The sequence below is a fragment of the uncultured Algibacter sp. genome, assembly GCF_947487575.1.
Taxonomy (GTDB): Bacteria; Bacteroidota; Bacteroidia; order Flavobacteriales; family Flavobacteriaceae; genus Algibacter_B.
The window spans coordinates 57,672-115,342 of record NZ_CANKXG010000001.1 but is presented as its reverse complement, the minus strand read 5'-3'; the positions used below and the strand labels follow the sequence as shown (position 1 = coordinate 115,342).

Annotated in this window: 38 protein-coding genes, 1 tRNA gene and 1 pseudogene (2 of these 40 cut by a window edge); 31 read left to right on the top strand and 9 right to left on the bottom strand. The window is 33.0% G+C overall.

The annotated features are described in order from the left end of the window. The 3 genes from Q0870_RS00445 to Q0870_RS00435 form a co-directional block, all read right to left on the bottom strand. A protein-coding gene (locus tag Q0870_RS00445) for an aminotransferase class III-fold pyridoxal phosphate-dependent enzyme (protein ID WP_298550092.1) crosses the window boundary here: on the bottom strand, window positions 1-1,050 show its 5' end (the start). The gene continues 1,218 nt to the left of window position 1, outside the view; 1,050 of the gene's 2,268 nt are visible here — the first part of the coding sequence; its start codon is at window positions 1,048-1,050; its stop codon lies off the left edge, out of view. A gap of 3 nt (window positions 1,051-1,053) precedes the next feature. After that, the gene (gene polA / locus Q0870_RS00440) at window positions 1,054-3,921 is read right to left on the bottom strand and encodes a DNA polymerase I (protein ID WP_298550090.1); all 2,868 of its coding nucleotides are present in this window, start codon (window positions 3,919-3,921) and stop codon (window positions 1,054-1,056) included. A 65-nt stretch (window positions 3,922-3,986) separates the two neighbouring features. Next, a complete protein-coding gene (locus tag Q0870_RS00435) occupies window positions 3,987-5,657 on the bottom strand; it encodes an MFS transporter (RefSeq protein WP_298550088.1) in 1,671 nt (556 codons plus the stop codon). Window positions 5,658-5,897: 240 nt separating this feature from the next. Between Q0870_RS00435 and Q0870_RS00430 the strand changes: the two genes are divergently transcribed. The 3 genes from Q0870_RS00430 (at window position 5,898) to Q0870_RS00420 (ending at window position 9,873) form a co-directional block, all read left to right on the top strand. Beyond that, a complete protein-coding gene (locus Q0870_RS00430; RefSeq protein ID WP_298550086.1) occupies window positions 5,898-8,195 on the top strand; it encodes a family 20 glycosylhydrolase in 2,298 nt (765 codons plus the stop codon). A gap of 97 nt (window positions 8,196-8,292) precedes the next feature. Beyond that, the gene (locus Q0870_RS00425) at window positions 8,293-9,522 is read left to right on the top strand and encodes a metallophosphoesterase (protein ID WP_298550084.1); all 1,230 of its coding nucleotides are present in this window, start codon (window positions 8,293-8,295) and stop codon (window positions 9,520-9,522) included. A gap of 54 nt (window positions 9,523-9,576) precedes the next feature. Next, complete coding sequence (locus Q0870_RS00420; protein ID WP_298550082.1) at window positions 9,577-9,873, top strand: thioredoxin family protein; 297 nt, start codon at window positions 9,577-9,579, stop codon at window positions 9,871-9,873. Between the two features lie 191 nt (window positions 9,874-10,064). Here Q0870_RS00420 and Q0870_RS00415 read toward each other — a convergent pair whose 3' ends face one another. Both Q0870_RS00415 and Q0870_RS00410 read right to left on the bottom strand, forming a co-directional pair. Continuing rightward, complete coding sequence (locus Q0870_RS00415; RefSeq protein ID WP_298550080.1) at window positions 10,065-10,721, bottom strand: polysaccharide deacetylase family protein; 657 nt, start codon at window positions 10,719-10,721, stop codon at window positions 10,065-10,067. A gap of 13 nt (window positions 10,722-10,734) precedes the next feature. After that, window positions 10,735-14,040: a DUF2723 domain-containing protein gene (locus Q0870_RS00410; RefSeq protein ID WP_298550078.1), complete on the bottom strand. Its 3,306-nt coding sequence runs from the start codon at window positions 14,038-14,040 to the stop codon at window positions 10,735-10,737. A 191-nt stretch (window positions 14,041-14,231) separates the two neighbouring features. Between Q0870_RS00410 and Q0870_RS00405 the strand changes: the two genes are divergently transcribed. Continuing rightward, window positions 14,232-14,304: transfer RNA gene (locus Q0870_RS00405), tRNA-Gln, on the top strand. A gap of 51 nt (window positions 14,305-14,355) precedes the next feature. On the opposite strand, the gene Q0870_RS00400 is transcribed toward Q0870_RS00405, so the two are convergent. Both Q0870_RS00400 and Q0870_RS00395 read right to left on the bottom strand, forming a co-directional pair. Next, window positions 14,356-15,453: an endonuclease/exonuclease/phosphatase family protein gene (locus Q0870_RS00400; protein WP_298550076.1), complete on the bottom strand. Its 1,098-nt coding sequence runs from the start codon at window positions 15,451-15,453 to the stop codon at window positions 14,356-14,358. Window positions 15,454-15,801: 348 nt separating this feature from the next. Next, window positions 15,802-15,942, bottom strand: a pseudogene (locus Q0870_RS00395) (universal stress protein); the annotation flags it as partial. 159 nt (window positions 15,943-16,101) lie between these two features. Here Q0870_RS00395 and rimP point away from each other — a divergent pair. The 9 genes from rimP (at window position 16,102) to Q0870_RS00350 (ending at window position 28,149) form a co-directional block, all read left to right on the top strand. Next, window positions 16,102-16,563 carry a ribosome assembly cofactor RimP gene (rimP, locus tag Q0870_RS00390; protein ID WP_298550074.1) on the top strand — a complete coding sequence of 154 codons (462 nt, stop codon included), beginning with the start codon at window positions 16,102-16,104 and terminating at the stop codon, window positions 16,561-16,563. Window positions 16,564-16,574: 11 nt separating this feature from the next. Further along, window positions 16,575-17,807 (top strand): transcription termination factor NusA, encoded by a 1,233-nt coding sequence (nusA, locus tag Q0870_RS00385; protein ID WP_298550072.1) that lies wholly within the window; start codon window positions 16,575-16,577, stop codon window positions 17,805-17,807. Window positions 17,808-17,887: 80 nt separating this feature from the next. Further along, window positions 17,888-20,620, top strand: a complete 2,733-nt coding sequence (gene infB, locus Q0870_RS00380) for a translation initiation factor IF-2 (RefSeq protein ID WP_298550070.1) — start codon at window positions 17,888-17,890, stop codon at window positions 20,618-20,620. A gap of 323 nt (window positions 20,621-20,943) precedes the next feature. Next, a complete protein-coding gene (locus Q0870_RS00375; RefSeq protein ID WP_298550068.1) occupies window positions 20,944-21,342 on the top strand; it encodes a DUF2147 domain-containing protein in 399 nt (132 codons plus the stop codon). After that, window positions 21,326-23,833, top strand: coding sequence for a DUF5686 and carboxypeptidase-like regulatory domain-containing protein (locus tag Q0870_RS00370; RefSeq protein WP_298550066.1), 2,508 nt, complete (start codon window positions 21,326-21,328; stop codon window positions 23,831-23,833). Before Q0870_RS00375 ends, Q0870_RS00370 begins: the two co-directional genes overlap by 17 nt. A gap of 109 nt (window positions 23,834-23,942) precedes the next feature. After that, complete coding sequence (locus Q0870_RS00365; protein ID WP_298550065.1) at window positions 23,943-25,145, top strand: pyridoxal phosphate-dependent aminotransferase family protein; 1,203 nt, start codon at window positions 23,943-23,945, stop codon at window positions 25,143-25,145. Next, complete coding sequence (locus Q0870_RS00360) at window positions 25,146-26,267, top strand: GTP cyclohydrolase (RefSeq protein WP_298550064.1); 1,122 nt, start codon at window positions 25,146-25,148, stop codon at window positions 26,265-26,267. A 4-nt stretch (window positions 26,268-26,271) separates the two neighbouring features. After that, window positions 26,272-27,246, top strand: a complete 975-nt coding sequence (locus tag Q0870_RS00355; RefSeq protein ID WP_298550063.1) for an NAD(P)-dependent oxidoreductase — start codon at window positions 26,272-26,274, stop codon at window positions 27,244-27,246. Between the two features lie 39 nt (window positions 27,247-27,285). Next, window positions 27,286-28,149, top strand: a complete 864-nt coding sequence (locus tag Q0870_RS00350) for a phosphatase PAP2 family protein (protein ID WP_298550062.1) — start codon at window positions 27,286-27,288, stop codon at window positions 28,147-28,149. A gap of 18 nt (window positions 28,150-28,167) precedes the next feature. On the opposite strand, the gene Q0870_RS00345 is transcribed toward Q0870_RS00350, so the two are convergent. Next, entirely contained in the window at window positions 28,168-28,560 is a 393-nt protein-coding gene (locus Q0870_RS00345) for an SPOR domain-containing protein (RefSeq protein WP_298550061.1), read from the bottom strand. Window positions 28,561-28,773: 213 nt separating this feature from the next. Here Q0870_RS00345 and Q0870_RS00340 point away from each other — a divergent pair, with 213 nt between their 5' ends. The 13 genes from Q0870_RS00340 to queG all read left to right on the top strand — a co-directional run bounded on the left by Q0870_RS00340 (window position 28,774) and on the right by queG (window position 50,393). Continuing rightward, on the top strand, window positions 28,774-30,066 hold the full coding sequence (locus tag Q0870_RS00340; RefSeq protein ID WP_298550060.1) for a c-type cytochrome: 1,293 nt from the start codon (window positions 28,774-28,776) through the stop codon (window positions 30,064-30,066). Window positions 30,067-30,099: 33 nt separating this feature from the next. Beyond that, window positions 30,100-33,195, top strand: a complete 3,096-nt coding sequence (locus tag Q0870_RS00335; RefSeq protein ID WP_298550059.1) for a TAT-variant-translocated molybdopterin oxidoreductase — start codon at window positions 30,100-30,102, stop codon at window positions 33,193-33,195. Window positions 33,196-33,223: 28 nt separating this feature from the next. Continuing rightward, complete coding sequence (gene nrfD, locus Q0870_RS00330; RefSeq protein WP_298550058.1) at window positions 33,224-34,966, top strand: NrfD/PsrC family molybdoenzyme membrane anchor subunit; 1,743 nt, start codon at window positions 33,224-33,226, stop codon at window positions 34,964-34,966. 9 nt (window positions 34,967-34,975) lie between these two features. Then, window positions 34,976-35,506, top strand: coding sequence for a DUF3341 domain-containing protein (locus Q0870_RS00325; RefSeq protein ID WP_298550056.1), 531 nt, complete (start codon window positions 34,976-34,978; stop codon window positions 35,504-35,506). 8 nt (window positions 35,507-35,514) lie between these two features. Then, complete coding sequence (locus Q0870_RS00320; RefSeq protein ID WP_298550055.1) at window positions 35,515-36,066, top strand: cytochrome c; 552 nt, start codon at window positions 35,515-35,517, stop codon at window positions 36,064-36,066. A 22-nt stretch (window positions 36,067-36,088) separates the two neighbouring features. Then, window positions 36,089-37,453: a quinol:cytochrome C oxidoreductase gene (locus tag Q0870_RS00315; protein ID WP_298550054.1), complete on the top strand. Its 1,365-nt coding sequence runs from the start codon at window positions 36,089-36,091 to the stop codon at window positions 37,451-37,453. 29 nt (window positions 37,454-37,482) lie between these two features. Further along, a complete protein-coding gene (locus Q0870_RS00310) occupies window positions 37,483-38,556 on the top strand; it encodes a cytochrome c oxidase subunit II (protein ID WP_298550053.1) in 1,074 nt (357 codons plus the stop codon). Between the two features lie 29 nt (window positions 38,557-38,585). Beyond that, window positions 38,586-40,376: a cbb3-type cytochrome c oxidase subunit I gene (locus Q0870_RS00305; RefSeq protein ID WP_298550052.1), complete on the top strand. Its 1,791-nt coding sequence runs from the start codon at window positions 38,586-38,588 to the stop codon at window positions 40,374-40,376. Between the two features lie 233 nt (window positions 40,377-40,609). Continuing rightward, on the top strand, window positions 40,610-45,328 hold the full coding sequence (locus Q0870_RS00300) for a gliding motility-associated C-terminal domain-containing protein (RefSeq protein WP_298550050.1): 4,719 nt from the start codon (window positions 40,610-40,612) through the stop codon (window positions 45,326-45,328). Window positions 45,329-45,353: 25 nt separating this feature from the next. Beyond that, window positions 45,354-46,316: a type IX secretion system membrane protein PorP/SprF gene (locus Q0870_RS00295; protein ID WP_298550049.1), complete on the top strand. Its 963-nt coding sequence runs from the start codon at window positions 45,354-45,356 to the stop codon at window positions 46,314-46,316. A gap of 20 nt (window positions 46,317-46,336) precedes the next feature. Next, the gene (locus Q0870_RS00290) at window positions 46,337-48,232 is read left to right on the top strand and encodes an OmpA family protein (protein WP_298550048.1); all 1,896 of its coding nucleotides are present in this window, start codon (window positions 46,337-46,339) and stop codon (window positions 48,230-48,232) included. A 167-nt stretch (window positions 48,233-48,399) separates the two neighbouring features. After that, window positions 48,400-49,422, top strand: a complete 1,023-nt coding sequence (gene ruvB / locus Q0870_RS00285) for a Holliday junction branch migration DNA helicase RuvB (protein WP_298550047.1) — start codon at window positions 48,400-48,402, stop codon at window positions 49,420-49,422. Window positions 49,423-49,469: 47 nt separating this feature from the next. Further along, the gene (queG, locus tag Q0870_RS00280) at window positions 49,470-50,393 is read left to right on the top strand and encodes a tRNA epoxyqueuosine(34) reductase QueG (RefSeq protein ID WP_298550046.1); all 924 of its coding nucleotides are present in this window, start codon (window positions 49,470-49,472) and stop codon (window positions 50,391-50,393) included. 5 nt (window positions 50,394-50,398) lie between these two features. On the opposite strand, the gene Q0870_RS00275 is transcribed toward queG, so the two are convergent. Beyond that, window positions 50,399-51,427 carry a LacI family DNA-binding transcriptional regulator gene (locus Q0870_RS00275; protein WP_298550044.1) on the bottom strand — a complete coding sequence of 343 codons (1,029 nt, stop codon included), beginning with the start codon at window positions 51,425-51,427 and terminating at the stop codon, window positions 50,399-50,401. A gap of 166 nt (window positions 51,428-51,593) precedes the next feature. Here Q0870_RS00275 and Q0870_RS00270 point away from each other — a divergent pair, with 166 nt between their 5' ends. From Q0870_RS00270 to gtfA, 5 genes are all read left to right on the top strand, one after another. Continuing rightward, window positions 51,594-54,284, top strand: a complete 2,691-nt coding sequence (locus Q0870_RS00270; RefSeq protein ID WP_298550043.1) for a TonB-dependent receptor — start codon at window positions 51,594-51,596, stop codon at window positions 54,282-54,284. A gap of 90 nt (window positions 54,285-54,374) precedes the next feature. After that, window positions 54,375-54,728, top strand: a complete 354-nt coding sequence (locus Q0870_RS00265; RefSeq protein ID WP_298550042.1) for a glutaredoxin family protein — start codon at window positions 54,375-54,377, stop codon at window positions 54,726-54,728. Between the two features lies 1 nt (window position 54,729). Next, entirely contained in the window at window positions 54,730-56,079 is a 1,350-nt protein-coding gene (locus Q0870_RS00260; RefSeq protein ID WP_298550040.1) for an MFS transporter, read from the top strand. 26 nt (window positions 56,080-56,105) lie between these two features. Next, window positions 56,106-57,044: a carbohydrate kinase gene (locus Q0870_RS00255; RefSeq protein ID WP_298550039.1), complete on the top strand. Its 939-nt coding sequence runs from the start codon at window positions 56,106-56,108 to the stop codon at window positions 57,042-57,044. 10 nt (window positions 57,045-57,054) lie between these two features. After that, window positions 57,055-57,671 carry the beginning of a sucrose phosphorylase gene (gene gtfA / locus Q0870_RS00250; protein ID WP_298550038.1) on the top strand. Its footprint extends 946 nt past the window's final position, so the window shows 617 of its 1,563 coding nt (coding positions 1-617); it begins with the start codon at window positions 57,055-57,057; the stop codon falls past the right edge of the window.

Here is a 57,671-nt window from a genome sequence, read left to right as displayed (position 1 = left end):
GTAACTAACTGATAAATTACTGCAAAAATGATGATTGCGTTCTTGTAACACATCATTTGCCGTCTTTACAGGTTCTATATTAAAAGCCGCTGCTTTATAAAATGCGTTTTTAGCTTTTATAGGATTTATAGAAATCCATTTGTGCAACATATTCCAAGCATTTTTTTCACTTACTGTAGCATATGTATTATTTGGGTCTTCTTTTTTAGCATTAGCAGAATTACAAACGCTAGTACATAATCGGCCAGCGATGAGATAATAAAGAATATCTAACTCTTCCGTTTTTAGAGGTAATACTTTATGATAAGCCTTAATAATAGGTAACATCCATTGTAAAGGGTTTTCCTTATCATAAGCTACATACGTTAAAGCAATAGCTAACTCATTTATTAAAAAAGAATGCGCTAAATCTCCAAAATCAATAAATCCAGATACTGAATTATTATTAACTAATACATTCCATTCATTAGCATCATTATGAATAACAGAACGCCTTAAAGTAGGCGCAATGGGTTGCACATGTTGTTGATACTGTTGAAAGAAATACAAAACTAAATTCCGATTATGATGATTTTCAATACAGTCAATATATTTTCGGTTATGCTCTAAGTATTGTAAATCCCATTCCCACTGTCTGCCTTTAAAAACGTGATTATTCAATTTTAAAAGCTGGACATCTAAATGGCCTAAAAAAGAACCAAAAGATTGCATGAGCTTTTCAGTATGTTCTGTTTCAGCTAAAAAATCGCCATCTAAAAACGTTAAAAGTCTGCAAATGGTTTTCTTGCCATCAATAATTTCAACTTTAATAAAATTACCATCAGTAAAAGCGATGGGTTTTGGAAATTGGTTATTGTGGTTAAGTTGATTTAAAATGTAGTTTTCAGCAGTCACTAAAGCTAATATATCTTTGGTAAAAGAATAGGTTTTAAAAATATATTTGGCAGAATCACTCTTTACAAGGTAATTGACATTATCATAACCATTGAGTTTTTTTAACTCAACAATATTAAAATGTAACCAACTATTTAAAGTCTTCTTAAGTATCATATTTTAGTGTGCTTCAAGCCAATTAAAACCAGTATCCAACTCAACATCCAAAGGCACTTCTAGTTTAAATGCACTTTCCATTTCAGTTTTTACCAGTTCTTTAATAGTTTCTAATTCAGGTTTAAAAACATCAAATACCAATTCATCATGCACTTGTAATAGCATTTTGGTTTTAAAATCGCCTTCTTTAAGTTTATTATAAATATTAATCATAGCAATTTTAATAATATCGGCAGCACTACCTTGTATTGGTGCGTTTACAGCATTACGTTCTGCAGCACCACGAACCACAGCATTCCTAGAATTGATATCTTTTAAATAACGGCGGCGACCTAAAACAGTTTGTACATAGCCATTATCACGAGCAAAATCTACCTGTTCACTCATGTAAGCACGAAGTTTTGGATAGGTTTCATAATAGGTATCAATCAATTCTTTGGCTTCACTTCTAGATAAATCAGTTTGATTACTTAACCCGAAAGCAGAAACGCCATAAATAATCCCAAAATTTACTGTTTTAGCATTACTACGTTGTTCCCGAGTTACTTCATTAATAGTCACATTAAATACTTTTGAAGCGGTAGACGCATGAATATCTTCTCCATTTTTAAAAGCTTCAATCATGGTTTCTTCTTTACTTAAAGCGGCAATTATACGAAGTTCAATCTGGCTGTAATCGGCAGCCAATAAAATATAATCTTCATTTCTAGGTACAAATGCTTTACGCACTTGTCTCCCGCGTTGTGTTCTAATAGGAATGTTCTGTAAGTTGGGATTGTTGCTACTTAATCGTCCTGTAGCAGCAACGGTTTGCATGTAATCAGTATGCACTCTGCCTGTAGCGTCTTCAACCTGCAACGGTAATGCATCCACATACGTGCTTTTCAATTTGGCAAGCCCTCTGTAGTCTAATATATTTTGAATAATCTCGTGGTCTTTTGCTAAATAACTCAACACGTCTTCTGCTGTAGAATATTGACCTGTTTTGGTTTTTTTAGGCTTATCAACCAACTTTAGTTTTTCAAATAAAATAATACCCAACTGTTTAGGAGATGCAATATTAAATTCTTCACCAGCAGCCTCATAGATACTTTTTTCTAGGTTTGAAATATCAGTATTCAATTCTTCAGATAATCCATTTAAAAAGTCTTTATCTAAATTAATGCCTTCTAATTCCATAGCAGCTAAAACACGTAGCAATGGAATTTCTATATCATCAAACAGTTTTTGTGTATTGGCTTCGCCTAATTCAGTTTTAAAATGTTCTTTTAATTGTAAGGTGATATCTGCATCTTCAACTGCATATTCAGTTTGTTTTTCTAAAGGAACCTCTCGCATTGATAATTGATTCTTTCCTTTTTTACCTATTAATTCTGTTATAGAAATTGGAGTATAATTCAAATACGTTTCAGCCAACACATCCATATTATGACGCATATCTGGATTTATTAAGTAATGCGCTAACATAGTGTCAAACAACTTGCCTTTAACTTCAACATTATATTTTGCTAAAACTTTAATATCGTACTTTAAATTCTGACCTACTTTTTCAATGGTTTCACTTTCAAAAAACGGACGTAATTGCTCAATCAGTTCTTGAGCTTTGTTTTTATCATCTGGAAAAGGTATATAAAACCCTTTACCAACTTCCCAAGAAAGGGCAATACCAACCAATTCTGCAGTTAACGGATTTAAACCTGTAGTTTCTGTATCAAAACATACAGACGTTTGGCTCATCAAGTTTTTAATAAATAATTTGGTTGCCATCCCAGACCCTACACTTTGGTAGAAATGTGATACTGTTTCTGCTATTTTTCTCGAAGATGCTGAACTTGTTTCAGTATCTGTTCCACTTGAAGGGTCTGCTCCAAATAAAGAAAATTGACCCGCACCTGCCGAAGCTTGTTCTTTAGGAGTGGCTTTTGGTTTTTCATCTGTAGCTTTAGCGTTGGATGATTGTACAGTTTCACTAGCTGTTGCTTGGGCTTCAACACTAAATGTTTTTGTAAAATTATCAATCAATCTTCTAAACTCTAACTCTTGAAAAATCTCAACTACTTTAGGGATATCTGGTTGGTCTAATTCAAAATCTTTCGCATCAAAAGTGACAGGAACATCTAACATAATTGTTGCTAGTTTTTTTGAAAGTAATCCTAATTCGATATTCGCTTCAACCTTTTCTTTCATTTTACCTTTCAGCTGGTCTGTATTAGCCAATAAACCTTCCATACTTCCGTAAGCCGCTAAAAACTTTTTTGCAGTTTTTTCGCCAACACCAGGTAATCCAGGAATGTTATCGCTAGAATCGCCCATCATGCCTAAAAAGTCAATGACTTGTAATGGGTCTGTTACTTCAAATTTCTTTTGAACCTCGGGAATCCCCCAAGTTTCATAACCACCGCCAAACATAGGTCGATACATAAAAATATTTTCAGAAACCAATTGTGCAAAATCCTTATCTGGTGTTACCATAAAGGTTTGATAGCCCTCTTTTTCGGCTTGCTTTGCAAGAGTTCCAATAACATCATCGGCTTCATAACCCGCTTTAACCATAATGGGGATATGCATGGCCTTCAAAATGTCTTGAATAATAGGTACTGCAATTTTTATGGCCTCTGGGGTTTCGTCTCTATTGGCTTTGTATTCGGTGTACATTTCCACACGGTCTGCACTTCCGCCTTTATCAAAACAAACAGCCAAATGGTCTGGACGTTCCCGTTTTATAACATCTAAAAGGGAATTCATAAACCCCATTATTGCTGAGGTATCTAGACCTTTAGAGTTGATTCTAGGGTTTTTAATAAAGGCATAGTAGCCGCGGAAAATTAATGCAAAGGCATCAACTAAAAAGACACGTTTATTATCAGACATTTTGTTTGTTTTGATAGAAACCAAAGCTACAAAAAGTTAGTCGTAAATTTAGTTGATGTAATTATTTAATACGTTACGTTTTGTTTGTCCAAAACAGTTTTAGTTCTAAAAGCATAAAACACCAAATAGGCAAAACAAGCTACAGCAATCCAGTATGATGATTGGATGCTAAAAACATCTGCTATTTTACCTTGAACAGGAGGAATAATTGCACCACCTAGAATCATCATTACTAAAAAAGCAGAACCTTGAGAAGTGTATTTTCCTAATCCAGCAATACTTAAGGTGAATATACAAGGCCACATAATAGAACAGAATAAGCCACCAGATAAAAATGCAAACAAGGCTATATTTCCTGATGAGAACAAGCCGATTAACATAGCTACAGCACCAAGTAAGCTAAATGTTTTTAGTGTGGTTACTGGATTGTCTTTAGCATAGAAAAATCCTAAAATTTGAACTGCAATACATACCGAGAAGAATAAAATTTCATCTTTAGAGAAACTATATTTTATAGAATTTACTAAAATTATTATTCCAAGGGCAACATAAGGTACTGCAATAAGAAGTATTTTTTTTAGTCCTTTACTTGGGTTGAAGACAGCAATTGCGCCTACCCAACGACCAATCATTAAACCGCCCCAATACAATGATATATATTTACCTAATTCTGAGTCATTCAAAATAGGTAACCCAATACCATTTAAACCAGAATCACCAACACTCTTTTTTAATAATTCACCTAAATTACTCCCGATAGTTACTTCTGCGCCAACATAAGTGAATATAGCTAGCATGCCTAAAACCAGTTGTGGATACTTCATAGCACCCCAACCTTCAGGTTTTTTAGATGCACTTGTGTTTGCAATAAAAATAGCAGCTACTACTGCAAAAAGAGCAACAAAAAGAACTAGCAAACGTTGTTGTTCTAAATTTTCAGTAGCTACAGCATTACCAGAATATGTGCTAAATATATATCCAAAGCAACCAATGATAACTAGCGTTAAAACAATCAATAAATTTCTTGCTTTGTTTGCTGGTTCAAAAGCAGTGTCAGATTTAAGATCTGGTAGTTTTTTAGAAAAGTAAAATAAAGCAGCAGCAAGTAAAAATAACAATCCCACACCTACATAAAGCCATTGTACCGTTATTAATGTAATTTCATTGTTTTTTATCATAGTTGCCAATTCGCTGGTAGACCATGATGCCGATCCAAAAATAACAAGGCTTACTACTACAGGTCCAATGGTAGTTCCAAAAGAGTTGATGCCACCAGCTAAATTAAGCCTATGAGATCCTGTTTTTGGGTCACCAAGAGCAATTGCAAACGGGTTTGCGGCAGTTTGTTGTAAAGAGAAGCCTAAGCCAACTATAAACAAAACTATAAGGACAAAATAAAACACTGCGGTTTGCCCCTGTTCTGCTCCAGAAGTAGCGGGAAACATAATAAATGCACCAATTGCAGATAATAATAAACCATATACAATACCATTTTTGTAACCCCAATTATTTAAAATATCGCGTTTTACTGCACTAGACATGATAAATAGTAACAATGCACCAATATAATAGGCTCCATAAAATGCAAAGTCTACAAGTTGAGACTGAAACTGGTCAATATTAAAATACGTTTTACAAAACGGAATAAAAACACCGTTTGATGCAGCGATAAAGCCCCAAAAGAAAAATACAGTTACTAAAGTTGCTAATGCAGATTTGTTGTTTTTACTTGTCATATCTATGTTTGTTAGTGTCGATTTATATAATTAGAATCTTTAAAAAAAAAAATTCTAATTAAACTGAATTTTAAAAATACGTTTTCCAATATCGTTATTTTTTTTTAAGAAATGTTTCTTTTTAGACGGAAGTATGATTTAGAGAGGTGGACGTATCATATTTTATATTTTTTAGAAGTATCACATAATACAAGTGATTCATGACTAAAAGATTAGTATTTTTAGACAAAAGATTATCATATGGTTTCCAGGACTCTAAAAGTTTTTTTTGGTATAATACTTTTATTTTTTAGCTGTAAAAGCAAAGAAATACCTACTGAAATTCCGAATATAATTCCCAAACCATCGTCTATTAAAACAAATAATGCCGTTTTTACTTTAGATGAAAATACGGGTATGTCCTTTGATACTCAATTTACAATAAGTGCCAATTTTTTAAAACAATTTTTAAAAGTAGGCGGTGGTATTGATTTAAAATCTGGAACTACAATTGCGTTTTTAGAAGACACATCATTACCTTCAGAAGGTTATAGGCTTCATATTTCTAAAGAGCAAATTCAAATAAAAGCATCTACAGATCAAGGTGCTTTTTATGCAGTTCAATCATTACGTCAATTACTACCTGTATCGTTTGAAAATAAAACATCAAGTAGTAAAACTATCAAAATACCATGTGTAACTATTACAGATAGTCCAAATTTTAAATACCGAGGAATGCATCTTGATGTTTCTAGGCACATGTATTCTGTCGATTTTATAAAGAAGTACATAGATGCTATAGCAATGCTTAAAATGAATACCTTTCATTGGCATTTAACAGACGATCAAGGATGGCGTATTGAAATTGAAGCATACCCAAAGCTTAATACAATTTCATCCTTTAGAGATGAAACTTTAATTGGGCATTACAATGATCAGCCACATCAATTTGATGGGAAAAAATACGGTGGCTACTATACTAAAAACGATATAAAAGCTATTGTATCATATGCGCAACAACGGTTTGTAACCATAATTCCAGAGATAGAAATGCCAGGGCACAGTCAAGCCGTAATTGCATCGTATCCAGAATTAGGTTGCAACGGAAGCAATGTAAAAGTGCCAACAAAGTGGGGTATATTTGATGAAATATATTGTACAAAAGAGGAAACTTTTAATTTTCTAGAAGTTATTCTAGATGAAGTATTAGTGTTATTTCCAAGCGAATACATTCATATTGGTGGAGACGAAACTCCAAAAGTAAGATGGGAAAATTGTGAACATTGTCAGAAACGAATTGCTGATGAAGGGCTGAAAAACGTACATGAATTACAAAACTATTTTATTTCCAGAATGGAAAAGTATTTAAATACTAAGGGGCGACAAATTATTGGCTGGGACGAGATTTTAGAAGGCGGTTTAGCTCCTAATGCCACAGTAATGTCGTGGAGAGGAAGAAGTGGCGCTGTAGAAGCGGCTAAATCTGGACACAACGTGGTTTTAACACCAACATCCAATTGTTATTTTGATTATTATCAATCTGATAACGAAGATGAACCATTAGCTATTGGCGGCTACTTACCTTTAGAAAAAGTGTATCACTACAATCCAATCCCCGAAGAATTAACTAGTGAAGAAGCCAAATATGTTATGGGAGCGCAAGGTAATCTATGGACAGAGTATATACCTACAGAAGCAAAAGTAGAATACATGGTGTTTCCTAGAATGGTAGCTATGAGCGAGGTGGTTTGGAGCGAGCCAACACAAAAAGATTATAACGATTTTACTAAACGCTTAGAGCAATTTAATAAGCGTTTAACTGCCTTAAATATTAATTATGCAAATCATTTATATGACATTGAAGGTAATATGATTGTTGAAAATGGCAACGCCTATTATAACCTAGAAACCTTAATGAAAGATAAGATTATAAGATTTACTTTAGATGAAAGTATACCAAATATAAACTCTGAAGTTTACACTACTAAAATTCCAATTGAAAAAAGTAAAACCATAAAGGCAGTAGTTTTTGATGCTAAAACACAATTAGGTAAACCATTCGAGCAGTATATTAATTTTCATAAAGCTCTAGGTGCTAAAATAACACTAGACAAAACACCGCATAAAGCTTATGCGGGAAGTGGTGCTGAAGGATTAATTAATGGAATTAGTGGCAGTAACTCAAGATATGGCGATAAGGAATGGCTTGGATTTGAAGGTGAAGATTTAGAAATTATTATCAAATTAAATAAGGAAACCGAAATAAATACTATTAGTACACGATTTTACGAAGGTAAAGGCCAGTGGATATATAAGCCAAAACGTATACAATTTCAACTTTTTGATACCAATGGAAATGCTTTAACAGAAGCAGCTCCAATTTATTTTCAAAATAACAATTCAACTTCAAAAAACACGTTTAAAGCAGCAATAGCCTTTAAAGCCTTAAAAGCAAAAACAATTAAGATTAATGTTGAAAGCTTTGGTTTAATTCCTAAAGGGAAACAAGGTGCAGGACACAAAGCATGGACATTTATAGATGAAATATTTGTTAATTGATATATCTACAGAAAGTAAATTTATAGCAAACCATTAACACTATTATAAGATTTTAACGTAGCTTATATCCTTATCTTTGTACAAAAAAAAGAAAACTGTGCGTTGGATTATTATAATACTCATCTTTATAGTTATTGAAGTTTATGCATTTCAAGCGTTTAGAACCATTTCAAAAAATATTTGGTTATCTACCGCATATTGGTTGGTAACTGTGTTGGTTTTAGGGAATTTTATTTATCAATTCTATGGGTTAGCAAGAAGTGATTTTGGTAACTCCCAAGCTTTCGCATTTGGGTTTTTAATAGTTTTTTTAGTTCCAAAAATGATTGTATTGGCGGTGTTATTTTCAGAAGATATTTTTAGAGTGCCACAAGCCATATTTCGTTATTTTACTGAAGGTTCAAATGCGAATATAAAATATTTACCATCTCGCCGTTCTTTTATTTCAAAAATAGCCCTAGGTATTGCAGCCATTCCTTTTGGAGCTATACTTTATGGAATGTTTAAAGGGAAATACAATTTCAAGGTTTTAAAATATACATTAAGTTTTGAAGACTTACCTGTAGCTTTTGATGGATATAAACTTACTCAAATTAGTGATATTCATTCGGGGAGTTTTGATAATAAGGAAAAGGTGAAATATGCAGTCGATTTAATAAATGAACAAGAAAGCGATGTAATTTTATTTACGGGTGATATAGTAAATAATAAAGCTGAGGAATTAGCACCGTATAAAACCATTTTTAATAAACTCAAAGCTAAAGATGGTTTGTTTTCAGTATTAGGAAATCATGATTATGGCGATTATGTTAAGTGGGATTCTGAGGCTGCAAAAAGTAAAAATTTAGAAGATTTAAAAACACTACAAAATGAAATTGGCTTTGACGTCCTTTTAAACGAAAGTAGGCTTCTTGAAAAAAATGGCGAACGCATTGCATTAGTTGGAGTCGAAAATTGGGGAGCTGGTGGTTTTAAAACAGCTGGCGATTTAAAACAAGCTGCTTCAAACATTAAAAAAGACGATTTTAAAATATTAATGAGTCACGACCCATCGCATTGGGAGAAAAAAGTAATTCAAGACGATTATCATTATCATTTAACATTAAGCGGACATACTCATGGCATGCAATTTGGCATAGAAATACCGGGCTGGTTTAAATGGAGCCCAGTAAAATGGCGCTATAAATATTGGGCAGGTATATATGAAGAAATGGGACAATATATTAATGTAAACCGAGGATTTGGCTATTTAGCATTTCCTGGGCGTGTTGGAATATGGCCAGAAATTACCGTTATAGAACTTAAAAAAGGCTCAAATAGCGCATAATTGCTAAGAAATGCTATATTTGTAATTGTACGTCCCACTAATAAATAAAAAAATATGTCAAAATTTGGGGAACTAATAGATGTAGAAATTCCAGTTTTGTTAGATTTTTACACAGAATGGAGTGATCAAACAGAGCCTATGCATCTTACTTTAAGAGATGTTGCAGCTGCTCTTGGTGATAAGGCAAAAGTTATAAAAATTGATGTCGAAAAAAATCAAGAACTAGCCGAAGCACTGCGAGTAAAGACTTTACCAACACTTATTATTTATAAAGATGGCGAGATGAAATGGCGCCAAAGTGGCGAGCAAGACGCCAATACCCTTATAGGCATTATTCAAGATTATATTTAAAACTCTTAAACGTTTTTAAGTATTTTTTGGGTGTTACCACAAGGGTCGGGCTTTCCACTATATCTTTTTAAAAACGTTATTGCGAGGAGTAAGCGACGTGGCAATCTGTTAAATTTTAGTAACACTCCTATTTTTAGTCTGCTTAGTTTTTAAAAAGGATGCCGTTTCAATCCCTAACGCAAACCAGAACTTCAATTAAAATTCAAAGCTTCAAAAGAAAATCCTTTACCAGCAAAATGCTCTAAAACTTTAGGTAAAGTATATTGCATGTTTTTAGAAGCCTTAACACTATCATGAAAAACAATAATACTCCCTTTTGTAGTTTTGGTGAGTACATTCTCTAAACAGTTTTCTTGACTAACATTGTTATCCCAATCAAAAGATAACACATCCCACATAATTATTTTGTACCCCAAACCCATAAGTCTCTTACCTTGTTTTGGAGTTATTTGTCCGTAAGGCGGCCTAAAAAGATTAGTGGTTTTTGAAATTTGACTATGTGTATTCTGCGAAAGTATAACCTCTTGTGCTTCGGCAATATTTTCTAAATAATCTTTAGTTTTAGTTTTCCAGCCTTTTATATGGTGCTGCGTGTGGTTGCCAATGGCATGGCCATTCTTTAAAATAGTATAAAAAATATCTGGATGTTTCTCAATGTTATCTCCAATACAAAAAAAGGTAGCTTTTGCATTGTATTGCTTTAAAACGTCCATGGTCCAATTTGTTATTTTAGGTGTAGGGCCATCATCAAACGTTAAATAAATAACTTTATCAGTAGTCGAAATATCCCAAATATAGTTTTGGAACAGTTTTTTGGCAACTAAAGGTGTTTTTATTGGAGTTAACACACGTTGAAATTTGTTAATTCGCGCTATCGATTTCTATTGGCAATTCGCTATCAACAGGAATATCTTTATCTGTCTTAACTTCATCTTCGGTGTCATCTTCACCATAAAAATGTTTAAAAGATCTTAGGTAATTATTAAAAATATCACCCTCCGATTCAGCAAATTCAACATCGTATTTTATTAAAACATCAACTAAACCTTTGTAACGCTGAATATCTGTATAAATATCTTCAAACAAACGTTCTTGGTTATCAATTTTTAAACCACTGTAGTACGATAAGTTTTCTTGATATTTTTTAGAAACATCTTTAAACAAGCGTTGTGCTTTTTCCTTGTTGCCAACTTCATAATAAGCACCAATATAAGGTTCTAAAAGCGTGTAATAACCATAATATTCAACAGGCATGTTTTCCATGGCTATATCTGCTATTTCTTCAGCTTTATCAAGTTTTTCTTCATTAATTAGCTGTTCTGCTAAACGCGCTAAATTGCCTCTGTAAGTAATTGAGTTTTTACGGGTTTCCACATCATGATAAATATCAGAACTTCCACTATTACCCCAATCCCAGTTTTTAACTTTTTCATACATCAAGTCACTATCAACGCGACCCATATCAAAAGGATTAGCCCGATCCACAGGTGTTCTAATAGGCACTAATTTGTAGCACATACCATCTAACTGTAAGTAGTCTTTCATCCAAATATAATCATCATCACCAAAACTACCACCAGTAAAATATATAGGGCGTTTCCAATCGTTATTCGCAACAATATCCAGCATTAATAATCTGTTTTTATAAAGTACACCTCCAGAAACTGTGAGGTCTATATGTGGCACAATTTTATCTGCATCTTCAGGCTTTACAATACCAGAATTTATGGCATTTTCTTTATTTACAGGAAGTCTTAAATGTTCTGTTGGCATATAAGTAGCCTTTAACTCTTTAGGGCGTACTCTTGATAAATCTACGTTTTGCTTTTGTAAAACATATTTGTATTTAGTCCTAGGGTTATCACTAGCAACAAAATCTAAAAATTTTTTAATCTCTAGAGTATCTTTGATTACAGGTTGAATGACGATATAATCATTTGTCCCAAATCTATATAAATCATGAGTTAATTGAGAAGGAATTGGATCGCTCTCATAAGCCTTACGTTTCATTTGGTCTATATACCAGTCGGTTTGAAATAAACTGGTATTAACAACACGTACATCGGTTCTATAGCCCTCAATTTCTTGCGCATACCAAAGGGCAAAGGTGTCATTATCACCAATGGTAAATAGAATACCATTTTCGGCACAAGAATCTAAATACATTTTTGCCATAGCTTTTGCAGTGTATTTATCAGATCTATCATGGTCGTCCCAATTGTTCGCAACTAAAATTCCAGGAACTAGAAGTAAACATGCAATAGTTACAATTGGAGCAGCTAATTTTTTAGGAACATACTTTTTAAGAACATCATAAATTGCATAAACTCCAAAACCAATCCAAAGGGCAAATACATAAAATGATCCAACCACAGAATAGTCACGTTCACGAGGTTCAAACGGACGTACATTAGTATATACTTGAATAGCTATTCCTGTAAATAAGAAAAATACCAGCATTACCCAAAACAGTTTTTTATCTTTGTTAAACAAAAAGAAAAACCCGATAAGCCCTAAAATTAAAGGAAGTAAATAATATGTATTTCTTGCTTTATTGTTTTTTACATCACTGGGTAAATTGTCTTGAGACATACCTAAATGCCATTCATCTATAGGTTTTATTCCAGAAATCCAATTTCCATGATTATCATAGCGCCCTTGAATATCATCTTGTCTTCCAGAAAAATTCCACATAAAATAGCGCCAATACATATAACCCAATTGGTATTCAAAAAGGTAAACAATATTACTGGCTAGTGATGGTTTTTCAATATCAATATACCTCTGAAACTGTTTTAGAAAATTATTATAATCTTCATAATCAATATTACCTTGAGCGACATCATTTTTAAAATTTGAAACAGCTGCGCGCAATTCATTTTCCATTTGATAATCTGGTTTTAGCTTAAAATCTAAAAATCCAGAAAACATCATATAGTTTTCAGCATGTTCAGTACTCCACATTCGAGGGAGAAAAGAAGCATGTTTCGAATTGTAATTCTGTTTCGCGTTTTTCCAATCATTTATAACTACATATTCGCCATTTTCCTTTTCATATTTAGGTTTATCATCAACATACGGCTCGTTTTCATCTAAATATGCATATTGATCTGTAAACTGAGGACCATGTAATAAATGTGTTTCAGGATATTGTTCTAGATTGTAATAAGCTAATAATTCTCTGGCAGTTGAAGGATTATTTTCGTTAACAACCACATTAGCATTTGCACGAATAGGTAACATTAACCAAGTAGAAAAACCAATGATAACAAAGGTTAAACAAAGAATACCTGTGTTTACATGTGTGTATTGTTTTTTCTTAGTGTATTTTAAACTAAAGTAAATAATAGCAATCAATAGTAAACCAGCAATAATAGATCCTGAATTAAAAGGAAGTCCAAATGTATTAACAAAAAAGATTTCTAAGGTGCTAAAAAATTTAAGAATGTTTGGTGCTAAAAACTTAAAAATAAAAAGTAAAATTCCTATCGAAACCACATTGGCAATAATGAAGTTTTGAATGGTAATGTCTTTGTAATGTTTGAAATAATAGATAAGCCCAATTGCTGGGATGGTTAAAAGCCCCATAAAATGAACCCCAAAAGAAAGTCCAATAACAAAAGCAATCAAAATCAACCATCGATTTCCACGAGGTTTGTCCATATCTTGCTCCCAACGCAATCCTAACCAAAATAAAACAGACATAATTAAAGTAGCCATGGCATAAACTTCAGTTTCAACAGCACTAAACCAAAATGAATCTGTAAACGTGAATGCTAAACTGCCCACTAATCCGCTCCCTAAAATAGCCATGGATTTCCCTTGAGACATATCCTTTTTACCGCCAACTAATTTTTTTAGCAATAAAGTAATGGTCCAAAACATGAATAGAATAGTGAATGCACTAGCAACGGCACTCATCATATTCATCATAAAACCTACTTGATCAGGCTCTAGGGCGAACATAGTAAAAAACGCTCCCATCATTTGAAACAATGGTGCTCCTGGTGGATGCCCAATTTGTAATTTTGCAGAAGTTAAAATAATTTCTCCTGCATCCCAATAACTAGTGGTAGGTTCTACGGTTAAACCGTATGTTATAAGCGCTATTAAAAAAGAAAACCAGCCTAAAAGGGTATTCCATTTTTTATAGTTTACATATGCCATTTGTATCTGTGTTTATTTGCTTTGGCGAATTTAACAATAAATCTGAAATGAGACCTAACTATTTAGTTTGTCTTAACATATACTGTTAACATTAAAACCTTTTTAAAAACAAAAAGTATTCAAGATTATTTTTTAAAAAAAAACTTGTGCAAAGAATTTTTTATATTAAATTTGCACCCTCATTACACGAATGGCCTATGGTGTAACTGGCAACACGTTGGTTTTTGGTACCAAAGAGTCTAGGTTCGAGCCCTAGTAGGCCAACAAAAATCCTAATTTCGAAAGAAGTTAGGATTTTTTATTTTAATTCTAGCCTTAAAGAAAGCGACGTAGATAATCATCCGAATAATCGATTTCAAGTTCCATCCAAATTGGTAGGTGATCTGACATTTCATAGGTTGTCCAATTCTTATAAGATTTCGACCAATCAGCATAAGGTGCTTTTCCGTGTTCTTCTCTAATTTTAATTACAATATTTTCATAATGCTTAAGGAGTTCTTCCTTGGTTAATCGAGATTTACCATTTGCTATGTCTTCAGCAGTCAATTCGGGAGTTTCTTCTTTAGGATGTGGTCCAAAAACCGAGTGTCTCCAATCAAAAGTCCCGTGGCGCAAGAGTCGCGTTTTATTCCCAGCTTTCCCTTTTGCGGTAAAAGCCATTTGGTCAAACCACCTATTACCACCCATATTTGTAGGTCCAAAATCAGGGGTTGTTAATTTGGAGTCTTTAAGCGCTTGCATAACCTCGTCGTCCTTTTTCTCAATATTCATATCTCCAAGAAAAATATGAACCTGATCTTCAGTCTTAGCACGTTTTACTAAAATGCTTGCTACAGATTTAATTTCAGCAGCTCGAATTTTTAAATCGTTACCATAAATAATATGGGCAGAACAAAGCGAGAATTTAAACCACCCCGCCTGAAAAGAAGCAAAAAATGGCGAACGCGCCACTTGTTCTCCAGCAATTAAAGTCTCTTTTGGTAGCACAATCTCACCAATTAAATTACGAAAACGCACTTTGTTTTTGTTAAATACAAAAGCCATACGCTCGTTATTACCGCCTTTGTGTATAGAAACATCCGAAACAAAAAAGTCCCAACTAGGGCCAAGTAATTTAACCAACCTTCGTAACGGGTCTAAATCACCCTTAACTTCTTGGATGGCGCAAATATCAAAATGATCTATAATCTCAGCAATATAATGGTAACTTTCGTCCATTCTTAAAACACCATTATCAAAAGCACGAATATTCCACGACCCAATAATCAGCGAGTTGGGCTGTCTGTCTCTTTTAATGTTATTATATAAATCATGCCGAAGGGTTAATAATCGAGACGAAATCCACGATGCTTTTTTCGGATAATCTGGATTAGGATTTTTTTTGTATTTTTTTAAATCATGATAAAACGCCATAGTAATATTTTAATTAAAAAAGTTTAGATTAAAAATTTAAAGTTAGGCTTTTTTTTATTTTTATCAATAATTTTTATCTGGGTGTTACCCGAAAAGGGTCGGGCTTTTATTTATGTATTTCTATTTTAAATTTTTGAATTCATGAACATAAATGTTTCGTTCCAAGTCCTCTCACTTCTCCCAATAGCTATCGGGATCGGGTTGTGAGCTATCCACTGCAATCCCTAATTTTAGTACAAAGTCGATAAGACAGTGTTGCATTGAATAAGTTAATAATTAGAAAAAGTAAAGTCCTAAATCAATCCAAAGATTAAAACTTTGCGCCTCTGCGTCTTCGCGAGAAAAAAATTAAATCTTAAAAGTAACCACAGGTCGCTTCGCATGATTCACTAAATCCTCACTAATACTACCATTAAAAAAATGAGATATCCCTTGTCTGCCATGGGTGCTCATACCAATTAAATCAGCATGTATAGATTCAGAAAAATCGGTGGGAACTAGTATTTTTTTTATAGTAAGTTAAGTTGTGGTGTACCTAAATTTATGAATTTTTCCTTTAAAAATCAATAAAAAAGTATATATTTGCACCGTTGAAAGGCGAAATTAAAGATATGAGGGGACGGAAAGTCCCCTCTTTTTATACTTAAAATGTTTAAAACTAAAGTCACAGAATTACTTGATACAGCGTTAATTGAACGTCCAGATTTATTTTTGATAGACTTTTCTATTAACACAGAAAACCATATTAAAGTAATAGTAGATGGGGATAATGGACTTTTAGTTGAAGATTGTATGTTTATTAGCAGAGCTATAGAACACAACTTAGATAGAGAAGAAGAAGATTTTTCTTTAGAAGTTATGTCGGCAGGAGCAGCATCTCCATTAACACATACGCGACAGTATAAAAAGAACCTTAAAAGAACGCTTAGTGTAAGAACAAATTCTGAAGAAATAGAAGGAATGCTTACTAAAGCAACTGATGATAATATCACATTAGAGTGGAAAGTTAGAGAACCAAAACCAATAGGTAAAGGTAAAGTAACAGTAAAAAAGGAAGCTAATATTCCTTATGAAAATATTGTAGAAGCAAAAGTTATGATTAAATTTTAATTTAAAGAGTTATGGAAAATGTCGCGTTAATTGAATCTTTTTCAGAATTCAAAGATGATAAGCTAATTGACAGAGTAACGTTAATGGCAATTTTAGAAGATGTATTTAGAAGTGCCTTAAAAAAGAAATTTGGGGATGATGATAATTTTGACATCATTGTTAATCCAGATAAAGGGGATTTAGAAATATGGAGAAATAGAGTTGTTGTTGCTGATGGAGAGGTTGAAGAGCCTAACCAAGAAATCTCATTAACTGCAGCTCGTAAAATTGAGCCAGATTTTGAAGTTGGTGAAGATGTGTCTGAAGAAGTGAAGCTTATCGATTTAGGAAGACGTGCTATTTTAGCCTTACGTCAAAACCTTATTTCTAAAATTCATGAACACGATAATACTATAATCTTTAAACAATTTAAAGACTTAGTTGGGGAAATATATACAGCAGAAGTACACCATATTCGTCACAGAGCAGTTATTTTATTGGATGATGAAGGAAACGAAATTGTACTACCAAAAGACAGACAAATACCTTCAGATTTCTTCAGAAAAGGAGATAATGTAAGAGGAGTTATTGATAGTGTAGAGCTTAAAGGTGCTAAGCCAACTATTATCATGTCTAGAAGTTCTCCTAAATTTTTAGAAAAATTATTTGAACAAGAAATCCCAGAAGTTTTTGATGGTTTAATTACCATAAAGCATGTGGTAAGAATACCTGGTGAAAAAGCAAAAGTAGCTGTAGATTCTTATGACGATAGAATAGATCCTGTAGGAGCCTGCGTAGGTATGAAGGGTTCTAGAATTCATGGTATTGTTCGTGAGCTGGGGAACGAAAATATTGATGTTATTAACTATACCAATAACTTGCAGTTATTTATAACTAGAGCATTAAGCCCTGCGCGAGTAACTTCAATAAAATTAAACGAAGAAACAAAGCGAGCTGAGGTTATTTTAAAACCAGAAGAAGTAAGTAAGGCCATTGGTAGGGGAGGTCATAATATTCGTTTGGCAGGTCAATTAACTGGTTATGAGATTGATGTATTTAGAGAAGGCGCCGAAGAGGATGTTGAGTTACGAGAATTCTCAGATGAAATTGAAAGCTGGATTATTGATGAGTTTAGTAAAGCAGGTTTAGATACTGCTAAAAGCATACTAGAACAAGATGTTAATGATCTTGTTAAAAGAACAGACTTGGAAGAGGAAACAATCCAAGATGTTATCAGAATTCTTAAAGAAGAATTTGAAGAGTAGTAAATAAAAAAGTGCAGATTTGCATTTTATTATGCCTTAAAAGGTATAATACATATATTTGAGTATTTTAAAGGCGATTTATGGCTGAAACAATTAGATTAAATAAAGTATTACGTGAGCTTAACATCTCTCTAGATCGTGCTGTAGAATTTTTAGATTCTAAAGGCGTAGATATAGAAAAGCGTCCCACTACAAAAATTTCTGAAGAAACTTATAATCTTCTTTCAGATGAATTTGAAACGGATGCAAATAAGAAAGTAAAGTCTCAAGAAGTAAGCGAAGCAAAGCTGAAAGAAAAGGAAGATTTGCGCATTAAACGTGAAAAAGAATTAGAAGCTAAGCAAAAAGCACAAGAAGCCCGAGAAAAAGCTAGACAAGAGGAAATTGTAAAAGCCTCAGCAGAACTTTCAGGTCCTAAAACTGTTGGAAAAATAGATTTAGACTCAAAAAAGAAAGTTGAAGAAAAGCCAGCGGAAACAAAAAAGGTTGCAGAAACAGTTGTAAAAATTGCTAAGGAGGAAGTTGTAAAAACGGAAATACCTAAAGTTGAAGAAAAACCAGCTGCTGTATCAAAGAAAACTGAACCTCAAGAAAAGTCTAAAAAAGAGATTTTAAATGATGAAGGAGAAGTTGTTCCTGATGAAAAAGTAACTACACAGTATAAAAAACTTACAGGACCTAAAATAGCTGGAGATAAAATAGATTTATCTAAATTCAATAAGCCAAAAAAGAAAAAAGAAGAAAAGAAACCTGCTGCTAAAGTTGGTGATGGTAATAAGAAAAAACGTCGCAGAATTAGTAAAGCTGGAGCTCCTCAAGATAACCGCGGTGGAAATAGAGCAGGTGGAAATGATAGATTTAGAGGGAAACCAGGACAAGGACGTAGAAATGCTCCAAAGGAAGAGCCTAGTGAAGAAGATGTAAAAAAACAAGTGCGAGAAACACTTGAGAAACTTCAAGGTAAATCTAATAAAGGTAGAGGCGCAAAAAATAGAAGAGATAAAAGAGATAAACATAGAGAGCAGACAGAAATCGATCAACAAATCGAGGAAGCAGAAAGTAAAATTATTAAAGTAACAGAGTTTGTTACGGCTAGCGAAATGGCTACCATGATGGATGTTGGTGTTACTGAAATTATTTCAGCTTGTATGTCTCTTGGTATGATGGTAACCATGAATCAGCGTTTAGATGCTGAAACATTATCTATAGTTGCTGAAGAATTTGGATATCAAGTAGAATTTGTAACTGCTGATATTGAAGAATCTATTGAAGAAATTCAAGATAAACCAGAAGATTTAAAATCTCGAGCACCAATTGTTACGGTAATGGGGCACGTAGATCATGGTAAAACATCGCTCTTGGATTATATCCGTGAGGAAAATGTAATTGCTGGAGAGTCTGGTGGAATCACACAGCACATTGGTGCCTATGGTGTTCAGCTAGAAAACGGGCAAAAAATAGCATTCCTTGATACGCCAGGTCATGAGGCCTTTACAGCTATGCGTGCTCGTGGTGCTCAAGTAACAGATATAGCAATTATTGTAGCAGCAGCAGATGATGATATTATGCCGCAAACCAAAGAAGCTATTTCACATGCTCAGGCAGCAGGAGTTCCTATTGTATTCGCTATTAATAAAATAGATTTACCAGCAGCAAACCCAGAAAAAATTAAAGAAGGTTTAGCTAATATGAATTTATTAGTTGAAGATTGGGGAGGAAAAGTTCAGTCTCATGATATTTCTGCTAAAATGGGTACTGGTGTTAAAGAGTTATTAGAAAAAGTGTTGCTTGAAGCAGAGTTATTAGAGCTTAAAGCAAATCCAGATAAACCAGCTATTGGTACAGTTGTAGAAGCATTCTTAGATAAAGGACGTGGTTATGTATCAACTATTCTTGTACAAGCAGGAACTTTAAAAGTTGGAGATTATGTACTTGCTGGTCAACATAGTGGTAAAGTAAAAGCGATGCATGATGAGCGTGGTAACGATGTTACTGCTGCAGGTCCTTCTACTCCAGTTTCAATACTTGGTTTAGATGGTGCACCACAAGCGGGTGATAAGTTTAATGTGTTTCAAGATGAACGTGAAGCAAAACAAATTGCAACCAAAAGAGCGCAATTACAACGTGAGCAATCGGTTAGAACACAACGCCATATTACATTAGATGAAATAGGTCGTCGTATTGCACTTGGTGATTTCCAAGAGTTAAATATCATTCTTAAAGGTGATGTGGATGGTTCTGTGGAAGCATTAACAGATTCATTCCAGAAATTATCTACTGAAGAAATTCAAGTTAATATCTTGCACAAAGGTGTTGGTGCCATTACTGAAAGTGATGTGTTATTAGCATCGGCTTCTGATGCTATTATTGTTGGGTTTAATGTGCGTCCTGTTGGAAATGCAAGAATGATTGCTGATAAGGAAGAAATTGATATCAGAACATATTCTATTATATACGACGCTATTAATGATCTTAAAGATGCTATGGAAGGCATGTTATCTCCTGAACTTAAAGAAGAAGTTACCGGTACCGCTGAAATTAGAGAAATGTTTAAAGTATCTAAAATTGGAACTATTGCAGGTTGTATGGTAACTAACGGTAAGATACTTAGAAACTCAGGGATTAGATTAATTCGTGATGGAGTAGTCGTTTACACAGGTGAATTAGCTTCGTTAAAACGATTTAAAGATGATGCCAAAGAAGTATCAAAAGGATATGATTGTGGTATGCAAATTAAGAACTATAACGATATTAAAGAAGGTGATATAATTGAAGCTTTCCATGAAGTGGAAGTTAAAAAGAAGCTTAAATAATTGTGTTTATAAAGTAATTAAAGCAGCCCAATTTGGTTGCTTTTTTTTGCACATTAATAAGTAAAAGTAATTAATGGTGAGAGGTAAAAAGGTACGTTTCTTTTCTTTTTACTTTTGTTAAGATTTTATTATTTTTGCAGATTTGTAAAAATAGGGAAACAACTTTTTTACAAATTAAATAAATTCTTTGATTATAGAATTAGTTTGTTAAAGAAGAAAACAATATTAGATATTCAGATTTTTTTAAGTTGAATTGTATAATGAAGGTAAAAAGAAAAGAAGTAATTTCTCTTTTTTGCAATAAGATAAAAATAGTATCTCTTATGTCTTTAATAGGAATGTTATCTTTTAGTCAACAAAAGGAAGACCTTGTTGGTTATTGGAAATCTTGCGATGAGGGTGATAATATGGTTGTAAACGTTCAACTTGATAATAAAAATTTACCTGTAGGTTATTTGGTTGGTTTTCAAAGAGACAATGGAACTTGGGAGAAGAATAAACCAAAAAAAGGTATAAAAGTAATGTACCATTTTAAGTATGCAGGAAATTTAAAATGGAATCAAGGAAAAATTTACGACCCAATTGCAGACAGAACATATAGAGGAGTAGTTAAATTACAAAGTAAAGATACTATAAAGGCAACAGGCTATTGGGCTTTTTTATGGGATGATATATTGTTTAAAAGGATAAAGCTAGAAAAACTAGATGAGCCAAAAAGTTAATAAAAAAAATTGTTATATATTAATCATTATTTTAACAATTTCCTTTTCTTCCAATATATTATTTGGACAAGAATTTACTGGAACTGTTAAAGATACTGAAGATAATTCTAGCATTGCTTTTGTAAATGTATTTTTTAAGAATACAACAATTGGGGTGATTTCTGATATTGATGGAAACTATAGTATTAGAAAAAAAAGAGTAACAAAAAAAGATTCTCTTGTTTTTAGCTATTTAGGATATGCAACAAAAATAATAGCTGTAAAGGACTTAAAAAATAATGCTGTAATTTATTTAAAGCCAGAATCAAGTCAGTTAAATGCAGTAGTAATACGCGGTAAGGCAGACCCTTATACCGACAGACTTATGCGAAAGATTATTCGTAATAAAAAGAAAAATGATCCTGCTAACGTGAGGAAAGTTCAGTATAATGAAACGGCTCTGTTATCTGTGTATTTAGCAAATCTTCAAAAAGAGGTGTTAAATAAAAGGCGATTTAAAAATTTTAAAGACTCCTTTCTTAAAGATAGTGATTCTACAGTAATGATGCCTATTCTACTAAGTAAAGAAGGGTTTAAGCATCGTATAGATAAGGATGAAAACATAGATATTACAAAAAATATTTATGAAGAGCAAGAAGGGACATTAGAGCAATTAAATGGTTTAATTAAAACCACTATAAATCAAAAAATAACACAAAACATCAATTTTTATGATGAAAATATAGATTTATTGGGTAGAAGCTTTCAAAGCCCTATTACTAGTGATTATAAATCTTATTATCATCTATATTTAGCTGACAGTTCAATGGTTGATGGTGTTAAACAGTATCAGTTTCAGTATTACCCAAAGAACGAAAAGAGTGTGGCTTTTGATGGCGAATTTTGGGTAGATTCAGAATCTTTTGCTTTAACAAAAATAGAAGCAGCAATTCCAGTTGAAGCTAATGTAAACTTTATTAAATCTTTAGAAGTTGAGATAAATTATCAAAAACCAGATAGTGTTCATTGGGTGATTAAATCTCAAAAAACAAATACAACAATGTCTTTTACTGGTTCTAAAAAGAAAAAATCAAAACACTTTTTAGTACAAAAAAATCAAAAGTATAGCGATTATAATTTTGATTTTAAATCTTCTAAGAAATTGGTTGATTCTTTGGAGGCCATGATTCCTTACAATTCTGCCTTATCAAAACTTGGAGATGAAACAGTTCTAGATTCACTTGAGGCAAATGCAATTAAGGGTATTAGAAGTCTTAAAAAGAATAATTCAATTAAGTTTCTTGATCGTTTCGCAACTATGACTCTAACAGGGTATTACAATTTAAATAAATTTGATTTTGGACCATATTTCGATTTGTATATTAAAAATGGAATTGAAGGTAGTCGTTTTTCATTGCCTTTTCGAACAAGTCAAAAAATGTCTGATAAATATACAATAGGTGGGTATGTTGGTTATGGTTTAAAAGATAAAGGTTTTAAATATGGAATAAATGCAAAATATTTATTACCAACAGAAAAGCGGACTGTAATAGGAATAAATCATTTTGATGATTTTAGAACCATTGCACAAAGTAGGTATATTGAGTTTGTTCAAGAAAATCCTTATTCTAGAGGTGGTGGAAATGTGCTTTCAGTTTTTAGTGATAAAAATAGATTAAATTTCAATATGCTAAAACAAAAGCATATTGATGTTTCTTTAACCTATCAAGCCAATGAAAATGCTAGCTATTTAATTAGGCCTTTTTATGATACTTTCGAAGAAAACGAATTTAATAGACTCATACATAACTCAAGCAATGTAAAAGGTTTTAGATCCCAAGGCGTTTTATTTGATTTGAGGTATTCTAAAGCTAGAAATTTTGATCAACAATTCTTTTCAAGAATATATTATGGTTCAATAAAACCGGTTTATCATTTCACTGCTGAGATTGGTCATAATAAAATTACAGGGAGTGCTAGTAAATTTTCAGCATATTATGCTAGATTAAATGCTTCCATGAAGAAAAAGTTTTTAGTAGGGTCTGGATTTGTTAAAATGTTTTTAGATACGGGTTACATAATAGGTAAAGTTCCATATCCAATATTAAATAACCCTAGTGGAAATCAGAACATAGGTTTAGCAAGATTTAATTATAATTTACTAAATCCTACATCTTTTTCGTCAGATGTTTTTGCAAATTTGCACACAAGTTTTAATGGCGGAGGCTTTTTATTTAATAAATTGCCTTTATTATCATCTTTAAACATAAGGGAATCGCTTTCGTTTAAAGCATTTTATGGTAAATTAAGAGATGGACATGACGAATTCTTTAAATTACCAGTAGGTTTAATAGAATTACCTAAAGAACCTTATATGGAAGTGGGGATAGGAATTAGTAATATTATGAAAGTATTACGAATTGAATATGTAAGAAGAATAAATTCAAGCCCAATTTTTGATGAAATTTCTGTAAAAGGAGGTGTTAAATTAAGAATTGAGGTAAGTTTTTAAGGACAAAGTAAGAGTAAACTCATTAAATAAATGACTAGTCTAGCTATGATTAGTGAGTTATTTGATAAATAATTATTATCATTGTTAGATGGTATCAAAAATAATATAGATGGGTAAATATAGTTTTATCGAAAAGAGCGGGCTTACAAAAATGACACATTTTTTGAAATCTAGAGATTTATATCCTTTTTTTAAAGAAGTATCGTCTCCACAAACGGATGTCGCATTTTTTGGTGATAAGAAAGTTTTAATGTTTGGTTCAAATAATTATTTAGGACTAAATAATCACCCAGAAATTAAAAAGGCTGCTCAAGATGCTATAACTAAATATGGTACGTCTTGCACTGGTAGCCGTTTTATGAATGGTACACTTAGCCTTCATAGAGAGTTAGAAGATGCATTAAAAGATTTTTTAAAGCAAGAAGCTGCAATAGTTTTTCCAACTGGTTTTCAAGTAAACTTAGGTGTAATTCCTGCTTTAACTGGAAAAGATGACAGTATTTTTATAGATGAATTAAATCATGCTTCTATTATTGATGGCTGCCAATTAAGTTATGCCAAGCGAATCAAATACAAACATAATAATATAGAAGATTTACAGAAAAAATTGGCTTTACCTAGTGTTGAAGGTTCTAAAAAGTTAATTGTTACAGATGGTATCTTTTCAATGGATGGTGATATTGCTAAATTAGATAAAATTGTAGAAGTTGCTAAAAAACACGATGCTATAACTATGGTAGATTGTGCTCACGCCATTGGTGTAATAGGGGAAAATGGTTCTGGTACGGCATCACATTTTAATGTTTCTAAAGAAGTTGACCTTATTGGAGGTACATTTAGTAAATCATTAGCATCAGTAGGAGGATTTGTTGCTGGAGATGCCGATATGATTGAGTATTTGGCTCATGCTTCTCGATCATTTATGTTTAGTGCTAGCTTACCTCCTGCATCAGTTGCAAGTGCTTTAGCAGCATTGAAAATTATGAGAACTGACAATAGTTTTAACGAAAAACTTTGGGAAAATACTCATTATGCAATAGAAAAAATGAGAGAATTTGGGTTAGATATTGGTGAAACCGAAACCCCTATAATTCCTGTTTATATTAGAAATAGTGAAAAAACATTTAAAGTAGCAAAAATGCTTTTTGAAAATGGTGTTTATGTAAATCCTGTTGTGTCTCCAGCTGTTAAAGACTCTGATTCTCTTTTACGTTTTTCACTTACTTCTGCTCACAATAAAGAACAAGTTTTATTCGCTGTAACTGAAGTTGCAAAAGCTATTGAACATTTTTCTAAACAATCAATAATGTAGATGTCTGTATCAATAAAAAAGGTAGAAAGTAAACGTGATTTAAATACTTTCATTAAATTTTATATTTCTTTATATACTGACAACAGTAATATAGCTTTCCCTTTAGATTTTGATGAGCGCTCCACATTAACTGTTGGTAAAAACCCAGCACATAAAATTTGTGAATCTGCATACTGGTTAGCTTATAAAGGAGATAAGGTTGTAGGTAGAATTGGCGCTATTATAAATTCTAATGAATTAAAAAATTCTGACTCCAAAATTGGGAGGTTTGGTTTTTTTGATTTTATAGATGATTTTGATGTTTCACAGGCATTGATGCAAACTGCAACAAATTGGTTGAAAGAAAAAAACATGGCTCAAGTTCATGGTCCATTTGGGTTTACTGATTTAGACAGACAAGGTATGCTTGTTAAAGGATTTGATCGATTAAGTACAATGGCTACGCTTTACAATTATGAGTATTATCCAAAGCACATTGAAAAATTTGGATTTGAAAAAAGTGTTGATTGGGTGGAATATACATTTAAAATAAACCCAGAAGTTCCTGAAAAGATTCAAAAAATATCAAAATATGTTCAGCGTAAATATGGTTTACGGCCATTAGAAATTAAGACTAAAAAAGAGCTTAAGCAATATATCCCAGACCTTTTTTCATTAATCAATGATACTTATAAAGATTTATATGGTTATACAACTCTAAATAAAGAACAAATAGAATACTACGGTAAAAATTACTTTGGTTTTGTAAAAAAAGAGCTCATTAGTATTATAGTTGATAAGGATGATGCTATTGTTGGTATTGGTGTTACACTACCTTCTTTTACTAAGGCTCTACAAAAAGCTAAAGGAAAATTGTTTCCATTCGGATGGTATCATTTATTGAAATCTTTAAAATCAAATGATATTTTAGATCTTTATCTCGTTGCTGTTAAAGAGGGATACAGAGACAAAGGCGTTAGTGTAGTAATGATTGATACTTTGTATAGAGAAGCCAGAGATTTTGGAATTAAGCATATAGAAACTAATATTGAATTAGAAGACAATGTTCAAGTACAATCATTGTGGAAGTATTTTGATGCCGAATTGCATAAAAGAAGGCGCTGTTACATAAAAAACATTTGACTTTATGTCTAGTACTCGTCCTAAAAAGATTCTAATTACTGGTGCAACAGGTTTCATAGGAAAGTATATCGTAGAACAAGCAATACAACAACATTTCGAGGTTTTCATTGCATTACGGAAAACTAGTAATACCCAGAGAATAAATCATTTAAATTATACTGAGATTTATGTCGATTTTAATTCAGAAGAAACTATAAATCAGGCACTCTCAGACGCTCCTGTTTTTGATACCGTTATTCATAATGCAGGTGTTACGTCTTGTTTTTTTAATGAAGATTATTATAGGTTTAATACAGAGATAACTAAAAATTTATGTGCAGTACTTAAAACAAATCAGTTATTAACAGGAAGATTTATTTATACAAGTAGTTTAGCTGCATTGGGACCAGGAAGTGCTGTGAGTTTAGAAGATATTGTGGAAAACATGCCTGAAAATCCTATTACTAACTATGGCAAAAGTAAATTATTAGCAGAAAAAGAAGTCATTAATTCGGGTTTAAGTTATTTAATTATAAGGCCTACAGCAGTTTTTGGTCAAGGCACTAATGATTATAAAGATTTAGTTTCAATTGTAAAGAAACGAATGGCTATTTATACAGCTAGCCCCAAACAGCTTTTATCATTTGTACATGCCGACGATATTTCTACAGCAATATTTTTGGCTAATAAACATAGCAAGGAAAATCAAATTTATAATCTCTCAGATGGTAATGAATATACTTTAGCTTCGGTTTACGAAATTGTTGCTTTAGCATTAAAAAAGGAATTAAAATTAAAATTTAGAATTCCAAAGGGTATAGTTTATTCGGTAGCTTATATAAATCAATTTTTAGAGAAAAATTTTAAAATAAAAAATGCTTTAAATAGTATTGAAAAAGCTAAAGAGATTACGTCGATTAATTGGAGGTGTTCTGCAAGTAAAATAAAACAAGAGATTGGTTTTAAAGCTAAGCATACCTTAGAAGAAATTATTCATTAATTTTTTTGTTAATACACAACAAAAATATTTCGAAATTTTATGCGTTTTTTTAAAAGAGTTGATATTGTTTTTTTTGGTTTTGTAATCATTACAACCTTATTATTATTCTTTTCCAGAAATGAAGTTTTAAACTTTAATCAATTAATACTAACTAGATTTTATATTATCATTTTATCTATTGGATTAATTTTTTTTAGTGCAAAGTATAAGTTTAAAATACTATCATTTTTAAGAGATATATACCCCGTAATATTTAGTGGTTACTTTTACTCAGAAACTGTTTTTTATAATAAGCTATTTTTTAATAATCTAGATCCACTATTAATTGATTATGAAACTGCTCTATTTGGTTTTCAGCCTAGCTTAAGGTTTTCAGAGTATTTTAATAGTTTGTTTTTTAGTGAACTTATGTATTTTGGTTATTTTTCTTTTTATTTAATTATAATAGGTTTTGTTTTGTGCGTCTATTTTAAAAATAAACCAAGTTTTAATAGAGATTTTTTCTTATTAACATCTTCCTTGTATTTATTTTATTTTCTTTTTGGATTAGTACCGTCTGAAGGGCCTCAATTTTATTTTTCAAATCCAGACAGTCAAGTACCAACGGCCTATTTTTTTGATAAAGTGATGCATTTTATTCAAGAAAATGGAGAGCAGCCAACTGGTGCTTTCCCAAGTTCGCATGTAGGGATTTCATTAATCATTTTAATTATTTCTAAAAAAACAATTCCAATATTTTTTAAAATAGCCCTTCCTATTACAATACTTCTTTTTCTTTCAACAGTTTATATTAAAGCCCATTATTTAATTGATGTTTTTGGCGGAATAATTGTGGCTCCATTAATCTTATTTATATCTAAAAAGTTATATTATAACCTGAAAACTACCCAAAGTAAGGGTTAAGATTAGATGCACTGCTATTTATTTTTTCTTTGGCTTAAAAATAAATGCATTTGGAAACTTTCTTTTAATTCTCTTTAAAGCTCTATCTGCTTCCAAACGTGTTCTAAAGTTTCCTGCCCAAATTTTAAAATTAGGAGTTTCGTATTGCATAGAAGGATACCAATCTCCAAATGAACTACTAAATTCCTTTTGAGCGTTGTAAGCACCAGAACGATTACCAGAATATACTTGTATTTTGTAACGTTCATAACTGGTTTCGTTTTTATTCATCTTCTTTTTCAAATCCAATAAAACAGTAATATGTTTATCTTGATTTATTTCTACATTTCCCTGTTGAGAATAAGAATATGTAGTAGTTAATAAAAAAGAAAAAAGGATTAAAAAACTAATCTTCATGTGTAATGGTTTCATTTTAAACTAATTTAAACAAAGGTATGTCTTATAAACTTAATTGATACTCTTTTTATTATTTAGAATCTCTCTAAATTATCAATTAACACTTCTCTAACATTTATAAAATGGACTTTTAATATTACTTTTGCGAGAGATTTTTTTAACTATACTTTTTCATTTATAAAATGACAAAAGTCATACCAAAGTTTAGAAGTTAATTTGACCAATAATATGAGAAAGGTGATTCACCGTAAATTAAGCACAAACTTTTTTCGTTTAGGCTTAGTTTTTTTACTAGCATTTACCACAACTCTTTCTGCTCAAGAAGGAGATTCAGCAAAAGGAAAATCATTATTCAATGCCAATTGTGCCGCTTGTCATCAATTAGATAAAAAAATGACTGGCCCTGCATTACGTAATGTAGAAGCGCGTTTAGAAGAAGAGCAAGGTTTAGATCGTGCTTGGATTCAAGCTTGGATTCGTAATAGTGCTGGCGTTATCAAGTCTGGTGATGCGTACGCAAATAAAATTTATAATGAGTACGGTGGTGCAGCAATGACTGCTATGCCTCAATTATCAGATGATGATATAAATAACATTTTAGCCTATACTGCTGAAGAAAAAAAGGCGCCTGTTCAAGCTGTTGCTCCAGTTGGAGGGGCAGAGGCTAGTGGTAGTTCTGGGGGTATTTCAAACGAAATTATCTTAGGAGCTTTAGCTATTTTGTTTATTCTTTTAGCTGCTGGATTGTATTTGGTAAATAAGACATTGCGTCGTTTTGCAAATGCTCAAGGTATTGATTTGCCTGAGTCTTCTGGAAGAAAGCCGTTGTGGAAAGCTTTTGTTCAGAATCAGTTTTTAATGATTGTAGTAGCAATATTCTTTTTATTATCAAGTGCATATTTTGTGTATGGTTATTTATCTCAAATAGGAGTGGATCAAGGGTATCAACCAGTACAACCAATTCATTTTTCGCATAAAATACATGCTGGAGACAATGGTATAGATTGTAAATACTGTCACTCATCTGCAAGAGTGAGTAAAACATCAGGTATTCCTTCATTGAATGTTTGTATGAATTGTCATAAATCAATTTATGAGTACAATGGAGAAACATCTCCAGAGTATTCTAAAGATTTTTACGATGGAGAAATAAAGAAATTATATGCTGCTGCAGGATGGGATGATGCTGATCAGAAGTATGCAGGAGATGCTAAACCTGTAAAATGGATACGCATTCATAACTTACCTGACTTTGCATATTTCAATCACTCGCAACACGTTACTGTGGCTGGCGTAGAATGTCAAACTTGCCACGGACCAGTTGAGGAAATGGAAGTGATGTATCAACACGCACCATTAACTATGGGTTGGTGTATTAACTGCCATAGAGAAACTGATGTTAATGTAAAAGACAATGCTTACTATACTAAAATACATGAAGAGCTATCGAAAAAGTATGGTGTAGAAAATTTAACCGCAGCTCAAATGGGTGGTTTAGAATGTGGTAAATGTCACTATTAATAAATTTAATAAGAAGTAATTCAATTATATAATATGTCATCAAACAAGAAATACTGGAAAAGTGTTGAAGAGCTAAACGAAAACAGCTCTATTGTTGAGACGCTAAAACAAAACGAGTTTGTAGCAGAGATTCCTACTGATGAATTTTTAGGTGATAAAGAAACATTAGAAGAAACATCTACTACGCGTCGCGATTTCTTAAAATATGTAGGATTTAGTACGGCTGCGGCTTCTTTAGCGGCTTGTGAGGGTCCTGTGAAAAAATCAATACCATACATAGTACAACCAACAGAGATTATTCCAGGTGTTGCCAATTATTATGCCACTTCAATTGCTGATGGATTTGATTTTGCTAGTGTTTTAGTAAAAACCCGAGAGGGGCGTCCAATTAAAATTGAAAATAATACGCTTGCTGCTACCAATGGTAATGCAAATGCTAGAGTTAATGCTTCGGTTTTAGGATTGTATGATAGCTTAAGAGTTCAAGGGCCAAAAAAAGCTGGTGAGTCTATTTCTTGGAGTGATTTTGATGCTGAAACTTCTGAGAAATTAACAAATATTGCTGCGGCTAATAAAAACATTGTGTTATTAACACAAACGTTTGCTAGCCCATCTACAAGTAAGTTGATTTCTGAATTTAAAGAAAAATATGGTAACGTTAGTCATGTAGTTTATGATGCTGTTTCAGAATCTACTGCACTTGATGCATACCAAGCTAAATATGGGGAACGGGCATTGGCCAATTACGATTTTGCTAAAGCAATGACCATCGTTTCTGTTGGTGCAGATTTCTTAGGAGATTGGCAAGGTGGTGGATTTGATTCTGGGTATTCTAAAAATAGAGTGCCGGATCATGGTAAAATGTCTAAGCACATTCAGTTTGAGTCTAATATGTCTTTAACTGGAGCGAATGCTGATAAACGTGTACCGTTAACACCAACACAACAAAAACTAGCTTTAGCTAAATTATATAGTTATGTTGTAGGAGGTTCTGTTTCAGGAACGTTGCCTGTTAACATTGACGATGACCTTAAAAAGGCAGCCTCTCAACTTAAAAAAGCTGGGAGCAAAGGTTTAGTGGTTACAGGAATTCAAGATGTTAACGCACAAACAGTTGCTTTAGAAATAAATGAAGCTTTATCAAGTAAGGCTTTTGATAAAGCATCTCCAATAAAAACAAGACAAGGTAGCGATGTTGCTGTGGCGAGATTAGTTGGTGATATGAAAGCAGGACGTGTTGGAGCACTTATAATGAGTGGAGTAAATCCGATTTATACCTTGCCAAATGCTTCAGATTTTGCTGAAGGATTGAAAAAAGTAGAATTATCTGTGGCGTTTTCCATGAAAGCAGACGAAACGTCTTCGGAAGCGCAATATATCGCAGCAGCACCACATTACCTAGAATCTTGGGGTGATGTTGAAATCAAGAAAGGACATTATGGTTTAACACAACCAACAATTCGTCCTTTATTTGATACCAGACAATTTCAAGAAGCTTTATTAAAATGGACAGGAAATGATGTTTCTTACCATGATTATATTAAAGAAACTTGGGGAACTGGAATTTTAAGTGGAGGTTCTTTTAATAAAGCATTGCACGATGGTGTTTTTGTTGGAACAATTGCTACTGAAACTGAAGAAACTTCAAATGCTGAAGAATCAGCTGAAGCGCCTTCAGGAAATGCAGCTAGAGCCTTAGCAGCTTCTGCAAAAACGAATTCAGAATTAGAATTAACTTTATATACCAAAGTAGGTATGGGTGATGGGCAACAAGCCAACAACCCATGGTTACAGGAATTTCCTGACCCTTTATCAAGAACATCTTGGGATAACTACTTAACCATTTCAAAGGCTGATGCTGATGCTAAAGGGTTAACCAATACACACGTTGCAAATGGTGCATTGAATGGTAGTTATGCTAATGTAACTGTAAGTGGAGCAACATTAAAAGTTCCAGTAATGATTCAACCAGGGCAAGCAAAAGGTTCAGTTGGATTAGCACTAGGTTACGGAAAAACATTAGGTTTAAAAAGCGAAATGCAAACTGGCGTTAACGCTTATGTATTTTATCAAAACTTTAATGCGGTTCAAGATGTAACGATTGAGTCAGCTGGTGGTGAGCATGAATTTGCATCGGTGCAGTTACACAATACCTTAATGGGTCGTGGAGATATTATTAAAGAAACAACTTTAGAAATATTTAATACTTCGGATAGAAATGTATGGAATAAAGTTCCAACAGTTTCATTAAATCATGAAGAAACTCCAGTTACTTCTCCAGATGTTGATTTATGGGATGAATTTGATCGTTCAATTGGGCATCACTTCAACTTATCAATCGATTTAAATGCTTGTACAGGATGTGGGGCTTGTGTTATTGCTTGTCATGCTGAAAATAATGTACCTGTAGTTGGTAAAACTGAAGTACGTCGTAGCCGCGATATGCACTGGTTACGTATAGATAGATATTATTCATCTGAAGAATCTTTTGAAGGTGATAACAGTAAAAAAGATAATATTTCTGGATTAGGAAGCTCATTAAGTGAGTTTGGTGAAATGGAAAATGCATCTGAGAATCCTCAAGTAGCATTCCAACCTGTAATGTGTCAGCATTGTAACCATGCACCTTGTGAAACAGTTTGTCCTGTGGCAGCAACATCACATGGTCGTCAAGGTCAAAACCATATGGCATATAACCGTTGCGTAGGTACAAGATATTGTGCAAACAACTGTCCTTATAAAGTACGTCGTTTCAACTGGTTCTTATATAACGGAAATGATGAGTTCGATTATCATATGAATGATGATTTAGGACGTATGGTATTAAATCCTGATGTTGTAGTACGTTCTCGTGGTGTGATGGAAAAATGTTCTATGTGTATTCAAAAAACACAAAAAACTATTCTTGATGCAAAACGTGATGGACGTGAAATCAAAGATGGTGAATTCCAAACGGCTTGTTCTGCTGCTTGTAGTAATGGCGCAATGAGTTTTGGAGATATCAATGACAAAGACAGTAAAGTTGCAAAACTTTTAAAAGATGACCGTATGTATCACTTATTAGAGAGTGTTGGTACTAAGCCTAATGTGCAGTATCATACTAAGGTGAGAAATACAACTGAAGCATAAATTTAATTAAAGAATCAATTATATAATTATGGCGTCTCATTACGAAGCACCTATTAGAAGACCCTTAGTTACAGGCGAAAAATCATACCACGATGTTACTGTGGATGTTGCAGCACCTGTAGAAGGAAAAGCAAATAAGCAATGGTGGATAGTCTTTTCTATAGCACTTGTAGCTTTCCTTTGGGGAATCGGATGTATTTTATACACAATATCTACAGGTATTGGAACTTGGGGTTTAAACAAGACCGTAGGTTGGGCTTGGGATATTACTAACTTTGTTTGGTGGGTTGGTATTGGTCACGCAGGAACACTTATTTCTGCTGTACTTTTACTTTTCCGTCAAAAATGGAGAATGGCAATTAACCGTTCTGCAGAAGCAATGACAATTTTCTCGGTTGTGCAAGCAGGTTTATTCCCAATCATTCACATGGGCCGTCCTTGGTTAGGATACTGGGTATTACCAATTCCAAACCAATTTGGTTCGTTATGGGTAAACTTTAACTCGCCTTTACTTTGGGATGTATTTGCAATTTCAACGTATTTATCAGTATCATTAGTATTCTGGTGGACTGGTTTATTACCTGATTTTGCTATGTTACGTGATAGAGCTATTAAACCTTTCCAAAAGAAAATATATTCATTATTAAGTTTCGGATGGTCTGGTAGAGCAAAAGATTGGCAACGTTTTGAAGAAGTTTCATTGGTTCTTGCTGGTTTAGCAACACCTTTAGTACTTTCTGTACATACTATTGTATCGTTTGACTTCGCAACATCAGTTATTCCTGGTTGGCATACAACAATTTTCCCACCATACTTTGTTGCTGGTGCGGTATTCTCTGGATTTGCTATGGTAAACACGCTTCTTATTATTATGAGAAAAGTGTGTAACCTTGAAGATTATATTACAGTACAACACATCGAGTTAATGAATATAGTAATTATGATTACTGGTTCTATAGTTGGTGTGGCATATATTACCGAGTTATTTATTGCTTGGTATTCTGGTGTAGAATATGAACAATACGCCTTCTTAAACAGAGCAACTGGCCCTTACTGGTGGGCATATTGGGCAATGATGACTTGTAACGTATTCTCTCCACAATTTATGTGGTTCAAGAAATTAAGAACAAGTATCATGTTCTCATTCTTTATCTCTATTGTAGTAAATATAGGAATGTGGTTTGAGCGTTTTGTAATCATTGTAACCTCGTTACATAGAGATTACTTACCATCATCATGGACGATGTTTTCGCCTACGTTTGTAGATATTGGAATTTTCATCGGAACAATAGGATTCTTTTTTGTATTATTCTTATTATACTCAAGAACGTTTCCTGTTATAGCTCAAGCGGAAGTAAAAACAATTTTGAAATCTTCTGGCGAGCGTTATAAAAACATTAGAGAAAGAGGTGATAGTTTAGTAGGAACAGGTTCTGATGCAAGAACATCTGGTAATGCAGTTGCTAAACCTGCTGCAAAAGCTAAAAAGGGAACACCTTCAACTGATGATAATTCAGCAAAAGTGAGTAACTTGTTAGGAAGCATTGGTGCTTTTGATGCTGCTACTCAAACTGCTGATGATTTAAAGAAGATTAGTGGTGTTGGACCTAAAATGGAGGGCGTACTTAATAGTATTGGTATTTATACCTTCCTTCAAGTTAGTAAGATGACAAAAAAAGAATATGATTTGTTAGACTCAATTACTGAATCTTTCCCAGGAAGAGCAGAACGTGATGATTGGGCAGGACAAGCTAAAAAATTAATAAACTAAACATAGTCAATGGAAGCTTCAAAAGTTATTCACGCTATTTATACCGATGATGATATTTTAATGTCGGCCGTTAAAAAGGTTAAGGCAGATAAACATCACATTGAAGAGATATACACACCGTTTCCGGTTCACGGACTAGACAAAGCTATGGGGTTAGCACCAACACGTATTGCTATTACAGCATTTATGTACGGTTTAGTTGGTTTAACAGTAGCCATTTTGATGATGAATTTTATCATGATTGAAGATTGGCCACAAAACATTGGTGGTAAACCAAGTTTTAGCTACATAGAGAATATGCCAGCTTTTGTACCAATTATGTTTGAGCTTACAGTATTTTTTGCCGCTCACTTAATGGTAATTACATTTTACTTGCGTAGTAGAATGTGGCCTTTTAAGAATGCTGAAAATCCAGACCCAAGAACTACTGATGACCATTTTTTAATGGAAATAGCAGTTCATGGTAATGAAAAAGAACTTGAAAGTTTATTAGCAGAAACAGGAGCAGTAGAAATTAATTTAGTTGATAAAGCCCATTAATAAATACTATGAAGAGCTTAATTAAAATATTAGTAATAGCAGTTGTTTTAGTTGCAGTGTCTTGTAAAAAAGATACAGCACCAAACTATCAATTCATGCCTAACATGTATGAGTCTGCTGGATATGAAACTTATGGTGAAGCTGCATTTTCTAATGGAGTTGAAGCACAAATTCCAGCTGAAGGTTCTATCCCAAGAGGTTTTGTTCCTTTTGATATCGAGAATTCAACAGCAGGATATGAGTTAGCAAAAGCGACTTTAAAAAGCCCGCTTGATTCTACTCAAGTAGATTTAGAAAGAGGAAAAGAACTTTATAATATTTACTGTGGTATTTGTCATGGTAATAAAGGTAAAGGACAAGGAAACCTAGTTAAGCGTGAAAAAATTCTTGGTATTCCAAGTTATGATGACGCTGGTAGAGCTATAAACGAAGGAAGTATTTACCATACTATTTATTATGGTAAAAACGCTATGGGATCTTATGCTAACCAATTGAATGAAGAAGAACGTTGGCAAGTAGTTTCTTATGTGTTAAAGTTAAAAGCTGATTTAGAAAAGTAAGATTGATAAGATTATTATAGATATGTATACATTTTCAAATAAATTAAAGACATTTTCTTTCATTCTAATGATTTTAGGAGCATTGGGTGTTGGTTATGGTTTTATGACATCTCATAAATCTTTTGAAGAAGTTGAGCACTTGCTTGCAGAAGAATCACATCACGGTGGAGGACATGGTGAAGAAGTGGCTCATGCTGCTACTAGTCATGATGAACATGCAACTGATAAGCATGATGAAAGTCACGCAGAAACTGCTCATGCCAAAGTTGATGAACACGCAAAACACATTGAACACGTTCAACACCAAATTGCAAATAGACCTTGGTCTGCATTATATGTTGCGGCATTTTTCTTTATGATGATTGCATTAGGGGTTTTAGCATTTTATGCGATACAAATTGCATCACAGGCTGGTTGGTCTCCTGTACTGTTTAGAGTTATGGAAGGTATGACAGCATACTTATTACCAGGGGCTTTAATAGTTTTAGGAATAGCAGCTGCATCTCATTTCATTGGGCATAACAATTTGTTTATTTGGATGGATCCAGAAGTAGTAGCACACGATAAGCTTATAGCTGGAAAGACAGGATGGTTAAATATCTGGGGTTTCATTATTAGAGGACTTATATTTATTGGAGGATGGGTTGCATACCGTCAATTTTCTAGAAAATTTTCTATTGCTCAAGATACAGCTGAAGATAAAAGTAACTTTAAAAAGTCATTCCGTATTTCAGCGGCATTCTTAGTATTCTTTATTTATACAGAATCTATGATGTCTTGGGATTGGATAATGAGTGTAGATCCTCACTGGTTCTCAACATTATTTGGATGGTACGTATTTGCTAGTATGTTTGTAAGTGGTATTACTGTTATAGCTTTAATTACTATTTATTTAAAATCTAGAAATTATTTAGAGTTTGTAAATGAAAACCATTTGCATGATGTTGCTAAATTTATGTTCGCCTTCAGTATTTTCTGGACATACTTATGGTTCTCACAATTCATGTTAATATGGTATTCTAATATTCCTGAAGAGGTGACATATTTTGTAACACGTTTCCAAGATTATAAATTGCCTTTCTTAGGCATGGTAGTCATGAACTTTGTATTCCCAATACTAATGTTAATGAATGCCGATTACAAACGTATTCCTTGGTTTGTTGTTATGGCAGGATTAGTCATCTTATTCGGACATTATATTGATATTTTCAATATGATTATGCCTGCTACTGTAGGTGATAGATGGTTTATAGGAATTCCTGAAATAAGTTCAGTATTGCTTTTCGCTGGGTTATTCATATTTGTAGTATTTACAGCTTTAACAAAAGCACCATTGCTTGTAAAAGGATACCCTTTTAGAAAAGAAAGTGAAGAATTTCATTATTAATTAGATATAAATAAAGACGAACGATACCAATGACTGCTTTATTAACAATTATAGTTTTAGTATTTATTTTAATTGCCATTTGGCAAATGGTTAAGATTTTCGATTTAGCTCAAGCTAAAAACGAAAGTACTACCCCTGGGGTAGCAACCGATAAGGATAATACATTAAATGGTTATTTAATGATGGGCTTTTTAGCTTTCATTTATCTCATAACTATTGTGTGTTTCTTAAAATGGGGTGATTTACCTTTAATGTCGAATTCAGCGTCTGAGCATGGGCCAACTATAGATAATCTAATGATTATATCTATGGTTTTAATATTCTTTGTTCAAACTTTCACCCAGTTTTTATTACATTATTTTGCATATAAATATAAAGGTGAAAAAGGAAAAAAAGCTTTGTTCTTTGCTGATAACAACAAATTGGAAGCTATATGGACTATTATTCCCGTTATTGTTTTAGCAGGATTAATTATTTATGGATTGAGTACATGGATTAACATCATGGGTGTTGACGAAAGTGATGATCCATTAGTAGTTGAATTGTACGCACAACAATTTAACTGGAAAGCTAGATACGGAGGTGCAGATAATACATTAGGAAAAGCAAATGTTCGTTTAATTGATATTGATCGTGCTAATATTTTGGGATTAGATGAATCTGACCCGAATGCTCAAGATGATGTTATTACTAACGAACTACATTTACCAGTTGGTAAACCTGTATTATTTAAAATGCGATCACAAGATGTTTTGCATTCAGCTTATATGCCACATTTTAGAGCACAAATGAACTGTGTACCTGGAATGATAACGCAATTTGGTTTTACACCTACAGTAACAACTACTGATATGCGTCAAACACCACAAATGGTTGAAAAAGTTGAAAACATTAATAAAATTAGGGTTGAAAATAGTAAAAAGCTCATCGCTAAGGGAGAAGATGCTTTAGAGCGTTATGAGTTTGATTACCTATTGCTTTGTAATAAAATTTGTGGAAAATCACACTACAACATGCAAATGAAAATTGTAGTAGAATCACAAGAGGAATATGATGCTTGGATTGCCGAACAAAAAGAATTCAAGAACTCTTTAGTTAACTAATTTAAAAAAGATAAACACGATATAAGATTATGTCAGCACACGCAGATAACCACGTACACGACGACCACGGACATCATCATAAAGAAACGTTTGTAACTAAATATATATTTAGTCAGGACCATAAAATGATTGCTAAGCAGTACTTAATTACAGGTACTATTATGGGGGTTATTGGGGTTATAATGTCAATGATGTTTCGTATGCAAATCGCATGGCCAGAAGAACCTAATGTGCTATTTGAGGCATTATTAGGTAAATGGGCGCCAGGTGGTGTTATGGATGCAGATATTTATTTAGCATTAGTGACCATTCATGGTACAATCATGGTATTCTTTGTACTTACAGCGGGGTTAAGTGGAACATTTAGTAATCTATTAATTCCATTACAAATTGGTGCACGAGATATGGCATCTGGTTTCTTAAACATGGTATCGTATTGGTTATTCTTCTTATCAAGTGTAATAATGGTTATTTCATTATTTGTTGAAGCAGGACCAGCTTCAGCAGGATGGACTATATACCCACCATTAAGTGCATTACCAATGGCACAAGGTGGTTCAGGTATGGGTATGACTCTGTGGTTGGTATCTATGGCAATATTTATTGCTTCTTCTTTACTGGGGTCATTAAACTATGTAGTTACTGTAATAAACTTGCGTACTAAAGGGATGTCTATGACAAGACTACCTTTAACTATTTGGGCTTTCTTTGTAACAGCTATTATTGGTATTATTTCATTCCCAGTATTATTATCTGCAGCTTTATTATTAATCATGGATAGAAGTTTTGGAACTTCATTCTTCCTATCTGATATATTTATTCAAGGTGAAGTATTGCACTATCAAGGAGGATCGCCTGTATTATTTGAACACTTATTTTGGTTCTTAGGTCACCCAGAAGTATATATTGTAATCTTACCAGCAATGGGTCTGGTTTCTGAAATTATGGCATCGAATTCGCGTAAACCTATTTTTGGTTATCGTGCAATGATTGCTTCTATATTAGCGATTGCTTTTCTTTCGACAATTGTATGGGGACACCATATGTTTATTTCTGGAATGAATCCATTCTTAGGTTCTGTATTTACATTTACAACGTTATTAATTGCAATTCCATCGGCTGTGAAGGCCTTTAACTGGATAACAACACTCTGGAAAGGTAATCTACAAATGAACCCTGCCATGTTATTCTCTATTGGTTTTGTATCAACATTTATAACTGGTGGTTTAACAGGAATTATATTAGGGGATAGTGCTTTAGATATTAATGTACACGATACGTATTTTGTTGTAGCGCACTTCCACTTAGTAATGGGTATATCTGCACTTTACGGAATGTTTGCTGGGATTTATCATTGGTATCCAAAAATGTTTGGACGTATGCTAAATAAAAATCTTGGATATATTCACTTCTGGATTACTGCAGTCTGTGCTTATGGAGTGTTCTTTCCTATGCATTTTATAGGTATGGCAGGATTACCACGACGTTACTATACTAACAGTAATTTTCCATTATTTGACGACTTGGCTAATGTGAATGTAATAATTACCATATTTGCTTTAGTAGGTGGAGTAGTTCAAATAGTTTATTTGTACAATTTCTTCAGTAGTATTTTCTTTGGAAAGAAAACAGTTCAAAACCCATGGAAATCTACTACATTAGAATGGACAGCACCTGTTGAACACATTCATGGTAACTGGCCAGGAGAAATTCCTCATGTATACCGTTGGGCTTATGATTATAGTAAACCAGGCCATGACGTTGATTTTGTACCGCAAAATATTCCTTTAAAGGACGGAGAAGAAGAACTTCAACATTAATTAAGAACATATTATTACTCTTACATATTTGAAACCCACCTATTTTAGGTGGGTTTTTCTGTTTAAATGCGTATTTTTTCGATAAAATGTAAAATAGTTTGTAAAAACTCGATGAAATACAAAAAAATCAGTTAAATTGCATACGTAATTATTTCAATATTTATCTTATAACTATAAATTTTAAGATATAATTGTTTTAAAGCTATTAATAATAAGTTTTTAAATTTTCAACTATGAAAACCAAACCTACTCGAAGGAATGCTTTAAGCTATGCATTTTTTTATGTGTTGTTATTTGGGATGACCTATTCAGGATTTTCTCAATGCCCAACAGTAACTAACCCAAGCCCGCCTCCTATTTGCGATGCTTCTGGCTATACGTTTAACGATTTAAATGCTTTTGCTACCGATCTGGGCAGTGGTATTGTATGGTATGATATGTTAACTGGAGGAAGCCCGTTTAACCCAAATGAATTAGTTCAAGAGGGTGTTTATTATGCCGATGATAACTCTGGAACTTGTGGAGTTAGAGCCTCAGTAACAATAGACTTTACAATTGATTCTTCATCACGAATTTTAGATCGTGTGTATTGCAGTAATCAAAATGCTACCTATCAAGTTTATATTGATGAAGTTTTATTGACTAGTATTCCTTCTGGTGGCTCAGTAGAAATTTATACTGATGTTGCATTAACAAGTCAAGTAATTTCTACAGATGTTATATCAAGTAGCACTGTAAATCATTATATTATATTTGTTGATAATATTGGATGTAAAAGTCAAATAGAGAGTTCTAGAATAGTAGTAAGTAATTCTCCTAGTGACCCTACACCTCCTAGTAATCAGGAATTTTGTTCTGATACAAATCCAACAGTTGCAGAATTAAACCCAGGTACTATAGATACTTATTTTTGGTATGAAAATTTAGATGTTTCTGGAGATCCAATTCCACCTTCTTTATCACCTTCAGATCTTTTATCAAATGGGACTTATTATGTTCAAGTTGATAGTTTTGTTTGTGTTAGTGACCCTGTGGCAGTTATAGTTTCAATTGATGACCCTGTTAACCCAGGAACATCAAGTACATTAGAATATTGTAATGATAGCTTACCAGTTTCAAATTTTGATTTATTTGATGAATTAGGAGGGCCAAAAGACACAACTGGATCTTGGTCAGGGCCATTAACAACTACAAATGGACATAACGGTACAGTAAATATTTCAACATTAACAACGGCAGGAATTTATACTTTCACATATACAGTTCCGAGCAATGGTGTTTGTCCTGATGGTGTTTCAACTGTAACCATTACAGTTTATGAAACACTTTCTTCAGGAACTCCTTCAGCAGTAAATCCAGCATCGTTTTGTGAGTCAGGATTACCAACGGACTTTGATTTATTTACATTAATAGAAAATCATGACCCTGATGGACAATGGACACAAGGTACTTCAAGTACAGATCCAGTAGTTACATCTCCAATAGATTTAACTACAGGTGCTTTTACACCAGGAATATATAATTTTACATATACACAAAATATATCACCTAATCCATGTCCAGAAGAATCTACAACAGTACAAATTATTGTACTTCAAGATCCGGATGCAGGGAATGCTTTAAATGATGAATTTTGTGAAAACGATTTAGCCTCAAATTCACCATACAATTTATTTGACGCATTAGACGGCTCTCAAGATAACAATAGTGGTACTTGGACAGACTCAAGTAATAATACTATTTCTAATTCTTTAGATCTTACAATACTAACAGTAACTGGCAGTCCTTATACATATAATTATACAATTGATAATGGGGTATGTTCTGATACTGAACCAATAACAATAACTATTGAACCTGCACCAGAGTCTGGAACAGCAAACACACCAGTAGAGTTTTGCGAAGGTACTGCACCAGCAAGTTTTGATTTATACAGCTTAATAGAAGGAGAAAGCGGAACAGGAGTATGGACAAATAATACAACATCTGCAATAGTGCCAGATCCTAGTAATTTAGATTTATCTAGCTATACAGACGGTACTTATGATTTTACATTTGATATTGACCCAATAGATTCATGTGACGATGTTGATGTTATAGTAAGTATTATTATTAACCCTTTACCAAATACAGGCACACCAAACAATCCACCACCATTTTGTGAAAACGACCCAGCCTTAAGTAATACAAGTTTTGATTTGTTTTCATTGTTAAGTGGTACTGTTGATTCAGGAGGAACTTGGACTGATGATAGTACTAATCCTATATCAGGAGCATTAACCGTCAATACATTAGATTTAAGTCAATTAGTAGTTGATACCTATAATTTCACATATAGTATAACAGATGCAAATGATTGTACAAATAGTTCAACCGTTGCAATAATTATCGAAGAAGCACCAGAATCAGGAACACCAGTAGCAACTTTTCCAGATTATTGTGTAGGTTCGGCACCAGCAAGTTTTGATTTATACAGCTTAATAGATGGAGAAAGCGGAACAGGAGTATGGACAAATAATACAATATCTGCAATAGTGCCAGATCCTAGTAATGTAGATTTATCTGGTTATACAGATGGGACTTACGATTTTACATTTGATATTGATCCTATAATGTCATGTGACGACGTTGATGTTGTAGTAAGTATTATTATCAACCCTTTACCAAATGCAGGTACAGCAGATAATCAAACGTTTTGTGAAAATGACCCAGCCTTAAGTAATACAAGTTTTGATTTGTTTTCATTGTTAAGTGGTACTGTTGATTCAGGAGGTCAATGGTATACAGGTGTAGATAATTCAGGAACAACAATTACTAATATTATAGATTTATCAGTATTAGGCCTAGGGAATAATCAATATACTTATGAAGTTATAGATTCAAGCATGTGTAGCAATACAACAACGGTTGGTATTCTCATAGAAGATGCCCCAGAATCAGGAATAGCAAATGCCCCAGTTGAATTTTGTTTAGCAGAAATAACAACAGGTCAAACGTATAATTTATTTGATTTATTGACTGATGAAGACCAAACTGGAACGTGGAATGATGATGATGCTTCAGGAGCATTATCGGGTAATACGGTTACTTTAGATGGTCTTGTAACAGGAACATATGATTTTACTTATGATGTTGATGCTATTGACTCTTGTGATGACGTAAACGTAACAGTAAGTATTATTATTAATGATACGCCGGCACCTACAGCAGTAACTCCACAAGAGTTTTGTGATACCGCAACTGTAGCCGATTTAGTTGCTACAGGAACAACCATTCAATGGTATGATGCAGACACAGGAGGCAATCTTTTAACAGATACTACAGTTTTGGTTGATGCTCAAATTTATTATGCATCTCAAACTGATGCAACAACAGGATGCGAATCTTCAATAAGAACTGCAGTAACAGCATTTATTTATCAAACACCGAATGCAGGAGGTCCAAACGCAACACCAATTGTTGCGTGTAATGATTCTACAATAGATTTAACTATTGGTTTAGACGGTACTGAAGATACTGGCGGAACATGGTATGAAGGTTCAGATAATTCTGGAACAGTAATAGTAGACCCAACTATGTATGATGTTACAGCTTTAAGTGCTAATAATTATCAATTTACTTATTATATAATAGCTTCAGCGCCATGTGTTGATGCTAGTACGACAATAACTGTTACTATTGAAGAGCCGTTAGATGCAGGAACAGATGGTACGCCACTGAACCTTTGTAGCAATAATGGAACGGTAAATTTATTTGACCAATTAGGTGGTACTCCTGAAACTGGAGGGTCTTGGAATCCAACTTTAACTAATTCTGGAATTTTTGACCCTTTAATAGATGCACCAGGAACATATACCTATACATTAGAAAATTCTTGTGGAACTTTTAGTAGTGATATTAATGTTGCAGTAACTCTTGCACCAAATGCAGGAAGCGATAATACCGCTCCAATTTGTGTTATTGATGGTATTACAGATTTATCTACATTTTTAAGTGCAGATGCGCAAAGTGGAGGAACATGGACTTTTAGTGGTACAGGTGTTACCGACCAATTTAACCCAAGTATTGATCCAGCTGGAGTTTATACTTATACAGTTTTTGCATCAGGACCATGTTCAACAGATTCAACTGCCGAAATCACAGTTATAGTTAATGATACACCAACCCCGACAGTAACAAATAATAATCCTGAATTTTGTTTAGTTGATAATTCTATTGTTTCGGATTTAGAAAGTTTAGTTAGCTCAGCAGGAACTATAAACTGGTATGAAGATGCCGCTTTAACCTTTCCTTTAGCAGGCACCGAAGCTTTGGTAGATGGAGAAGATTATTATTTAACGCAAACTAATAGTACAGGATGTGAGTCTTCATCAGAGCAAATTAATGTTACGATTAACGATACCCCAACCCCAACATTAGATGACCCAACTTTAGAGTATTGTATCAATGACAATCCTACTATTAGCACGTTATCGTCAAATATTGCAGAGCATGACAGTGCTTTAGGTAATCTAAGGTGGTATGATACATTAACAGGAGGTTCAGCTTACTCAGAAAGTGATTTGTTAACCAATATTACGTATTACGTTGCATTGGTAGACCAAGTAACTGGTTGTGAAAGTAGTATACGTTTAGAAGTTATTCCAGACCTAACCGCTTGTGGTAAATTAGAAATTCCAGATGGATTCTCTCCAAATGCAGATGGCGTAAACGATACATTCGATGTAGATAATCTAGCCATTTTATTTCCAAACTTTGAAATGGAAATTTATAATAGAAATGGAAATATTGTTTATAAAGGAAATGCGAATTCACCGCGATTTGATGGAACTTCAAATCAATCAAGAGTCATTTCAAAAGGCAATTTACCAGTAGGAGTGTACTTCTACATTTTCAACTTCAATGATGGCGAAAATAAACCAGAACAAGGACGCTTATACTTAAGCAGATAGTTTATATAAAGCAAAATTTAAAAACATGAAAAATTTAAATATATATCATAAAATAGCTGCTTTGTTAAGTATAATGATACTGTCTTTTCAAGGTAACGCTCAACAAGATCCTCAATTCACTCAATATATGTATAATATGAGTGTTATTAATCCGGCTTACGCTACTGCGGAAGAAGGGATATTAAATATAGGAGGACTTTACAGAACGCAATGGGTTGGCATTGAAGGTGCTCCAAAAACAGGAAGCTTTTTTGCTCATACACCTATTAACGATAAAATTGAGATGGGAATCTCATTTACCAATGATAACATAGGTGATGTCGTAAACGAAAATAACATATATGCAGATGTTGCATATGTGTTACCAGTAGGTATAGAAAGTAAAATATCTTTTGGTATAAAAGCAGGTGTAACACTTTTTGATACCAATTTTAATGGATTTCAATTGCAATCTGGAAACGTAAATAATGGACTGGATGTTGCTTTCAACGAAAATACTAGTAAAGCCTTTCCAAATTTAGGTATTGGTGCTTTCTTTTTTACAGATAATTATTATTTAGGGTTATCGGCACCAAACATGCTTTCAACAAAGCATTTGGAAGATGAAAGCGGAATTATAGCAACTGGTGTTCAAAATGTACACTACTTTTTAACCGGTGGATATGTTTTTGATATTAATAAAAACGTAAAACTAAAGCCAGCATTTATGGCAAGAGGTGTAAAAGGAGCTCCGATGGCTATTGATGTTACGGCAAATGTGTTAATTAATGAAAAACTAGAAGCTGGTTTAGGTTATCGTTTAGATGATGCTATAAGTGCTTTAGTAAACTTTAGAATTACACCAGAGCTTAGAATAGGTTATGCTTATGATTATACAACTACTAACTTAGGTGATTTTAATTCAGGGTCACACGAAATATTCATTCTGTTTGATGTCGATTTATTCGGATTTAAAAGTGGATATGATCGTTCACCAAGATTCTTCTAACAATTTAATACTAGGAAAACATGAAAAAATATATATACATACTTGCAGGCCTTTTATTAGTTAGTGGAATGGCACATGCACAAAAGAAAAATTTGAAACGAGCAAATAAGCTTTTTGAAATACGCGCATATAAAGATGCTGCGGAACTTTATGAAACTAAAGAGCGCAATCAAGAAGTACTTCAAAATTTAGGAGATAGTTATTATTATAACACGAGTATTCAAAAGGCTATTAAAACCTACCGAGAGTTATTTGTAGAATATGGAGATTCTATTGATATAGAATATCATTTCAGATTTGCTCAGGCTCTAAAAGGTGTTAAAGAATATAAAGATGCCGATAAACATTTAAGTAGATATTATAATAAGCAAATTAATACATTAGCTTTTATAGGTCAAACAGATAAAACAACGCCGCATACTTTTAAACTAAAACAAATTGAAAATAAAAATTCAAGTAGCGATTTTGGTTTAACATTTTATGGTGATGATAAAGTGGCTTTTGCTTCTGGAAGAAATTCTGAAAATCCAGATTATGCATGGAACAATCTGCCATATTTAGATTTATATAGTGCCACTATTACAAGTCAAAATGTTTTAGAAGATATCCAACCATTTTCTGAAGCAATAAATACAAGTTCACATGAAAGTAATGCAGTATTTACTAAAGATGGTAAAACTATGTATTTCAATAGAACAAATACAACACGTAAGAAAACGGATGAAGAGCGTATTGCTCACATCAAAATTTACAAAGCCGAAAAAGTAGATAGTTTATGGACCAATGTTACCGCATTACCGTTCACCTCAGATGCATATAGTACAGAGCACCCAGCGCTAAGTAAAGATGGAAAAACACTTTATTTTGCTAGTGATATGCCAGGAACTTATGGAAGTTTTGATATTTATAGAGTTTCAATTAATGATGATGGTACTTATGGAGAGCCAGAAAACTTAGGAGAAACAATTAATACAAAACACAGAGAACAATTTCCTTTTATTAGTGAGTTTAATGTGTTGTACTTTTCTTCAATCGGACATTTAGGTTATGGCGGATTAGATGTATTTAGAAGTAATATGGTTAATGATGCATTTGATAAACCTGTAAATTTAGGAAGTTCTATAAACAGTAATTTAGATGATTTTGCATATGTGATTAGAGAGAAGAACAACAAAGGATATTTGTCTTCTAACAGAACAGGCTATGATAGATTATTTGGTTTTGCAAGACAAATAAACCCATTAACAATATATCAAGTAGAAGGTGTAGTGCAAGATTTAAATAGTAAGTCATTATTAGGAGGGTCATTAGTAACCTTATTTGATGAATCTGATACTGTAATTCAAGATACTATTGTTGGAGATGATGCTTATTATATTTTCAAAATAGAACCTAATAAAAAATATAAAGTTAGAGGAACTAGGAAAGCTTATATTCCTCAAGATGTTGAGTTTTCTACAGATAGTAAAGGGAAAGTGCAACACGATATTTATTTAAATTTAGAATCGTTTGCAGATGCTGAAGAACGTGTTAAAGAAAAAGACAAAGGAACAGAACAAGTTGTACAGGTTGAGCTAGATAAAATTTTCTTTGATTTTGATGAAGCTATTATCCGTGAAGATGCAGCAACTACTTTAAATGTTCTTGTTGATTTAATGAAAAAATACCCATCAATGGAAGTTGAAGTATCTGCACATACGGATGCTCGCGGACCCGATCAATACAATTTAGATTTATCTAAAGCCCGTGCCGCTTCAACACTTGAGTATTTAGTAAGTCAAGGCATTGAACGAAACCGATTAAAAAGTATTGGTTATGGTGAAATGCAACCACTCAATGCGTGTGTTAAAGAAGGTATTTGTGATGATAGAGAATACGATATTAATAGACGTTGTGAGTTTACAATTTTGAAATAATTAACCAAAAACACCAACCAAATATTTGAAAAGCCTTTCCAATTCGGAAAGGCTTTTTGTTTATATTTGCTATTACTGAACTTTTTGTCATTCCTGCGAAGGCAGAAATCTACTTTTTAAAAGCGCTAGTTAATTAAATAAGATTCCTGCTTTCGCAGGAAGTTGATATGAACGAAAACCTAGATCCAACAGACGACAATTTTTCACCTGAAGAATTAGATGTAGAAAGAAAGTTAAGACCCTTGTCATTCGATGACTTCACAGGTCAAGATCAGGTACTGGAAAATCTTCAAATATTCGTTCAAGCTGCAAATTTAAGAACCGAAGCTTTAGATCATACATTGTTTCATGGCCCTCCTGGATTAGGAAAAACAACATTGGCTCATATTTTAGCCAATGAATTAGAAGTTGGTATAAAAGTAACTTCGGGTCCTGTTTTAGATAAACCAGGGGATCTTGCAGGATTACTTACCAATCTTGAAGAACGAGACGTTTTATTTATAGATGAAATACATCGATTAAGCCCCATTGTAGAGGAGTATTTGTACTCAGCAATGGAAGATTATAAAATTGATATCATGATTGAAACTGGACCTAACGCAAGAACGGTTCAAATCAACCTTAATCCTTTTACTTTAATTGGAGCAACTACACGTTCAGGTTTACTAACAGCTCCAATGCGTGCCCGTTTTGGTATTCAAAGTAGATTACAATATTATAAAACAGATTTACTAACTACCATTGTACAGCGAAGTGCAACCATTTTGGATGTACCAATTACCATGGAGGCAGCTATAGAAATTGCAAGTAGGAGTCGTGGTACACCGCGAATTGCTAATGCATTATTACGTCGTGTCCGAGATTTTGCTCAGATAAAAGGTAATGGAAGTATAGATATTAAAATTGCTAAATATGCTTTAGAGGCCTTAAATGTTGATGCTCATGGATTGGATGAAATGGATAACAAAATACTAATAACCATTATTGATAAGTTTAAAGGCGGTCCAGTAGGAATTAGTACCATTGCTACTGCTGTAAGTGAAAGTCCAGAAACTATTGAGGAGGTTTACGAGCCTTTTTTAATACAACAAGGATTTATTATGCGAACACCTCGTGGACGAGAAGTAACCGAGCAAGCCTATAAACATTTAGGGAAAGTGAAAAACAATATTCAAGGCGGATTATTTTAAACTAATTTATATTGTCAGACTGAGCGCAGTCGAAGTCAATTAAAAAAGTGAATAACAAATCAAAATACACACAACTAATCAAAACCGAAGCAAAACGCCTCGGTTTTTTATCTTGTGGTATTAGTAAAGCTGAATTTTTAGAAGAGGAAGCACCAAGGTTAGAAAAATGGTTAAATAATAATATGCATGGACAAATGCAGTACATGGAAAACCATTTTGATAAACGCTTAGATCCAACTAAATTGGTTGAAGGTTCAAAAAGTGTAGTGTCTTTGTTATTAAATTATTTTCCTTCAGAAGAACAAAGTAAAGACAGCTTCAGAATTTCGAAATATGCTTATGGAAACGATTATCATTTCGTCATAAAAGACAAGCTCAAATCATTATTGCACTTCATTCAAGATGAAATTGGAGAAGTAGGTGGTAGAGCATTTGTAGATTCGGCACCCGTTTTAGACAAAGCTTGGGCAGCAAAATCAGGCTTAGGTTGGATTGGAAAGCACAGTAATTTATTATCCCAACAAGTAGGTTCTTTTTATTTTATAGCTGAATTAATTATCGATTTAGATTTGGAATATGATATGGTAACTACTGACCATTGTGGAACATGCACAGCATGTATAGATGCTTGCCCTACAGAGGCAATAACCGAACCTTATGTGGTTGATGGGAGCAAATGTATTTCTTATTTCACTATAGAATTAAAAGAAAATATTCCCTCAGAGTTTAAAGGTAAAATGGACGATTGGATGTTTGGGTGTGATGTATGTCAAGATGTTTGCCCATGGAATCGATTCTCAAAATCGCATAAAGAACCTTTATTTAATCCGCATCCTGAATTACTTTCAATGTCTAAAAAAGATTGGGAAGAAATTACCGAAGTCACTTTTCAAAAAGTGTTTAAAAAATCTGCCGTAAAACGCACCAAATTTTCAGGATTAAAAAGAAACATCAATTTTTTAAAAGAATAAACATATTATTTTCTTGTTGATTCTCTTTCAATTAATGCCGTATCAAGTGTAATGACCTTGGGAGGTTTAGGTTTTTCATTTTTTATTGCTTTAATTTCTTTGTAAAGTTGTTTAAAAGCGGTTTTTCCCATTTTAAAACCAGGTTGGTCAATAGTCGTTAAGGTTGGAGATATTACTGATGACATAAACCAATTACTAAATCCGACTATACTTATATCTTCTGGAATTTTCACACCTTGGTTATTAAATTCAGTCATAGCTCCAATGGCTACTAAATCTGTATTAATAAAAATACCATCAACATCATTATGTTCTATTAATAGCTGTTTTGCATTTTTTTTGCCTTCTTCAAAACTCATATCTCCACATTCACAGATGTAAACTAAAGAAGGGTCATAAGGAAGATTATTGTCTAATAAAGCTTTTTTGTAACCTAGAAATCTATCTATAGAATTTTGAGGTAAAAGTGCACCTCTAAAATGAGCAATACGTTTACAACCTATATCTATTAAATGCTGCGTTGCTAAATAAGCAGCTTTTCGGTCATCAATTATAACTTTAGAGCATTTTACTATTTTCGCAATCTTATCAAACATAACCAAAGGTTTTTCTTGATCGATAATTTGGTTTAAGTGACTAAAATCTGCTGTTCCATTTGCTAAAGAAATAAGAATACCGTCAACTCGTTGACTTAGTAACAAATCAATTTGTTTTTTTTCTAGTTCATAAGATTCATTAGATTGAAGAATGATAACCAAATACCCCTTTTTTTCAGCTTGTGAAATAATGCCTTTAATCACATTTGAAAAAAAATGATGTACAATTACGGGTATTATTAAGCCTATAGTCTTAGATTCTTTAGTTCTAAGATTAACAGCAAAAGTATTGGGTTTATAGTTTAACGTTTTAGCTAATTCTTTTACTAAGCCTTTAGTTTTTTTACTAACATCGGGGTAATCTTTTAAGGCTTTTGAAACTGTAGTAACAGATATATTTAATTGTTCTGCAATTTCTTTTAATGTTACAGGTTTCATATCTTTAATTTAAAGACTAAATATAATAATTAAATGAAGAATCGAAAACGTTTTCGGTTAAATCGAAAACGTTTTCGATGATAAAAATCAAAATTTAAATGTGCATAAATATAGATTTGATAAAAATTAACTAAATAATTTATCGAATAACTAAAATTAAGACAAAATGAATTCAATTAAAAAAAATGGATTTTTATTGATTATGATGCTACTTTCAGTTAGTACTGTTATAGCGCAATCAATATCAGGAAATGTAAAAGACAAAGCAGGTATACCTTTACCGGGTGTTAATGTTATTGTAGATGGAACTACTAAAGGAGCCGTTACAGATTTTGATGGGAACTACTCTATTAGTAATTTAGAAAACGGTACTTACACATTGTCTGCTACTTTTATTGGGTATGCAAAAACTTCACAAAGTATTACTATTGACGGTGCAGATATTACTGTAGACTTTATAATGGAAGAAGACGCACAATCATTAGATGAAATTATTGTAACGGGAGTTGTAAATCCTAAATCTAGAATAGAATCTAGTGTATCTGTTTCTACAATGGGTATTAAACTTATTGAGCAAGCAGCACCAAGAAGTGCTGGTGAACTTTTTAGAAACATACCTGGTGTACGTGCTGAATCTTCAGGAGGTGAAGGTAATGCTAACTTTAATGTACGTGGTGTACCTGTATCTTCTGGTGGATCAAGATATTTTCAAATCCAAGAAGATGGTTTGCCATTAAACTTATTTGGAGATACATCTTTTGGAAACGCTGATAACTTTTTAAGAATTGATTCTAATATTGGAAGAGTTGAAGCGATTAGAGGTGGTTCTGCATCTACGCAAACATCAAATGGACCAGCAGGTATCATTAACATGATTAGTAAAACAGGTTCGTCTGAAGGCGGTTCTTTAGCAACAACTTTTGGGTTGGATTACCAAACTAGCAGATTAGATTTTGAATATGGTACACCAATAGGAAATGGTTTGTCTTATCATATTGGTGGATTTATGAGAACTGGAGAAGGACCAAGAGATATTGGATATCAAGGAAATAAAGGAGGGCAATTTAAAGCAAACCTTACTAAAACATTTAAAAATGGATATGTACGTACATATTTTAAGTTTTTAAATGACCAATCTGTAATGTATTTACCAATGCCAATGCGTTTAGAGGGTGATAATTCTAATCCTACTTATTCTAATTTACCAGGTTTTGATATTACTTCAGACTCTCAACACTCTGCTTATTTACAACAAAGTGCAGGTACATCGCCTTTTAATGGTGAAAGACATGTAAATGATGTTAGAAAGGGCAATAACCCTATTTCAAAAGCATTGGGTGCTGAGTTTTCTTTTAGCTTACCAAAAGATTGGAAAATAACTGGTAAAGCTAGATATTCTAACAATAGCGGGCAATGGATTGCACCTTTTACAGCTGCTGTAGGTACAGTTGCTGAGATTCAAGGAGCGTTAACAGCTGATAATGATACTGATACTTCTGGTATACAATCACATTTAGGAAATTACGCGACAGCTGGTGATGTGCCTTCAACATTAGTTTATGCTGATGGTGATAGAGAAGCTTTTAATCCATCAAATGGATTAGCACAAATTATACACATGTTTGATGTTTCAATAGAAGATTTAAGTAACTTTTTTGGTGATGTTAAAATAAGTAAAAAAATAAGCGATAATGTTGGAATTACAGCAGGTTTGTTTACAGCTACTCAAAACACTAAAATTGGATGGCAATGGAATTCTTTCTTATCTGAGGTTAAAGGTGAAGGGGAAGCAAGATTAGCTGATTTTGATGGGTTCTCTAGAGGGGGACAATACTCTTATGGAACTCCAGTTTGGGGTAACTGTTGTCAACGTAAATATAATACTGTACATAGCGTGAATTCGCCTTATGTTGGTGTTGATGCCGATATAAATGATAAGTTGAACTTTGATGGTAGTATTCGTTTTGAAAACGTTAAAGTAAACGGAAATGTTATAGGTGATAAACAAGGAGAATTAGTTAGAAAAGGTAATTTTGATTATGATGGAAACGGAACTATAGAAGGTATGGAAGAAATAGTGCCAATTGCTACAGGTAACGCTGGTCAAATAGTAAATGATGATTACAACTTTGTTTCTTATTCTGCTGGTCTTAACTATAAGTTAAATGATGGAGCTGCTGTATTTGGAAGATATAGTTCTGGTGCTTCTGGTAGAGCAGCTGATAGAAATAATTATGGAACTAATGGTTTAGCTGATGTTCAGTATGACGAATTATCTCAACTTGAAGTTGGTTTCAAAAAAAGACTTAATAATGGTACACTTAATCTAACAGGTTTTATGAGTAATACAGATGAAGGTTTAAGTAATGAGTTAAATAGATCTGTAGGTAATCCATTTAAAGCTTTAGGTTTAGAGGTTGAAACAGCTCTTGCATTTGGAGAAAACTTCTCTTTTAATGGTTCTTTTACTTGGACAAAAGCAGAAATTGATGGGGGCCCTAATAAAGGGAATACTCCTAGAAGGCAAGCTGATTTAGTTTACAACTTATCTCCATCTTATAGTTTTGGTGATAATAGAGAGCATAGTTTAGCACTAAGTGTTTTAGGAACATCTAAATCTTATGCTCAAGATGATAACGATTTAGTGATGCCAGGGTATGCTTACTTTAACTTAATAGGTAGAGCAGGTTTAACAGATGGTCTTTCTTTAGTAGTAAGTGTAAATAATCTTTTTGATACGGTTGGTATTACAGAAGTTGAAGGGAATGGCGATGGTGCTTTTGGTAGCGATCGTTTAGTAAGGGCTAGAGCAATTAGTGCTCGTTCTACTACAGTATCATTACAATATAAATTTTAAAAAATAAGTTTAGTTTGATTTGAGTTTGTAATAAAAGAGTTGGAGTTTTATGCTAAGTTCCAACTCTTTTTAATTTAAATTTTATATATAATGAAAGCTTTAATTTTTTCAATATTAGTAATGGTTACCTTCGGTGAAGATAGCTATGGACAATTAAAAAATTCAGATTTAAATAATACAATAAGTTCTCAAAACAAATTGATTGTATACGGAAGTGATACATGTCATTACTGTATTGACACTAAAGCATACCTCAAAGAAAGAAACGTAGATTTTATTTATTATGATGTAGATGTAAACCTCTTAAAACAAAGAGAAATGATTCTAAAACTTCAAAAGGCAGGAATTTCTTTAGATAACTTATCATTACCAGTTGTAGATTTAGGAGAGAAACTGGTTATGAATGGCGCTAATTTTGAAAATTTTCTTAAAAAACTAAATTAAGATGAAGATAAAAAAACCAAGTTTATCCTTTTGGCAAATTTTTAATATGAATGTGGGGTTTTTAGGAATTCAATTCAGTTTTGGTTTGCAGCAAACAGCCGTTAATCCTATATTTTCATTTTTAGGAGCACATCATGAGGATTTACCTTTACTAAACCTTGCAGGTCCTGTTACTGGTTTGATAATTCAACCTATAATTGGTGCAATTTCAGATAAAACATGGTCGCCACGTTGGGGAAGACGTAAACCTTTCTTTCTTATCGGTGCTATAATAGGTAGTTTATGTTTATTTGCATTTCCATTTAGTCCAGCTCTTTGGTTTGCAGTTGGTTTGTTGTGGATTCTTGATGTTGGTAATAATATGGCAATGGAGCCTTATCGCGCTTTTGTAGGTGATAAATTACCTAACAAGCAGTTAAGTTTTGGTTATCAAATGCAAAGTTTATTTGTTGGAGCGGGTATTGTTTTAGCTAATGCCTCCATTTTTTTATTTCAAGATTGGTTTGGTGGTGCTGAAACTGTTGAAGCGGGTAGCGGTATTCCTAAATGGTTGTATTATTCATTTTTTATTGGTGCAATTTTATCGGTTTCTACTATTTTATGGTCAGTTTTAAAAACTCCAGAAATACCACCTTCCGAAGAGGAGTTTGATGAAATTAAAAAGCATAATGCTTTGCCTTTTTCAGATAGAGTAAAAACACCTTTTCTTGAAATTGTAGCAGCTATAAAAGATATGCCTAAATTTATGTGGAAATTATCTGCGGTTTATCTTTTTCAATGGTATGCCTTATTTGTGTATTGGCAGTTTATTGCACCTATGTTTAGAGAGAGTATGAATTTTGATGCTTCTCAAGCATTAAGCCAAGCGGCAAAAATGAATACCACATACAATGTTTCAACTATAGTTTTTGCATTAGCACTTGTACCATTAGCTTTAAAATTTGGTGGTAAAAAAGTATATGTGTTTAGTTTGTTTTTAACAGGAATTGCAATGCTTAGTATTCCATATATTCAGGACCCACTTTTGGTTATCCTTCCTATGATTTTGTTTGGTATAGGTTGGGCAGCAATGATGGGTATTCCTTATTCTATGGTGTCTAAAATAGTGCCTCAAGAAAGGCGCGGTGTTTATATGGGCATATTGAATATGATGATTGTAATCCCTATGGGAATTCAAACGGTAACATTTGGACCTATAGTAAAGAACTTGTTGAATAATAGTGCAGTTAATGCTATAATTTTTGGTGGTGTATTTTTTATCATAGCAGGCCTTTTGGCATTAAGACTTAAACAGCCAAAATCTTATGAAGAAGATGAGGATGTTGCTATTTCTAGCCATGGCGGACATTAATTTTAATTAAGAAAAGAAAAATAGTTTTGAAAAAAAATAATAAAGATATAGATATTCTTTGTGTTGGAGAAGTATTGGTTGATTTCATAGGGCATCAAACAGGAGTACTTATTAATAATACAAGAGATTATCATAGGTATTTAGGGGGGTCGCCAGCAAACGTAGCTATGAATTCTGCAAGATTAGGGCTAAAATCTGTTATGGTGGCTACCGTTGGCGATGATGGATTTGGAGATTATATTTTTGAAAGACTTGATGAAGTTGGTGTAAATACAGCTCAGGTAAAAAAAATTAATAACAAACCTACAAGTGTCATTTTTGTGTCTCGAACAGATAGTACACCAGATTTTGTTCCATTTAGGAAAGCTGATTCGTGTATTTCAGAAGATCAAATTTCAACAGAGTTACTTTCAAAAACCAATATATATCATACAACTTGTTTTGCTTTAAGCAAAAACCCTGCACAAACTACCATTTTAAAAAAGGCAGAGGAAGCATTTAATTTAGGGTGTAAATTAAGCATCGATGTTAATTATGCTAAGAAATTATGGAAAAGTCAAGAAGAGGCACTTAAGATTATTAAGGCCTATTGCAAGTTTAATCCTTTGGTTAAAATTAGTGAAGACGATATGCTTAGACTTTTTGAGCAGAAGCTACCTCATGAAGATATATTTAATTTTTTCCATTCTGAAGGTGTAGATACGGTGTGTTTAACTCTAGGAAGTAATGGTGTTAAGTTGTCTCAAAAAGGAAAAGAAGTTATTCAATTACCAGCAATACAAATCGATGTGGTACAGGATGCAACAGGAGCTGGAGATGCTTTTTGGTCTGGTTTTTTGTTTGCCTATATTAAAGAAAAGCCTATTAAAAAATGTTTAGAAGTGGCTTTGCAATTAGCAGCATTAAAGCTTCAAAATGTGGGGAGGTTACCAGATAATATTAACATATTGTCAGAACTTTTATAACTCTTAAGCGATGTCAAAAAAATCTATTGTAACTAATGGTGTTATGCTTAATGCATACCCAGATAGTATTGGTAAAAAATTAAGCGACATAATAAGGGTGCTTGAAATGCCAGAGTTTAGGGGTGTTTTTTCTTTATTCTATATGTTACCAACATTTTTTAATAGTGATTTAGATAGAGGCTTTTCCGTAATAGACTATAATCTTAATAAAGATTTAGTTTCAAAAGACGATTTAGAAGCTCTTGAAAAACTTAATATTCAATTAAAATTTGATATTGTATTAAATCATTTATCTGTAGCATCTCCTCAATTTAAAGATTTACTCAAAAATGGAGACCAATCAAAATACAAAGATTTCTTTATTAACTGGAATACATTTTGGAAAGGAAATGGTGCGTTAAACGAAGAAGGTGTTATCATTCCTAAAAAAGAATTTCTTGATAAATTATTCATGAGAAAATCGGGTCTTCCAATTTTAAAGGTGCCTTTTCCTGATGGGACTGAAAAACCATATTGGAATACTTTTTACCAAAAAGTGAATGAGGATAAAACCTTTTTAGGGCAAATGGATGTGAATGCTAAGTCTGAATTGGTTTGGAGTTTTTATGAAGAAACATTACAAAAAGT

What these genes read in the sequence shown, in the direction of transcription:
- Q0870_RS00435 (WP_298550088.1), bottom strand. Translation starts at nt 5,657, where the DNA reads ATGACAAGTAAAAACAACAAATCTGCATTAGCAACTTTAGTAACTGTA.
- Q0870_RS00370 (WP_298550066.1), top strand. Translation starts at nt 21,326, where the DNA reads ATGAGCCAAAAAGTTAATAAAAAAAATTGTTATATATTAATCATTATT.
- Q0870_RS00345 (WP_298550061.1), bottom strand. Translation starts at nt 28,560, where the DNA reads ATGAAACCATTACACATGAAGATTAGTTTTTTAATCCTTTTTTCTTTT.
- Q0870_RS00320 (WP_298550055.1), top strand. Translation starts at nt 35,515, where the DNA reads ATGAAGAGCTTAATTAAAATATTAGTAATAGCAGTTGTTTTAGTTGCA.
- Q0870_RS00355 (WP_298550063.1), top strand. Translation starts at nt 26,272, where the DNA reads ATGTCTAGTACTCGTCCTAAAAAGATTCTAATTACTGGTGCAACAGGT.
- rimP (WP_298550074.1), top strand. Translation starts at nt 16,102, where the DNA reads ATGTTTAAAACTAAAGTCACAGAATTACTTGATACAGCGTTAATTGAA.
- Q0870_RS00265 (WP_298550042.1), top strand. Translation starts at nt 54,375, where the DNA reads ATGAAAGCTTTAATTTTTTCAATATTAGTAATGGTTACCTTCGGTGAA.
- nrfD (WP_298550058.1), top strand. Translation starts at nt 33,224, where the DNA reads ATGGCGTCTCATTACGAAGCACCTATTAGAAGACCCTTAGTTACAGGC.
- Q0870_RS00300 (WP_298550050.1), top strand. Translation starts at nt 40,610, where the DNA reads ATGAAAACCAAACCTACTCGAAGGAATGCTTTAAGCTATGCATTTTTT.
- Q0870_RS00420 (WP_298550082.1), top strand. Translation starts at nt 9,577, where the DNA reads ATGTCAAAATTTGGGGAACTAATAGATGTAGAAATTCCAGTTTTGTTA.
- Q0870_RS00375 (WP_298550068.1), top strand. Translation starts at nt 20,944, where the DNA reads ATGTCTTTAATAGGAATGTTATCTTTTAGTCAACAAAAGGAAGACCTT.
- Q0870_RS00335 (WP_298550059.1), top strand. Translation starts at nt 30,100, where the DNA reads ATGTCATCAAACAAGAAATACTGGAAAAGTGTTGAAGAGCTAAACGAA.
- Q0870_RS00295 (WP_298550049.1), top strand. Translation starts at nt 45,354, where the DNA reads ATGAAAAATTTAAATATATATCATAAAATAGCTGCTTTGTTAAGTATA.
- ruvB (WP_298550047.1), top strand. Translation starts at nt 48,400, where the DNA reads ATGAACGAAAACCTAGATCCAACAGACGACAATTTTTCACCTGAAGAA.
- Q0870_RS00260 (WP_298550040.1), top strand. Translation starts at nt 54,730, where the DNA reads ATGAAGATAAAAAAACCAAGTTTATCCTTTTGGCAAATTTTTAATATG.
- Q0870_RS00325 (WP_298550056.1), top strand. Translation starts at nt 34,976, where the DNA reads ATGGAAGCTTCAAAAGTTATTCACGCTATTTATACCGATGATGATATT.
- Q0870_RS00360 (WP_298550064.1), top strand. Translation starts at nt 25,146, where the DNA reads ATGTCTGTATCAATAAAAAAGGTAGAAAGTAAACGTGATTTAAATACT.
- Q0870_RS00430 (WP_298550086.1), top strand. Translation starts at nt 5,898, where the DNA reads ATGGTTTCCAGGACTCTAAAAGTTTTTTTTGGTATAATACTTTTATTT.
- nusA (WP_298550072.1), top strand. Translation starts at nt 16,575, where the DNA reads ATGGAAAATGTCGCGTTAATTGAATCTTTTTCAGAATTCAAAGATGAT.
- Q0870_RS00275 (WP_298550044.1), bottom strand. Translation starts at nt 51,427, where the DNA reads ATGAAACCTGTAACATTAAAAGAAATTGCAGAACAATTAAATATATCT.
- infB (WP_298550070.1), top strand. Translation starts at nt 17,888, where the DNA reads ATGGCTGAAACAATTAGATTAAATAAAGTATTACGTGAGCTTAACATC.
- Q0870_RS00410 (WP_298550078.1), bottom strand. Translation starts at nt 14,040, where the DNA reads ATGGCATATGTAAACTATAAAAAATGGAATACCCTTTTAGGCTGGTTT.
- Q0870_RS00270 (WP_298550043.1), top strand. Translation starts at nt 51,594, where the DNA reads ATGAATTCAATTAAAAAAAATGGATTTTTATTGATTATGATGCTACTT.
- Q0870_RS00365 (WP_298550065.1), top strand. Translation starts at nt 23,943, where the DNA reads ATGGGTAAATATAGTTTTATCGAAAAGAGCGGGCTTACAAAAATGACA.
- Q0870_RS00340 (WP_298550060.1), top strand. Translation starts at nt 28,774, where the DNA reads ATGAGAAAGGTGATTCACCGTAAATTAAGCACAAACTTTTTTCGTTTA.
- Q0870_RS00310 (WP_298550053.1), top strand. Translation starts at nt 37,483, where the DNA reads ATGACTGCTTTATTAACAATTATAGTTTTAGTATTTATTTTAATTGCC.
- Q0870_RS00315 (WP_298550054.1), top strand. Translation starts at nt 36,089, where the DNA reads ATGTATACATTTTCAAATAAATTAAAGACATTTTCTTTCATTCTAATG.
- Q0870_RS00290 (WP_298550048.1), top strand. Translation starts at nt 46,337, where the DNA reads ATGAAAAAATATATATACATACTTGCAGGCCTTTTATTAGTTAGTGGA.
- Q0870_RS00305 (WP_298550052.1), top strand. Translation starts at nt 38,586, where the DNA reads ATGTCAGCACACGCAGATAACCACGTACACGACGACCACGGACATCAT.
- Q0870_RS00350 (WP_298550062.1), top strand. Translation starts at nt 27,286, where the DNA reads ATGCGTTTTTTTAAAAGAGTTGATATTGTTTTTTTTGGTTTTGTAATC.
- Q0870_RS00400 (WP_298550076.1), bottom strand. Translation starts at nt 15,453, where the DNA reads ATGGCGTTTTATCATGATTTAAAAAAATACAAAAAAAATCCTAATCCA.
- polA (WP_298550090.1), bottom strand. Translation starts at nt 3,921, where the DNA reads ATGTCTGATAATAAACGTGTCTTTTTAGTTGATGCCTTTGCATTAATT.